Source organism: Pseudomonas sp. ADPe, from assembly GCF_014843515.1.
In the GTDB taxonomy this organism is placed as follows: domain Bacteria; phylum Pseudomonadota; class Gammaproteobacteria; order Pseudomonadales; family Pseudomonadaceae; genus Pseudomonas; species Pseudomonas citronellolis.
Genome location: NZ_CP062122.1, coordinates 1,189,246 through 1,245,568 on the forward strand (window position 1 = coordinate 1,189,246; position 56,323 = coordinate 1,245,568).

General features: G+C 67.6%; 50 protein-coding genes and 8 tRNA genes (2 of these 58 running past the window's edge). 11 read left to right on the plus strand and 47 right to left on the minus strand.

The genetic code is table 11. The annotated features are described in order from the left end of the window. From IG194_RS05380 to IG194_RS05390, 3 genes are all read right to left on the minus strand, one after another. A protein-coding gene (locus IG194_RS05380; RefSeq protein WP_058490785.1) for a 1-aminocyclopropane-1-carboxylate deaminase/D-cysteine desulfhydrase crosses the window boundary here: on the minus strand, positions 1-63 show its beginning. 837 nt of this gene lie to the left of the window's left edge; only the first 63 of its 900 coding nucleotides appear in the window; its start codon is at positions 61-63; the stop codon falls past the left edge of the window. 42 nt (positions 64-105) lie between these two features. Continuing rightward, positions 106-1,485 (minus strand): hypothetical protein, encoded by a 1,380-nt coding sequence (locus tag IG194_RS05385; RefSeq protein WP_058072007.1) that lies wholly within the window; start codon positions 1,483-1,485, stop codon positions 106-108. A gap of 233 nt (positions 1,486-1,718) precedes the next feature. Next, positions 1,719-3,755 (minus strand): NADPH-dependent 2,4-dienoyl-CoA reductase, encoded by a 2,037-nt coding sequence (locus tag IG194_RS05390; RefSeq protein WP_058490787.1) that lies wholly within the window; start codon positions 3,753-3,755, stop codon positions 1,719-1,721. Between the two features lie 185 nt (positions 3,756-3,940). Here IG194_RS05390 and IG194_RS05395 point away from each other — a divergent pair, with 185 nt between their 5' ends. Both IG194_RS05395 and IG194_RS05400 read left to right on the plus strand, forming a co-directional pair. Continuing rightward, complete coding sequence (locus IG194_RS05395; RefSeq protein WP_058490788.1) at positions 3,941-5,059, plus strand: carbon-nitrogen hydrolase family protein; 1,119 nt, start codon at positions 3,941-3,943, stop codon at positions 5,057-5,059. Between the two features lie 2 nt (positions 5,060-5,061). Further along, positions 5,062-6,099: an AraC family transcriptional regulator gene (locus IG194_RS05400; RefSeq protein WP_009621073.1), complete on the plus strand. Its 1,038-nt coding sequence runs from the start codon at positions 5,062-5,064 to the stop codon at positions 6,097-6,099. 218 nt (positions 6,100-6,317) lie between these two features. On the opposite strand, the gene IG194_RS05405 is transcribed toward IG194_RS05400, so the two are convergent. The 20 genes from IG194_RS05405 to leuC all read right to left on the minus strand — a co-directional run bounded on the left by IG194_RS05405 (position 6,318) and on the right by leuC (position 26,910). Beyond that, positions 6,318-6,394, minus strand: a tRNA-Asp gene (locus IG194_RS05405). Between the two features lie 115 nt (positions 6,395-6,509). Then, positions 6,510-6,586: transfer RNA gene (locus IG194_RS05410), tRNA-Asp, on the minus strand. Positions 6,587-6,601: 15 nt separating this feature from the next. Beyond that, positions 6,602-6,677 (minus strand) — tRNA-Val (locus IG194_RS05415). Between the two features lie 521 nt (positions 6,678-7,198). Then, positions 7,199-7,960 (minus strand): SDR family oxidoreductase, encoded by a 762-nt coding sequence (locus IG194_RS05420; RefSeq protein ID WP_134163509.1) that lies wholly within the window; start codon positions 7,958-7,960, stop codon positions 7,199-7,201. A 5-nt stretch (positions 7,961-7,965) separates the two neighbouring features. Then, positions 7,966-9,177, minus strand: coding sequence for an O-succinylhomoserine sulfhydrylase (locus tag IG194_RS05425; protein WP_043267464.1), 1,212 nt, complete (start codon positions 9,175-9,177; stop codon positions 7,966-7,968). Between the two features lie 13 nt (positions 9,178-9,190). Further along, positions 9,191-10,696 (minus strand): amidophosphoribosyltransferase, encoded by a 1,506-nt coding sequence (gene purF / locus IG194_RS05430; protein ID WP_043267465.1) that lies wholly within the window; start codon positions 10,694-10,696, stop codon positions 9,191-9,193. A gap of 101 nt (positions 10,697-10,797) precedes the next feature. Continuing rightward, a complete protein-coding gene (locus IG194_RS05435) occupies positions 10,798-11,340 on the minus strand; it encodes a CvpA family protein (RefSeq protein WP_134163391.1) in 543 nt (180 codons plus the stop codon). Between the two features lie 91 nt (positions 11,341-11,431). Then, on the minus strand, positions 11,432-12,097 hold the full coding sequence (locus IG194_RS05440) for an SPOR domain-containing protein (RefSeq protein ID WP_058490790.1): 666 nt from the start codon (positions 12,095-12,097) through the stop codon (positions 11,432-11,434). Between the two features lie 28 nt (positions 12,098-12,125). Beyond that, on the minus strand, positions 12,126-13,406 hold the full coding sequence (gene folC, locus IG194_RS05445; RefSeq protein WP_058490792.1) for a bifunctional tetrahydrofolate synthase/dihydrofolate synthase: 1,281 nt from the start codon (positions 13,404-13,406) through the stop codon (positions 12,126-12,128). Further along, positions 13,403-14,278 (minus strand): acetyl-CoA carboxylase, carboxyltransferase subunit beta, encoded by an 876-nt coding sequence (accD, locus tag IG194_RS05450; RefSeq protein ID WP_009621059.1) that lies wholly within the window; start codon positions 14,276-14,278, stop codon positions 13,403-13,405. The genes folC and accD overlap by 4 nt, the downstream gene beginning before the upstream one ends. A 225-nt stretch (positions 14,279-14,503) precedes the next feature. Further along, positions 14,504-15,133 carry a phosphoribosylanthranilate isomerase gene (locus IG194_RS05455; RefSeq protein WP_009621056.1) on the minus strand — a complete coding sequence of 210 codons (630 nt, stop codon included), beginning with the start codon at positions 15,131-15,133 and terminating at the stop codon, positions 14,504-14,506. A gap of 58 nt (positions 15,134-15,191) precedes the next feature. Next, positions 15,192-16,190, minus strand: a complete 999-nt coding sequence (gene truA / locus IG194_RS05460) for a tRNA pseudouridine(38-40) synthase TruA (RefSeq protein ID WP_009621054.1) — start codon at positions 16,188-16,190, stop codon at positions 15,192-15,194. A gap of 19 nt (positions 16,191-16,209) precedes the next feature. Further along, the gene (locus IG194_RS05465) at positions 16,210-19,026 is read right to left on the minus strand and encodes a FimV family protein (protein ID WP_192353641.1); all 2,817 of its coding nucleotides are present in this window, start codon (positions 19,024-19,026) and stop codon (positions 16,210-16,212) included. A gap of 168 nt (positions 19,027-19,194) precedes the next feature. After that, on the minus strand, positions 19,195-20,187 hold the full coding sequence (locus IG194_RS05470) for an aspartate-semialdehyde dehydrogenase (protein WP_009621050.1): 993 nt from the start codon (positions 20,185-20,187) through the stop codon (positions 19,195-19,197). Positions 20,188-20,291: 104 nt separating this feature from the next. Further along, on the minus strand, positions 20,292-21,452 hold the full coding sequence (locus IG194_RS05475) for a FimV family protein (RefSeq protein WP_225617179.1): 1,161 nt from the start codon (positions 21,450-21,452) through the stop codon (positions 20,292-20,294). Positions 21,453-21,678: 226 nt separating this feature from the next. Then, positions 21,679-22,791, minus strand: a complete 1,113-nt coding sequence (gene asd, locus IG194_RS05480; RefSeq protein ID WP_009621046.1) for an aspartate-semialdehyde dehydrogenase — start codon at positions 22,789-22,791, stop codon at positions 21,679-21,681. An 83-nt stretch (positions 22,792-22,874) separates the two neighbouring features. Continuing rightward, on the minus strand, positions 22,875-23,957 hold the full coding sequence (gene leuB / locus IG194_RS05485) for a 3-isopropylmalate dehydrogenase (RefSeq protein ID WP_058490798.1): 1,083 nt from the start codon (positions 23,955-23,957) through the stop codon (positions 22,875-22,877). A gap of 72 nt (positions 23,958-24,029) precedes the next feature. Continuing rightward, the gene (locus tag IG194_RS05490; RefSeq protein ID WP_058490800.1) at positions 24,030-24,794 is read right to left on the minus strand and encodes a class I SAM-dependent methyltransferase; all 765 of its coding nucleotides are present in this window, start codon (positions 24,792-24,794) and stop codon (positions 24,030-24,032) included. 32 nt (positions 24,795-24,826) lie between these two features. Next, entirely contained in the window at positions 24,827-25,471 is a 645-nt protein-coding gene (leuD, locus tag IG194_RS05495; protein WP_058072017.1) for a 3-isopropylmalate dehydratase small subunit, read from the minus strand. An 11-nt stretch (positions 25,472-25,482) separates the two neighbouring features. Next, a complete protein-coding gene (gene leuC / locus IG194_RS05500; protein ID WP_058490802.1) occupies positions 25,483-26,910 on the minus strand; it encodes a 3-isopropylmalate dehydratase large subunit in 1,428 nt (475 codons plus the stop codon). A gap of 207 nt (positions 26,911-27,117) precedes the next feature. On the opposite strand from leuC, the gene IG194_RS05505 reads away from it, so the two are divergent. Then, positions 27,118-28,011 (plus strand): LysR family transcriptional regulator, encoded by an 894-nt coding sequence (locus tag IG194_RS05505; protein ID WP_043267485.1) that lies wholly within the window; start codon positions 27,118-27,120, stop codon positions 28,009-28,011. Positions 28,012-28,329: 318 nt separating this feature from the next. Here the strand turns inward: IG194_RS05505 and IG194_RS05510 are convergent, their stop codons facing one another. After that, positions 28,330-28,953: a helix-turn-helix domain-containing protein gene (locus IG194_RS05510; RefSeq protein ID WP_058072018.1), complete on the minus strand. Its 624-nt coding sequence runs from the start codon at positions 28,951-28,953 to the stop codon at positions 28,330-28,332. A 108-nt stretch (positions 28,954-29,061) separates the two neighbouring features. On the opposite strand from IG194_RS05510, the gene IG194_RS05515 reads away from it, so the two are divergent. From IG194_RS05515 to IG194_RS05525, 3 genes are all read left to right on the plus strand, one after another. Then, positions 29,062-30,183, plus strand: a complete 1,122-nt coding sequence (locus tag IG194_RS05515; protein ID WP_058490804.1) for an NAD(P)/FAD-dependent oxidoreductase — start codon at positions 29,062-29,064, stop codon at positions 30,181-30,183. Positions 30,184-30,205: 22 nt separating this feature from the next. Beyond that, positions 30,206-30,580, plus strand: a complete 375-nt coding sequence (locus IG194_RS05520) for a RidA family protein (RefSeq protein ID WP_058072020.1) — start codon at positions 30,206-30,208, stop codon at positions 30,578-30,580. Positions 30,581-30,656: 76 nt separating this feature from the next. After that, entirely contained in the window at positions 30,657-31,724 is a 1,068-nt protein-coding gene (locus IG194_RS05525) for a hypothetical protein (RefSeq protein ID WP_058490806.1), read from the plus strand. A 71-nt stretch (positions 31,725-31,795) separates the two neighbouring features. Here IG194_RS05525 and IG194_RS05530 read toward each other — a convergent pair whose 3' ends face one another. Further along, on the minus strand, positions 31,796-32,242 hold the full coding sequence (locus tag IG194_RS05530; RefSeq protein WP_058490808.1) for an Hsp20 family protein: 447 nt from the start codon (positions 32,240-32,242) through the stop codon (positions 31,796-31,798). Between the two features lie 145 nt (positions 32,243-32,387). Between IG194_RS05530 and IG194_RS05535 the strand changes: the two genes are divergently transcribed. After that, a complete protein-coding gene (locus tag IG194_RS05535) occupies positions 32,388-33,134 on the plus strand; it encodes an SDR family oxidoreductase (RefSeq protein ID WP_058490810.1) in 747 nt (248 codons plus the stop codon). Positions 33,135-33,873: 739 nt separating this feature from the next. On the opposite strand, the gene IG194_RS05540 is transcribed toward IG194_RS05535, so the two are convergent. From IG194_RS05540 to IG194_RS05585, 10 genes are all read right to left on the minus strand, one after another. Further along, entirely contained in the window at positions 33,874-34,833 is a 960-nt protein-coding gene (locus tag IG194_RS05540) for a tRNA dihydrouridine synthase (RefSeq protein ID WP_058490812.1), read from the minus strand. Positions 34,834-34,866: 33 nt separating this feature from the next. Then, the gene (locus IG194_RS05545) at positions 34,867-35,313 is read right to left on the minus strand and encodes an acyl-CoA thioesterase (RefSeq protein ID WP_058490814.1); all 447 of its coding nucleotides are present in this window, start codon (positions 35,311-35,313) and stop codon (positions 34,867-34,869) included. A gap of 96 nt (positions 35,314-35,409) precedes the next feature. Then, positions 35,410-36,255 carry an alpha/beta fold hydrolase gene (locus tag IG194_RS05550; RefSeq protein WP_058490816.1) on the minus strand — a complete coding sequence of 282 codons (846 nt, stop codon included), beginning with the start codon at positions 36,253-36,255 and terminating at the stop codon, positions 35,410-35,412. A 22-nt stretch (positions 36,256-36,277) separates the two neighbouring features. Continuing rightward, entirely contained in the window at positions 36,278-36,817 is a 540-nt protein-coding gene (locus tag IG194_RS05555; RefSeq protein ID WP_043267950.1) for a TetR/AcrR family transcriptional regulator, read from the minus strand. A gap of 195 nt (positions 36,818-37,012) precedes the next feature. Then, positions 37,013-37,088, minus strand: a tRNA-Glu gene (locus IG194_RS05560). A gap of 42 nt (positions 37,089-37,130) precedes the next feature. After that, a tRNA-Ala gene (locus IG194_RS05565) sits at positions 37,131-37,206 on the minus strand. A gap of 45 nt (positions 37,207-37,251) precedes the next feature. Further along, positions 37,252-37,327, minus strand: a tRNA-Glu gene (locus IG194_RS05570). 53 nt (positions 37,328-37,380) lie between these two features. Continuing rightward, positions 37,381-37,456, minus strand: a tRNA-Ala gene (locus IG194_RS05575). Positions 37,457-37,732: 276 nt separating this feature from the next. After that, a complete protein-coding gene (gltX, locus tag IG194_RS05580) occupies positions 37,733-39,217 on the minus strand; it encodes a glutamate--tRNA ligase (RefSeq protein WP_009621034.1) in 1,485 nt (494 codons plus the stop codon). Positions 39,218-39,266: 49 nt separating this feature from the next. Further along, positions 39,267-40,187 carry a LysR family transcriptional regulator gene (locus IG194_RS05585; protein WP_009621033.1) on the minus strand — a complete coding sequence of 307 codons (921 nt, stop codon included), beginning with the start codon at positions 40,185-40,187 and terminating at the stop codon, positions 39,267-39,269. Between the two features lie 108 nt (positions 40,188-40,295). Here IG194_RS05585 and IG194_RS05590 point away from each other — a divergent pair, with 108 nt between their 5' ends. Together IG194_RS05590 and IG194_RS05595 are read left to right on the plus strand one after the other, a co-directional pair. Next, positions 40,296-41,330 (plus strand): HlyD family secretion protein, encoded by a 1,035-nt coding sequence (locus IG194_RS05590; protein ID WP_058490818.1) that lies wholly within the window; start codon positions 40,296-40,298, stop codon positions 41,328-41,330. A 49-nt stretch (positions 41,331-41,379) separates the two neighbouring features. Continuing rightward, positions 41,380-42,885 carry an MDR family MFS transporter gene (locus IG194_RS05595; RefSeq protein WP_141679792.1) on the plus strand — a complete coding sequence of 502 codons (1,506 nt, stop codon included), beginning with the start codon at positions 41,380-41,382 and terminating at the stop codon, positions 42,883-42,885. Positions 42,886-42,900: 15 nt separating this feature from the next. Here the strand turns inward: IG194_RS05595 and uvrB are convergent, their stop codons facing one another. Continuing rightward, positions 42,901-44,916 (minus strand): excinuclease ABC subunit UvrB, encoded by a 2,016-nt coding sequence (gene uvrB / locus IG194_RS05600; RefSeq protein ID WP_009621030.1) that lies wholly within the window; start codon positions 44,914-44,916, stop codon positions 42,901-42,903. A 184-nt stretch (positions 44,917-45,100) separates the two neighbouring features. On the opposite strand from uvrB, the gene IG194_RS05605 reads away from it, so the two are divergent. Together IG194_RS05605 and IG194_RS05610 are read left to right on the plus strand one after the other, a co-directional pair. Further along, positions 45,101-46,297, plus strand: coding sequence for an amino acid aminotransferase (locus IG194_RS05605; RefSeq protein WP_009621029.1), 1,197 nt, complete (start codon positions 45,101-45,103; stop codon positions 46,295-46,297). A 69-nt stretch (positions 46,298-46,366) separates the two neighbouring features. Continuing rightward, positions 46,367-46,442, plus strand: a tRNA-Asn gene (locus tag IG194_RS05610). A gap of 294 nt (positions 46,443-46,736) precedes the next feature. Here the strand turns inward: IG194_RS05610 and IG194_RS05615 are convergent. The 11 genes from IG194_RS05615 to IG194_RS05665 form a co-directional block, all read right to left on the minus strand. Further along, positions 46,737-47,096 carry a helix-turn-helix domain-containing protein gene (locus tag IG194_RS05615; RefSeq protein WP_009621028.1) on the minus strand — a complete coding sequence of 120 codons (360 nt, stop codon included), beginning with the start codon at positions 47,094-47,096 and terminating at the stop codon, positions 46,737-46,739. Then, positions 47,086-47,394, minus strand: a complete 309-nt coding sequence (locus IG194_RS05620; RefSeq protein WP_043313611.1) for a type II toxin-antitoxin system HigB family toxin — start codon at positions 47,392-47,394, stop codon at positions 47,086-47,088. The genes IG194_RS05615 and IG194_RS05620 overlap by 11 nt, the downstream gene beginning before the upstream one ends. Positions 47,395-47,694: 300 nt before the next feature. Further along, on the minus strand, positions 47,695-48,018 hold the full coding sequence (locus IG194_RS05625) for a ComEA family DNA-binding protein (RefSeq protein WP_058490822.1): 324 nt from the start codon (positions 48,016-48,018) through the stop codon (positions 47,695-47,697). A gap of 189 nt (positions 48,019-48,207) precedes the next feature. Further along, a complete protein-coding gene (locus IG194_RS05630; protein WP_058490824.1) occupies positions 48,208-50,202 on the minus strand; it encodes a polysaccharide biosynthesis protein in 1,995 nt (664 codons plus the stop codon). A 61-nt stretch (positions 50,203-50,263) separates the two neighbouring features. Next, positions 50,264-51,286, minus strand: coding sequence for an MraY family glycosyltransferase (locus IG194_RS05635; protein WP_058490826.1), 1,023 nt, complete (start codon positions 51,284-51,286; stop codon positions 50,264-50,266). Then, positions 51,283-52,242: a UDP-glucose 4-epimerase family protein gene (locus IG194_RS05640; RefSeq protein WP_058490827.1), complete on the minus strand. Its 960-nt coding sequence runs from the start codon at positions 52,240-52,242 to the stop codon at positions 51,283-51,285. Before IG194_RS05640 ends, IG194_RS05635 begins: the two co-directional genes overlap by 4 nt. A gap of 57 nt (positions 52,243-52,299) precedes the next feature. After that, on the minus strand, positions 52,300-53,436 hold the full coding sequence (locus tag IG194_RS05645) for a tetratricopeptide repeat protein (protein WP_225617180.1): 1,137 nt from the start codon (positions 53,434-53,436) through the stop codon (positions 52,300-52,302). A 25-nt stretch (positions 53,437-53,461) separates the two neighbouring features. Then, the gene (locus tag IG194_RS05650) at positions 53,462-53,764 is read right to left on the minus strand and encodes a lipopolysaccharide assembly LapA domain-containing protein (protein WP_009621013.1); all 303 of its coding nucleotides are present in this window, start codon (positions 53,762-53,764) and stop codon (positions 53,462-53,464) included. A gap of 28 nt (positions 53,765-53,792) precedes the next feature. After that, entirely contained in the window at positions 53,793-54,077 is a 285-nt protein-coding gene (gene ihfB / locus IG194_RS05655; RefSeq protein ID WP_009621012.1) for an integration host factor subunit beta, read from the minus strand. A 140-nt stretch (positions 54,078-54,217) separates the two neighbouring features. Beyond that, positions 54,218-55,828: an arylsulfatase gene (locus IG194_RS05660; protein WP_058490831.1), complete on the minus strand. Its 1,611-nt coding sequence runs from the start codon at positions 55,826-55,828 to the stop codon at positions 54,218-54,220. Between the two features lie 73 nt (positions 55,829-55,901). After that, positions 55,902-56,323, minus strand: partial view of an ABC transporter ATP-binding protein gene (locus IG194_RS05665; RefSeq protein ID WP_058490833.1) — the 3' portion only. It continues 406 nt past the right edge of the window; the window shows 422 of its 828 coding nt (coding positions 407-828); its start codon lies beyond the right edge, outside the window; the stop codon is at positions 55,902-55,904.

Sequence of the window (56,323 nt, forward strand, 5' to 3'; positions counted from 1 at the left end):
CAGACGCAACAGCGCCAGCTCGACGCCAGCTTGTTCCAGCCAGTCGAGGCGCAGCTGTTGCAAGGGAGGTAGCGGGCGCCACTCGGGGAATCGCAGGGCAGCCACCTAGCCCGCGGTCACGCCACGCAGGCCGCCGCTGGTCTTGTGCCGGGCGCAGCAGTTGCTGTCGCCGTCGACGAAGCGGCCCGGAGTATCCACCCGGTCGACCGGCAGCGCGCAACGTTCGCCGTTGGACAGGCGGCCGTCGCAGGTCGGCTGCTGGTAGTGGGCCAGCCACTGGCAATACTGGGCTTCGGAGACGAAGCATTTGGCGGCGGCGTAGGCCATGGGGTTTTCCTGGTAGCGCGGGATGTCCTGCAGCGGAATGGTCAGGTGCCCGGCGCCGGGATGATAGACGACGAAGATCACCCCGAGCGAGGTCAGCTTCTCCAGCAGCGCATCGCTCTGCGCCCGCGCCGCCTGGGCAGCCAGCTCGCGGCGCAGGGCCTCGTTGTCCTGCTGCAGCTGGCGATCCAGTTCGTTGCGGTAGCTCAGTTCGGCATCGCGCAGCGCCAGCTGTTCCTTGTACTGGGCGATCACCGCCGCGACCTTCGCATCGGCCTCGCCCTCGAACTGCGTGCGCAGTTCCTCCAGCTCCGCGCGCCCCTGCTGCTCGATGCTGCGCAGCTGCGCGGTCAGTTCCTCGCGGCCGCGCTGGAAGCCGTCCACCCGCTCATCCAGCTCGCGGCGCAGGCCGGCATTGATTTCTTCCTCGCGCTTGAGCCCCTCGCGCAGCGCGGCCAGTTCGGCCTGCAGCACCTTGACCTGTTCCTCGGCGCCCAGGCGCAGGCGCTGCAGCTCCTGCTCGTGCTGCTGGCTCAGGCTGGACAGGCGCGAGGCCTGCTGGCCGAGCAGCTCGGCGGTCTTCTGCCGGTGTTCTTCCAGCATCGCCTGGGCCAGCTTCTCGGCCTGCTCCTGCGGGTCCTGCGCCGGCGTCGCGTACCACTGGTGCTCGGCGGCGACCTTCAGGCGCTGCGGCTCGACGGCGACGGGCTCCTCCTCCACCAGCAGGCCGAGGTGGTTGCGCCGGATCGCGTCGCGCAGCATCACCAGGTGGTTGTTGCCCGTCACCAGGCTCGGGTCCCACAGGTGCATCTGGTGCCAGGACACCGGGCATTGGCTGCGGCAGGCCAGGCGGATCGGCCCGGCGCCCATGTCCGGGCCGCGCCCGGCGCGGTCGGCGAGCTGGCGCAGCGGCAGGTTCCAGCCGCGGTCGGCCTCGCCGTTCTCGTCGAAATCCAGGTAGAAGAACACCGCCGCCTTGACCTGCAGGCGCCCGTTGATCAGCACATAGGCCAGGCGCATCTGCCGGTCGGCGAACTCGTGCATCTGCACGACGTTGTCGAGCAGGGCCTCGAATTCGGGATAGAGCATCTGCTTGCAGATGCCTCGCTCATCGAAGAAGGCCACGGCCTCGACCATCTGAGGCTTTTTCTGCAGGCTCATGACGGGACCTCTGGACTGTCGCGAACAGGGTTGGGCCCGCACAGGGGCCGGCAGCCGGGCTTCGAACGCACCGCTGCCGGGGCAAGTCTAGGGGAAATAGTGACGCAGGCGATGTGACTGGGTTGGCAGTCACTCGGCTGGCTGTAAGAAGGCGACGTACGACAGACAGAAAACTGTGACGGGCTCCGCCCTTTGCCGCCCGGACGGCGCATCCGGGCGGCAAAGGCCAGGGATCAGAGTTCGGCGGCCAGGCGCGAGCCCTGGTTGATGGCGCGCTTGGCATCCAGCTCGGCGGCCACGTCGGCGCCGCCGATCAGGTGCACCTTCTGCCCGGCGGCGACCAGGCCGTCGTGCAGCTCGCGCAGCGGCTCCTGGCCGGCGCAGACGATCACGGTATCCACCGGCAGCACCTGCGGCTCGCCCTCGGCGATGCGGATGTGCAGCCCGGCGTCGTCGACCTTGAGGTACTCCACGCTGTTGAGCATCTGCACCCGCTTGTTCTTCAGCCCGGTGCGGTGGATCCAGCCGGTGGTCTTGCCCAGGCCGTCGCCGACCTTGGACTTCTTGCGCTGCAACAGGAACACCTGGCGCGCCGCGGCATGCGGGTGCGGCTGGATGCCGGCGACGCCGCCGCGGGCTTCCAGGTTCTCGTCGATGCCCCACTCCTTCCAGAAGGCGTGGCGATCGAGGCTGGTGGATTCGCCGTCATGGGTGACGTACTCGGAGACGTCGAAGCCGATGCCGCCGGCGCCGATCACCGCCACCTTCTGCCCCACCGGCTTGCGCTCGAGGATGGCGTCCAGGTAGCTGATCACCTTCGGGCTGTCGATGCCGGGGATGGCCGGGGTGCGCGGGACGATGCCGGTGGCCAGGAGGATTTCGTCGAAGCCGCCCTTGGCCAGGTCGTCGACCGACACGCGGGTGTTCAGGCGCAGGTCGACGCCGGTGGTCTCCAGCTTGCGCTTGAAGTAGCGCAGGGTCTCGTAGAACTCTTCCTTGCCCGGCACGCGTTTGGCCACGTTGAACTGCCCGCCGATCTCGCCGCCGGCGTCGAACAGCGTCACCTGGTGGCCACGCTCGGCGGCCACGGTGGCGGCGGCCAGGCCGGCCGGGCCGGCGCCGACCACAGCGATCTTCTTCACGTGGGTGGTGGGGATGTAGTTCAGCTCGGTCTCGTGGCAGGCGCGCGGGTTGACCAGGCAACTGGTCAGCTTGCCGCCGAAGGTGTGGTCCAGGCAGGCCTGGTTGCAGCCGATGCAGGTGTTGATCTCGTCCGCGCGGCCTTCGGCGGCCTTGTTGACGAAGTCCGGGTCGGCGAGGAACGGCCGGGCCATGGAGACCATGTCGGCGTCGCCCTCGGCCAGCACCTGCTCGGCCACTTCCGGGGTGTTGATGCGGTTGGTGGTGACCAGCGGGATGCCCACCTCGCCGCGCAGCTTGGCGGTGACCTTGGTGAAGGCCGCGCGCGGCACCTTGGTGGCGATGGTCGGGATGCGCGCCTCGTGCCAGCCGATGCCGGTGTTGATCAGGGTGGCGCCGGCCTGCTCGATGGCCTTGGCCAGCAGGACGATCTCGTCCCAGGTGCTGCCGCCTTCCACCAGGTCGAGCATCGACAGGCGGTAGATGATAATGAAGTTCGGCCCCACCGCCTCGCGCACGCGGCGGACGATCTCCACCGGCAGGCGCATGCGGTTCTCGTAGCTGCCGCCCCAGCGGTCGGTGCGCTGGTTGGTGTGGGCGACCAGGAACTGGTTGATGAAGTAGCCTTCCGAACCCATGATCTCGACGCCGTCGTAGCCGGCCTGCTGGGCCAGGGCCGAGCAGGTGACGAAGTCCTGGATCTGCTTCTGGATGCCCTCCTCGTCCAGCTCGCGCGGCTTGAACGGGTTGATCGGCGCCTGGATGGCGCTGGGCGCCACGGATTTCGGGCTGTAGGCATAGCGCCCGGCGTGGAGGATCTGCATGCAGATCTTGCCGCCGGCCTCGTGCACCGCCTGGGTGACGACCTTGTGCTTCTCGGCCTCCTCGGCGGTGGTCAGCTTGGCCGCGCCGGCGTACACGCCGCCTTCCTCATTCGGGCCGATGCCGCCGGTGACCATCAGGCCGACGCCGCCGCGGGCGCGCTCGGCGAAGTAGGCGGCCATGCGTTCGAAGCCGTTGGGCTTCTCTTCCAGGCCGGTGTGCATCGAGCCCATCAGGGTGCGGTTGCGCAGGGTGGTGAAGCCCAGGTCCAGGGGCGCGAGCAGGTGCGGGTAGCGGGCGGCGGTCATGATTCCTCCACATCGGGCATGGTGCCGGGGCCTCGGACGGGCCACGGTCGGTATGGGGCAGACTCTAAGCAGCGCCCCGGGCGTGCTCAATGACCGGAAATGACAACTTACTGATCGAAGATGACAGCACCGCTTGGCAAGCCGGCGCCGCTCCCCTACCCTGACGGCCAGTCCCGGAGCCCCGCATGCGCAAGCTGACATTCCTCATCCTGGTCACCCTCTTCGCCGCCTACGCCGGCTGGGCCGAACGCCGCCCGGTGGGCCACTACCTGTCCGACCTGCGCAGCCAGGTGGTGCTCAACCAGGGCGCGCCTTCCGCACGCGGCAACCTGCTGGGCGTGCAGCCCGAGCTCTACGCCCCCGACTACCAGAACGTCGAGCGCCTGCGCCTGAAGCTTGCGGCCTACCTGGAGAAGGCCCGCAGCGAGGGCCTGCTCGGCCCGCGCACGGTAGTGGTGTTCCCCGAGCACATCGGCACCTGGCTGGTGGCCGCCGGCGAGAAGCCCGAGGTCTACCAGGCCCGGCACCTGGCCGAGGCCATGCAGTGGATGGCCGTCAGCAACCCGGTGAAGCTGGCCCGCGGCTGGCTCATCGCCAAGGGCCGCGACCGTTTCACCGACGCCCTGTTCCGCATGAAGGCGGTGGACATGGCCCACGACTACCAGACGCTGTTCGGCGGCCTGGCCCGGCAGTTCGGCGTCACCCTGGTGGCCGGCTCCATCGTCCTGCCCAACCCCAAGGTGGAGGACGGCGTGCTGGTGACCGGCAACGGCAGCCTGTACAACGCCAGCCTGGTGTTCGGCAGCGACGGCAGGCCGCTGGGCCAGCCGCAGCGCAAGGTCTTCCCCATCGACGACGAGAAGCCCTTCATCCGCGCCGGCCACAGCGACAACCTGCAGGTGCTGGACACACCGGCCGGGCGCCTGGGCGTGCTGATCTGCGCCGACAGCTGGTACCCGATCAACTACGCCGTGCTGGCCTCGGAAAAGGTCGAGCTGCTGGCGGTGCCCGCCTTCCTCACCGGCAACGGCCAGTGGCAGCAGCCCTGGCGCGGCTACAACGGCGCGCGCACGCCTTCCGACGTGCAGCTCAAGCCCGGCGAGCTGAGCGAAGGCCAGGCCTGGCAACGGCTGGCCCTCGGCGGGCGCCTGGCCGCCAGCGGCGCCCAGGCCGGCATCGCGGTGTTCCTCCGCGGGCAACTGTGGGACCTGGGCAGCTCCGGCCCCGGCCTGGTGGTCGACCGAGGCGGCCAGCAGCTCGCCGAGGACGTCCCCGGCGCGCGCCTGATCAACCTCTGGCTGTGACCATGAAGCAACCGGGCATGCGGCTGGGCGACCTCTCCATAGGCTTCGTCCACGGCCTGGCCGATGCCCTGGAAGATCGCGGCGTGCCGGCGCAGCCGCTGCTGCTGCAGTACGGGCTGGACGCAGCGCGCTTCGCCGAACCCGGCGGGCGCCTGTCGATCCCGCGCTACATGCGCCTGGGCCACGCGGCCATCCAACTCAGCGGCGACCCCGCCCTGGGCCTGCGCATGGGCCAGTTCAGCCGCATCCAGCAACTCGGCCTGCCCGGCGTCACAGCCGCCCTGGCCCCCGACCTGCGCGCCGCCAGCCGCGCGCTGATCCGCTTCGAACCGCTCTACGCGCAGAATTACCGCGGCCGCTCCAGCCTGGCCGAGGATGCCGGCGGCGCCTGGCTGAGCTTCTATTCCATCAGCCCGTACAACGCCTACAACCGCTTCGTGGTGGATTCGGTGCTGGCCGGCTGGCTCAGCTACCTGGCGCGCATCGCCGGGCAGCCGCTGCGCCCGCTCCGGGTGGAGATCGAGTACCCGGCGCCGGACTATGCGGCCCGCTACGAGGAATTCTTCGGCTGCCCGGTGGAATTCGCCGCCGGCGCCAACCGCCTGCGCCTGGACCAGGCCAGCCTGGCCCTGGGCAACCGCGAGCACTGCCCCAGCACCTGGCGGCAGATGCAGGAAATCTGCGAGAAGGAACTGGAGCTGCGCACCCGCACGCGCACCCTGCGCGAGCGCGTGGTGCAACTGCTGGGGCCGCTGCTCAACGGCCGCGAGCCGGACCTGGAAGAGGTCGCCGCGCGCCTCAAGCTGCCGACCTGGACGCTGCGCCGCAAGCTGGCCGAGGAAGGCACGCAGTTCCGCAGCATCCTCAACGAGACGCGCCGCGACCTGGCGATGATCTACATCCGCGACACCGACCTGGCCTTCGGCGAGATCGCCTACCTGCTCGGCTTCGCCTCGGCCGAGGCCTTCCAGCGCGCCTTCAAGCGCTGGAGCGGCCAGCCGCCGGGGGAATACCGCCGCGCGCAGCGGCAGGCCGGCTGATCACATCTCGGTGGCGTCGTCCGCCGGCTCCGGCGGATCGCACTCGGCGAGGTGCTCTTCGAGCAGTTCTTCCTGGTAGTCGTCCATGGCTGCCTCCCATCGCGTTCGACAAGGTCATGGATGCAGCCTAGACGGCGTGGATGAAGCGCACATGACCGAGGACTTTTCCCGGCGCAATGAAAAAGCCCCCAGGCATGGCTGCCTGAGGGCTTGGAATATGGCGCAGCGGACGGGACTCGAACCCGCGACCCCCGGCGTGACAGGCCGGTATTCTAACCGACTGAACTACCGCTGCGCGTCGGCTGGACTTGCGTCCAAGGGTGTTACGGCCTTCCATCCTGCCTGTCGCTACGGAGCTTTGACTCTACGTGGCGGCGAGTTCGGGGTGGTGAACTCCAGGAGGGGGAAGATGGCGCAGCGGACGGGACTCGAACCCGCGCCCCCCGGCGTGACAGGCCGGTATTCTAACCGACTGAACTACCGCTGCGCGTAACTTGCGAGATGGTGGGTGATGACGGGATCGAACCGCCGACCCTCTGCTTGTAAGGCAGATGCTCTCCCAGCTGAGCTAATCACCCTTCGTCTCGAAGTGGGGCGCATTCTACCGGCGGCATTTCCTAAGTCAATGCCCTGGTTGGATTTTTTTTGAAATTTCGTGCTTTGGGGGAACGCGGGAAGCCAGCTGCCTTTGGGGTTGGGTGTAGCGCGCCGCTGCGAGCATCCGCTTTCCGGGTGCGTCGAGCTCAACCGCGACGCCGGGCATGAGTCTGGTGTAACGGCGGATAACCGCGAACGGTTATTCGCCCTACGCCAGACTCGACCTTGGCGTAGGGCGCACAACGCCTACGGCGTTATCCGCCGTTTGACCTCGATCCCAGGCGCGCTTCGGAGACGGTCACGGAGCACTGCTTTCCGGGCGCTTCGAGCCCGACCGCGACGCCGGGCATGAGTCTGGTGTAACGGCGGATAACCGCGAACGGTTATTCGCCCTACGCCAGTCTCGACCTTGGCGTAGGGCGCATAACGCCTACGGCGTTATCCGCCGTTTGACCTCGATCCCAGGCGCGCTTCGGGGACGGTCACGGAGCCCCTCCCTACCTCAGTCGAGATAGATCATCTTGCGCGTCATGCCGCCATCGACGACGAACTCCTGGCCGGTAACGAAGCCGGCGTTGTCGCCCAGCAGCCAGGCCACCAGCGCGGCGACGTCTTCCACCGTGCCGACGCGGCCGACCGGGTGCTGGTCGTGGTCCAGCTCGGTGAGCGGCGCCGCCTGGCGCTCGTGGAGGTCGCGGGCGTCGATCCAGCCGGGGCTGACCGCGTTGACGCGGATTTCCGGGCCCAGGCTCATGGCCAGCGCGTGGGTCAGGGCGAGGATGCCGCCCTTGCTCGCCGCGTAGGCTTCGGAACTGCGCTCGGACTGGTGCGCGCGGGTCGAGGCGATGTTGACGATGCTGCCCTGGTGCGCCCGCAGGTAGGGCGCGCAGTGCTTGGCCAGCAGCATCGGGCCGCTGAGGTTCACCGCCAGGGTGCGGTTCCACTCGTTGAGCGTCAGGCTCTCCAGCGACGTGACGCCCGGGCGGGCGATGGCCGCGTTGCACACCAGGGCGTCGAGGCGGCCGAACTGCCCGAGCACCTCAGCCACGGTCTGCGCCACCTGGCTTTCCTGGGATACGTCCAGGGCGATGAACCAGGCCTTGTCGCCCAGCGCCTCGGCGACCTTGGCGCCGCGCTCGCGGTCCTGGTCGACCAGCACCACCTGCCAGCCCTCGGCGATCAGCCAGGCGCTGATCCCCAGGCCGATGCCCCGCGCCGCGCCGGTGACCAGCGCGACCTTGCCGTTGCCGATGATCGCTGCCAGGTCGCTCACAGTGCCGCCAGGCCTCGTGCCAGGTCCTTCTTGATGTCGTCGACGTCTTCCAGGCCCACCGCGACGCGGATCAGGTTGTCGCGGATGCCGGCGTTCTCGCGCTCCTGCGGCGACAGGCGGCCGTGGGAGGTGGTCGCCGGGTGGGCGATGGTGGTCTTGGTGTCACCCAGGTTGGTGGTGATGGAGATCATCCGGGTGGCGTCGATGAAGCGCCAGGCCGCGGCCTTGTCGCCCTTCACCTCGAAGCTGACCACCGCGCCGAAGCCCTTCTGCTGCCGCTTGGCCAGCTCGTGCTGCGGGTGGCTGGGCAGGCCGGCGTAGTAGACGCGCTCGATGCCCGGCTGCTGTTCCAGCCACTCGGCCACGTCCTGGGCCGCGGCACAATGCGCCTGCATGCGCACGCGCAGGGTTTCCAGGCCCTTGAGGAAGATCCAGGCGTTGAACGGGCTCAGTGTCGGGCCGGCGGTGCGCAGGAAACCGACCACGCCTTCCATCAGCTTGCGGCTGCCGGCGACCACGCCGCCCATGCTGCGGCCCTGGCCGTCGATGTACTTGGTCGCCGAGTGGATCACCACGTCCGCGCCGAGTTTCAGCGGTTGCTGCAGCGCCGGGGTGCAGAAGCAGTTGTCCACCGCCAGCAGCGCGCCATGGGCGTGGGCGATCTCGGCCAGGGCGGCGATGTCCACCAGCTCGGCCAGGGGGTTGGACGGCGACTCGACGAACAGCAGTTTGGTGTTCGGCTTGATCGCCGCTTCCCAGGCCTTGAGGTCGCTCAGCGGCGGGTAGTCCACCTGCACGCCGAAGCGCTTGAAGTACTTCTCGAACAGGCTGATGGTCGAGCCGAACACGCTGCGCGAGACCAGCACATGGTCGCCGGCGCTGCAGTGGGTCATCACCAGCGAGAGGATGGCCGACATGCCGGTGGAGGTGGCCACCGCCTGCTCGGCGCCTTCCAGGGCGGCGATGCGCTCTTCGAAGGTGCGCACCGTCGGGTTGGTGTAGCGCGAGTAGACGTTGCCCGGCACCTCGCCGGCGAAGCGCGCGGCGGCGTCGGCGGCGCTGCGGAACACGTAGCTGGAGGTGGGGAACAGCGCTTCGCCGTGCTCCGCCTCCGGGGTGCGTTGCTGCCCGGCGCGTACCGCCAGGGTATCGAAGGCGGCGCCTTCCAGGTCACTGTCCAGGCGACCGGCTTCCCATTCCTGTGCCATCCCCTGCTCTCCTTCAGTCGTTGTACAGATCGATGATGGCGCTGACCGCGTTGGCCTTGGCCTTGGTCGCGTCGTTGCGCGCCTGCTCGATCCGGTTCAGATAGGCTTCGTTGACGTCGCCGGTCACGTACTGGCCGTCGAAGACCGCGCAGTCGAAGTGCTCGATCTTGATCTTGCCGCCGCCGACCGCGTCGATCAGGTCCGACAGGTCCTGGTAGACCAGCCAGTCGGCGCCGAGCAGTTCGCACACCTCTTCGGTGCTGCGGTCATGGGCGATCAGTTCGTGGGCGCTCGGCATGTCGATGCCGTAGACGTTGGGGTAGCGCACGGCCGGCGCCGCGGAGCAGAAGTAGACCTTCTTCGCCCCGGCCTCGCGGGCCATCTGGATGATCTGCTTGCTGGTGGTGCCGCGGACGATGGAATCGTCCACCAGCATCACGTTCTTGCCGCGGAATTCCAGCTCGATGGCGTTGAGCTTCTGGCGCACCGACTTCTTGCGCGCGGCCTGGCCGGGCATGATGAAGGTACGGCCGATGTAGCGGTTCTTCACGAAGCCTTCGCGGAACTTCACGCCCAGGCGGTTGGCCAGCTCCAGGGCGGAGGTGCGGCTGGTGTCGGGGATAGGGATGACCACGTCGATGTCGTGCTCCGGGCGCTCGCGGAGGATCTTCTCGGCCAGCTTCTCGCCCATGCGCAGGCGCGCCTTGTACACCGAGATGCCGTCCATCAGCGAGTCCGGGCGAGCCAGGTAGACGTGCTCGAAGATGCACGGCGAGTATTTCGGGTTGGCCGCGCACTGGCGGGTGAACAGCTTGCCTTCCTCGGTGATGTACACCGCTTCGCCCGGCGCCAGGTCGCGGATCAGGGTGAAGCCGAGGACGTCCAGGGCCACGCTTTCCGAGGCGATCATGTATTCCACGCCGTTCTCGGTGTGGCGCTGGCCGAAGACGATCGGGCGGATCGCGTTGGGGTCGCGGAAGCCGACGATGCCGTAGCCGGTGATCATCGCCACCACGGCGTAGCCGCCGACGCAGCGGGCGTGCACGCCGGCCACCGCGGCGAAGACGTCTTCCTCGGTGGGCTGCAGTTTGTTGCGCACCGCCAGCTCATGGGCGAAGACGTTGAGCAGCACTTCCGAGTCGGAGTTGGTGTTGACGTGGCGCAGGTCGGATTCGTAGATCTCCTTGGCCAACTGCTCGACGTTGGTCAGGTTGCCGTTGTGCGCCAGGGTGATGCCGTAGGGCGAGTTGACGTAGAACGGCTGGGCCTCGGCGGAGCTGGAGCTGCCGGCGGTCGGATAGCGCACGTGGCCGATGCCGACCTTGCCCACCAGGCGCTGCATGTGGCGCTGCTGGAAGACGTCACGGACCAGGCCGTTGTCCTTGCGCAGGTAGAGCCTGTCGTCCTGACAGGTGACGATGCCGGCAGCGTCCTGGCCGCGATGCTGGAGAACGGTGAGCGCGTCATACAACGCCTGATTGACGTTCGACTTGCCCACGATACCGACGATGCCACACATGCGACGCAACCCCTAGTTGGTTTACAGGCTAAAAAATTCCGTTCCCGCCGCCCCACCCGGGCCGGCGTCGGGCGGCGCACTGCGCCACCCTGGCCCAGCCGTCACTGGCTGGGCAGCATACTCCCCATCCCGACCGGCGGTGCCAGCTGGCCACTGGCGAACCAGTGCCCGGCCAGGTTGAGGACGATGTTCTTCGACCAGTCGGCGACCAGCAGGAAGTGCGGCAGCAGCACCGACTGCTGCCACCACGGGTCCTGTTGCACCGGCGCCAGGCTCAGCAAGCCGACCAGCAGCACCACCAGCAGCACGCCGCGGGCGCCGCCGAAGGCCATGCCGAGCACGCGGTCGGTGCCGGACATGCCGGTCACCCGGACCAGTTCGCCGATGAGGAAATTGACCAGCGCCCCCAGCAGCAGGGTAACCACGAAAAGCAGCGCGCAGGCGGCGATGACGCGGCCGGAGGGCAGTTGGATGTAAGGCGCGAGACGTTCGGCCAGCGCGCCGCCGAACATCCAGGCGACCGCACCCGCGACAATCCAGGTGAGCAGGGACAGGGCTTCCTTGACGAAGCCGCGGCTCAGACTGATCAGGCTGGAAATGACGATGATGCCGATCATCGTCCAATCGACCCAGGTAAATGCCACGTTGCGGCCCAGAAACGAAAAAGGCCCCGCATTTTAGCAGAGCCCCGGGGTTTAGCGGAGCCCCCGATGCATCGGGAGCCGCTCATCGGTGTCAGCCGCGTTCGGGCTGGAAGCGCACCACGAAGCCGTTGAGCTTCTGCTGCTTGCTCAGCTGCGCCTTCAGGCGGTCGGCCTCGGCGCGCTCGATCACCGGCCCGACGAACACCCGGTTCATGCCGTCGAAGCTGCGCACGTAGGCGTTGTAGCCCTGGCTGCGGAGGCTCTTCTGCAGTTCCTCGGCACGGGCGCGGTTGGACAGGCTGGCCAGTTGCACCGACCAGCTCACCGCCAGCTTGTCGGCGTCCAGGCGCTGGGCCGGCGCGGCGGGCGCGCTGGCCTGGGCCGGCGGCGTGGCCGGTTGCTGGGCAGGGCGCGGCGCCGAGGCGGCGGGCTGCTGGGCCGGCGTTTGCGGCAGGCTGGCGATGGGCGTGGAAGGCGCGGTGGTCGGCGCGGGACTGGGCGCCGGCGCCTGGACCTGGGGCTGAGCGTCGGGGGCCTGCGGCGCTTCGGCCACCGGAGCCTGGGGTTCGGGCACCGGCGTCGGCTGCACTTCCACCGCAGGCATGGCCGGCGTCTTCGGCATCGCCGGGGCGTCGACCGTCACCTGGCGCACCTCGTCCTGGCGGCTGAACAGCATCGGCAGGAAGATCACCGCCAGCGCCAGCAACACCAGCGCACCGACGATCCGCTGCTTGAGCCCCTTATCCAGCAAAGCCATTGCCACTCCCCCGTTTCTTGACCGCTTGTCAGTCCTGGTTGCCGTCCAGCCAGCTCAGGGCATCCGCCACGCTGTAGAAGGAGCCGAACACCAGGATCTCGTCGTCCGCCGTCGCCTGCGCGCACTGTGCTTCGAGCGCCGCGGCGATGTCGTCATGCACGCTGGCCTGCGCGCCGCGCGCAAGCAAGGCTGCCGCCAGCTCGCCGGCCGGGCGCGAGCGCGGCGTGGGCAAGGGGGCGACCGCCCAATCCTGCACCAAGCCGAGCAAGGGTTCCAGCACCCCGTCCAGATCCTTGTCCGAAAGCAGGCCGAAAACCGCCAGGCGCCGGCCCTGCGGCGGCCGCGCGGCAAGGCGGCGGGCCAGGTAGTCGGCGGCATGGGGGTTGTGCCCGACGTCCAGCAGCAGGTGGCGCGACTGCCCCTGCCAGGTCGCCACGCGGCGGTCCAGGCGGCCGCTCACGCGGGTCCGCAGCAGGGCCGCGAGCAGGCGCTCGGGCTGCCACGGCAGGCCCAGCAGCGCATAGACCTGCAGCGCCAGGGCGGCATTCTCCATGGGCAGGTCGAGCAGGCTCAGGTGGTGCAGGCGCAGCGGGGTGCCGTCGGCGCCACGGCCGTGCCAGTGCCAGTCGTGCTCACCGATGGCCAGGTCGAAGTCGCGGCCGCGCAGCAGCAGCGGCGCGCCCAGGGCGCGGGCCTGGTCCAGCAGCGGCTGCGGCGGTTCCAGGTCGCCGCACACGGCCGGCTTGCCGGCGCGGAAGATGCCGGCCTTCTCGAAGGCCACGCTGTCGCGGTTGTCGCCCAGCCATTCGGCATGGTCGAGGCCGATGCTGGTGACCACGGCGACGTCGGCGTCCACCAGATTGACCGCGTCGAGCCGGCCACCGAGGCCGACTTCCAGCACAACCGCATCGAGACCGGCGCGCTCGAACAGCCAGAAGGCCGCCAGGGTGCCCATCTCGAAATAGGTCAGGGAGATTTCGCCGCGCGCCGCCTCGACCGCAGCGAAGGCCTCGCAGAGCGCTTCATCGCTGGCCTCGCGGCCCTGAATGAGCACGCGCTCGTTGTAGCGCAGCAGGTGCGGCGAGGCGTACACGCCGACCTTCAGGCCCTGCTCGCCGAGCAGCTCGGCGAGGAAGGCGCAGGTGGAGCCCTTGCCGTTGGTGCCGGTGACGGTCACCACGCGCGGCGCCGGGCGCCCCAGGCCGAGGCGGACGGCCACCTCGCGGGAGCGCTCCAGGCCCATGTCGATGGCCGAGGGATGCAGCTGTTCGAGGTAGCCGAGCCAGTCGGCCAGGGAACGCTGGCTCATCCTGCGAGGGCGGTGCTGGGGGTGTTGGTGAACTTGGCCAGCAGCTTGGCCAGGCGGTCGCGCATTTCCGCGCGGTGCACGATCATGTCGATGGCGCCGTGTTCGAGGAGGAACTCGCTGCGCTGGAAGCCTTCGGGCAGCTTCTCGCGCACGGTCTGCTCGATCACCCGCGGGCCGGCGAAGCCGACCAGGGCCTTGGGCTCGCCGACGATCACGTCGCCGAGCATGGCCAGGCTTGCGGAAACGCCGCCGTAGACCGGGTCGGTCAGCACGGAGATGAACGGGATGCCTTCCTCGCGCAGGCGCGCCAGGGCGGCGGAGGTCTTGGCCATCTGCATCAGCGAGATCAGCGCTTCCTGCATGCGCGCGCCGCCGGAGGCAGAGAAGCAGATCATCGGGCAGCGGTGCTCCAGGGCATAGTTGGCGGCGCGCACGAAGCGCTCACCGACGATGGAGCCCATGGAGCCGCCCATGAACGAGAACTCGAAGGCCGCGGCCACGACGGGCAGGCCCTGCAGCTTGCCGCTCATGGCGATCAACGCGTCCTTCTCGCCGGTGTCCTTCTGCGCGGCGGCCAGGCGGTCCTTGTACTTCTTGGTGTCGCGGAACTTCAGGCGATCCACCGGCTCCAGCTCGGCGCCCAGCTCCTCGCGGCCTTCCTCGTCGAGGAAGATGTCCAGGCGGGTGCGCGCGCCAATGCGCATGTGGTGGTCGCACTTGGGGCAGACGTCCAGGGTCTTTTCCAGCTCCGGCCGATACAGCACGGCGTCGCAGGACGGGCACTTGTGCCACAGGCCTTCCGGTACCGAGCTCTTCTTCGCCTCGGAACGCATGATGGAAGGGATCAGCTTGTCTACCAGCCAGTTGCTCATGCTCTGTTCTCCAATGCGGGGACAGTGCGCTCAGCGGCCCGAAGCCTTGCGCCTGCCCGTGAGCAGAAAAAATCACCATCGGCGCCGTGGCTCGGCCACGGCCCCTCGAAATCGCGGCGCGCCCTGGGCGGCGCCTTCGCCAGGCCGACACGGGGCCGGCGCTGGCATGACAAAACGTCAACAGCTCCTAATGACGGTGGCAGACCGCCTGCCGTCACATGCACCTCACCGGGAATCCGCCTCGCGGCAGCGGCGGATGAAGGCGCGGATCTTCTCGGCGTCCTTGATTCCCTTGCTCGCCTCCACCCCGCCGCTGACGTCCACGGCATAGGGGCGCACCTGGCGGATCGCCGCGGCGACATTGTCGGCGTTCAGGCCGCCGGCCAGCACCAGCGGGCGCGGCAGGGCTTCGGGAATCAGGGACCAGTCGAAGGCCGCGCCGGTTCCACCGGGAACGCCCTCGACGTAGGTGTCCAGCAGGATGCCGGCGGCGCCGGGATAAAGCGCGGCCTGGGCGGCGATGTCGTCGCCGGCCTTCACCCGCAGCGCCTTCAGGTACGGCTTGTGGTAGCCCTCGCAGTCCGCGGCGCGCTCGTCGCCATGGAACTGCAGCATGTCCAGCGGCACCGCATCGAGGATTTCCCCCAGCTCGCAGCGGCTGGCATTGACGAACAGGCCCACGCTGGTGACGAAGGGCGGCAGCGCCGCGACTATGGCGCGCGCCTGCTGCACGCTGACCGCGCGCGGGCTCCTGGCGTAGAACACCATGCCGATGGCGTCGGCGCCCGCCTCGGCGGCGGCCAGGGCGTCCTCGACACGGGTAATGCCACAGATTTTGATGCGAACGGCGGACAAGATGCGGCGACCTTCCTTCAAAGCAATCCGTCGATGGTAGCAAATGACCCGGACAGCGTCAGCCGAGCGTATCGGGCAAAGATGAAAGGAAATGTGGCCCCAGGTAGCGCTGCGGCAGCTCGAAGGCTTCCGGGTATTCCACCCGCACCAGGTAGAGCCCGAAGGGGTGCGCGGTCACGCCGCCGGCGCGGCGGTCGCGCGCCGCCAGCACCTCGTCGACCCACTCCGGCTCCCGCTCGCCCGCCCCGACCGTCATAAGCACCCCGGCGAAGTTGCGCACCATGTGGTGGAGGAAGGCGTTGGCGCGCACGTCCAGCACGATGAAGCGGCCATGCTCCAGCACCTGCAGGTGGTGCACCGTCTTGATCGGCGACTTGGCCTGGCACTGCACGGCGCGGAACGAGGTGAAGTCATGGGTGCCGACCAGCTTCTGCGCCGCCGCGCGCATGCGCTCGACGTCCAGCGGCCGGTGGTTCCAGGTGACTTCCTCGGCCATGTGCGCGGGGCGGATCGGGTCGTTGTAGATGACGTAGCGGTAACGCCGCGCCACGGCCGAGAAACGCGCATGGAAGTCCGCCGGCATGACCTTGGCCCAGGTCACGCTGATATCCGCCGGCAGGTTGGCGTTGCTGCCCATCACCCAGGCCTTCAGCGGCCGCTCGACGCGGGTGTCGAAGTGCACCACCTGGCCACTGCCGTGCACCGAGGCGTCGGTGCGGCCGGCGCACATGACGCTCACCGGCTCGGCGGCCACCTTGGACAGGGCGCGCTCCAGCGCTCCCTGCACCGACGGCACGCCGTCCTCCTGGCGCTGCCAGCCGCGGTAGCGCGCGCCCTTGTATTCGACGCCCAGGGCGATCCTGGTGACGTCAGCGGTGGCGACCTCGCCCACCGCGCTCTCGAACTCGTTCAACTGCTCAGGCCATCCGAAAAGGCAATTCAGCGGGCTATTCTGCCTGGATTGCCGCGCCCGGGCGATGCGCCGCGATCGGCGCGCCGCCGCCAGGCGCGCAATGTCCGCGCCCTGAAACGACGATGGCAGCCCGAAGGCTGCCATCGCTTTACCTGCGACCTGCTCAGGACAGGCGTTCGAGCAGCTCGCGGGCTTCCTGCTGTTGCTGGTCGCTGCCTTCGCTGATGACCTCGTCGAGGATGTCGCGCGCGCCCTCGGCGTCGCCCATGTCGATGTAGGCACGGGCCAGGTCGAGCTTGGTCGCGGCCTCGTCGGCGCCGGAGAGGAAGTCGAACTCGTCGTCCATGTCGCCCTCGTCCAGCGCGGAGTCCAGCGACGGCTCGGTCTCGGGCTCCAGCGGCGCCGCCGGACTGGCCGGCTGCTCGAGGTCGCTGGCGAGCTTGTCCAGCTCGGCGCTGACCTGGTCCAGCTGGGCCGCGAAGCTGTCGTCGGCCGGCAGCTCCTGGGGAGCCTCTTCGGGCAGCGACAGGTCGAAGTCGTCCGCCAGGCCCTCGACCGGCTTGGCCGCGGGCTCGCTCTCGGCGCCCAGGTCGAAGCTGAAGTCGTCGTCGGCGCTCGCGGCGAGCCCGGCGCCCTCCTCGCCCAGGTCGAAGAGGAAGTCCTCGTCCTTGGCCGCGGGGGCCGCCGGCTCGTCCGGCAGGTCCAGGGTGAAATCGTCCAGCGCATCGCTGGCCGTGGGCGCCGCGGGGGCGGCCTTGGCCAGGTCGTCTTCCAGGTCGAGGTCGAAGGCGAAGTCGTCGTCCGTCTTCGCCGATTGGGCCGGCTGGGCCACCGCGGCGGGCTCGTCCAGGCGCAGGTCGTCTTCGAGGTCGAAGTCTTCCAGCGACAGTTCGTCGGCCTTGGCTTGCGGCTCGGCTGCGGCGTGCGGCACCTCGTCGTCGAGCTGCAGGTCGTCCAGGCCCAGGTCGAAGGCGTCGTCCAGGTCGCCGGCGGCCTGCGCGACCGGTTCGCCGGCGGGCGCAGCGCCGTCGTGGGTCAGGTCGAGGTCATCGAGGCTGAAGTGATCCAGCTCGTCGCTGCTGGCTGCGGCCGCGGCCAGGCCGCCGGCCACGGCAGCCGCCGCGACCATGCCCGGGTAGCGCGACTTCAGCTGCTCCACCTGCGGTTCGGCGCCGCCCAGTTCGCGCAGTTCGTTTTCCTGGCGGGCGAAGCCTTCGCGGTCGCCGATCTCGGCCAGGACCTCCATCAGCTTCAGGCGCAGGTCGGCGCGCTGCGGTTCGTCGTAGATGGCGCCCTGCAGCAGCTCGGCGGCCTGGTTGAAGCGGCCGTAGGCGATGTAGATGTCGGCCTCGCCCAGCGGATCGCTGGTCTGCGCGGCGACCTTTTCACCGGCGGCCGGCGCGCTTGCCGGGGCTGCGTCCTCGTCTTCCAGGCTCAGGCTGTCGAATTCGCCGGCAGCCAGTTCCAGCGGCTCGTCCGTTCCGCTCGGGCCGGCCGCGGCGGGCTCGACCTTGGCGGCCTCAGCCTGGGCCGCGCGGCGGCGCAGCAGGAGCAGCACCAGCAGCAGGACCAGCACCAGGCTGCCGCCGATGGCGGCCAGCAGCGTCGGGTTGGCCAGCAGCTCCTCGATCAGCCCCGGCTCGTTTTCGGCGGCCGGTGCAGGTGCAGCGGGCTTGGGCGCCGCCGGTTTGGGTTCGGCCGGCTTGGCGGCTGCCGGCGCGGCCGGTTGAGCGGGGGCGGCAGGCGTGGCATTGGGCTGCTGAGCCGCTGCCGGGGCGGCCGGAGCTTCGGCGCCAGGCGCCGGCGGCTGTCCCGCGGGCGCGGAGCCCGGCGCGGCGGGCTGCGGCGTAGTCGCCAGCTCGCCCTGCAACTTGGCCAGTTGCGCGTCCTTCAGCTCGATCAGCTTCTGCAGCTTGTCCAGTTGGCTCTGCAGGTCGGTCATGCGGCTCTGCAGTTCGTCGTTCTCGCGGCGGGTGCTGTCCAGGCTTTCCTGGGTGACGGCCAGCTTGTCGGAAAGCGCCTTGCCGTTCTTCGCGCCCTTGTCGGAGCCCTTGGCCTTGCCGGCTTCGCCGGAGACCAGGCGCAGGTTGTCCTTGCTCTCGGCCTGCTCGGGCGCCGCGCCGGCATTGGCGCGGCGGGTGGCGTCCAACTGGCGGGAGGAACCGGCCAGGCTGCGGCCTTCGCGCCAGGCGCTGCGCTGCTCGCGCACCTGCACGTCGGCCTCGCCCGCGGAGCGGCTGCGGATCTGCTCGGCATCGGGCAGGCGCAGCACCTGGCCGCTCTTCAGGCGGTTGATGTTGCCGTCGATGAAGGCGTCGGGGTTGAGGTCCTGGATCGCCAGCATGGTCTGGTTGACGGTCACGCTGCCATCGGGCCGCGCGCGCGAGGCGATTTCCCACAGGGTGTCGCGGGAACCGGTGCGGTATTCGTTACCGTCCAGGCGGGCCTGGCGCGGCGCGCTGGCCGCGGGGGCCGGCTCCACGGCGCGGGGCGCGGCCGGGGCCACGGGCTGGCGCGCGATGGGCGCGGGCGCGGCGACCGGCGCACGCGGCGCGGCGGCGGCAGCCACCTGCGGCGAGTACAGCGGCGGGTCGAGCAGCACGGTGTATTCGCGCAGCACCCGGCCGCTGGGCCAGAGCACTTCCACGAGGAAGTTCAGGTAGGGCTCCTGCACCGGCTTGTCGGAGGTCACATGGATGACGCTCTTGCCGTTGGGCTGGACCACCGCGGTGAACTTGAGCCCGGTGAGGAAGAAGTTGCGATCGACGCCGGACTTGCTGAAGTCCTCCGGCGAAGCCAGCTTGGGAATGATCTCGCCGGCCGTCAGGTCGCGGACGTCCGTCACGTCGATATCGGCATTCAGCGGCTGGTTCAGCGCCGAGTGCAGGTGGATGTCTCCCAACCCCAGCGCATGCGCCATGCCGGTGGTCAACGCCGAAGCAGCCGCAATTGCCTGCACCAGTTTACGAAGCCGGACCATAATCTAATCCCTTGTTTTAACAGCTTTCTTCTGGATTCGAGCGTTTCGGAACAACACCTGGCGCCCGCTATGCCCGGCGTCGAAAACGCCGGGATATCCCCCCGCCAGGGCCGTCCAAGCCAGTATTGCCAAGCTAGAATGCTTCTTCAAATATTCGATAAGTATCTTTTACAGATAGTGTTTTATCAATAATGCAGCCAGGTTCGCAGCATTCAGTCCCAGGCCTTTTCGCACATTATCAGACGCAATCCACAAATTGAGGTTGCAAGGGCCGGCGGCACCCTGACGCACCCGGCCGACGTGAATGGCATCCTGGCCCAGGGCATCGCCGATCACCGTCGGGTAATCGTCCTCGACCAGCTCGATGCCCTCGGCCGCCTCCAGAGCGGCCCGGACTTCCGACAAGGCTATCGGCACGGCGCTGCGCAAGTTGAGGTTCAGGGCGTCGCCGAAGAACACCGGGGCCAGCAGGCAATCCGCCTGCACCCTGCCCTGCAGCTGCGGCAGCAGTTCGTTCAGCTCGGCGTTCAGGCGCCGCTCGATGGCGCTGTAGCCCGAGGCGTCGGCCGCACCGACCAGGCCCAGCAGGTTGAAGGCGTACTGGCGATCGACGAGGCGCGGCTCCACCGGGCGCGCGTTGAGCAGCTCGGCGGTCTGCCGGGCCAACTCCTGCACGCCTTCGCGGCCCAGTTGCGAGGCGGACAGGCAGGCGGTCAGCGACAGTTCCTGCAGTTCGACGCAATCGCCCAGGGCGGCGACCACTTCGGCCACCTCGGCAGCCGGGGCGCAGGGTACGCGCAGCAGCGCCGGGAAGCTGAGCTCGTCCAGGCGCGCCGGGTTCAGCGCCGACAGCACCAGGGCGCCTTCCACGCTGCCGCTCAGGTCGATCACCGTGCAACCCTGGGCCAGGGCGCGCGCGGCGTGCTCGCCGGCGACCTCGGCCGAGGTGGCGAACAGCGCCAGCTTCACCTGGGCGAAGGAGAAACCGTCCAGCTCGCGCACCCGCAGGTTGCGGCCGCGGAAGGGCACGCTCTTGCCGGCGGACTCGCCGCTGGCCAGCAGGTGCAGCTCGGCCACTGGGCAATCCAGCTCTTCCAGCAATTCGACCAGCGCTTCGCCAACCAGACCGGTGGCCCCTACTACAGCAACGTCGACGGACATCGAAAATCCCATGGGCTAGAAGGAAACAAGACGCAGCACTTTACTGCCCCCTTCCCTGCCCAGGCAATCGTGCCCGTGCCCGTCGATCGCCGTTCGCCTTCCCCCTATCGGGCGACTTCCTGCGCGGCGGCCGGCGCCGCCTGCGGCGTTGGGCTGCCCGCCACGGCGACCGGCGGCTCAGCCGGAGCACCCGCGGCCTGTTGCCGCGACTGCGCCGCCAGGCGCGCCACCAGGGTGGCGATCTGCGCATCCTTGAGTTCGATGAGCTTGTTCAGCTTGTCCAACTGGCTCTGCAGGTCGCCGATCCGGCTGGTCAGCTCCTCGCCCTGGCGGCGCGCGCTGTCCAGGTCTTCCTGCAGCAGCGCCAGGCGTTCCGCGGCGGCCTTCGCCTGGGGTTGCTTCGAGGCCTGCCCGGACTGCAGGCGCAGTTGGTCACGCACCTCCGCTACGGCAGGCGCGGCGCCGGGTGCCGCCTTGCGGGTGGCGTCCAGTGCGCGGGGGCGTTCGCGCCAGCGGGCTTCCTGGGCCTGGAAGTGGCTCACCGCCTCGGCATGCCCCTGGGCACGGACCTGGCTGGCGTCGGGCAGGCGCAGCACGGCGCCGACCCGCGGCAGGTTGGCGTTGCCGTCGATGAAGGCCTGCGGGTTCAGCGCCTGGATCGCCCGCATGGTCTGCATCACCGAGGCATCCCCGGCCGGGCGGTGGCGGGAGGCGATGGCCCACAGGGTGTCGCCGGCGGCGATGCGGTGGCTGCCCGAGGGCGCCGATGCGGCGACGCCCGGCGCCTTCACTGGCGCCGCGATGGCCGCCGACGGCGCGGCGGAAACGACCGGTGCGCTGGGCGCCTGGGCGACGGCCTGGTAGTTCGGCGGGTCGAGCAGCAGGGTGTATTCGCGCATGGCCCGCCCTTGCGGCCAGGCCACCTGCAGGACGAAATTGACGTAGGGCTCGCGCACCGGCGCGCTGGACTGTACGCGGATCACCCCGCGACCGTTGCGCCCGACTTCAGGAGTGAAGCGCAGCCCGGAAAGGAAGACGTAGTTGGGCTCCATGCCCAGCCGCTCGGCCTCCTGCTGCGGCACCAGGCTGACCTTGAGGTCCTCGGCGCCGAGATCGCCCATGCCGCGCAGCTCGATCCGCGCATCCAGCGTCTGGCCCAGCGCGGCCTGCGAAGCGATATCCCCCAGTTCCAGCGCGCTGGCGCGTGCCGGCAGGAAAGCGGCCGCGACGGCGGCGGCCAGAAATACGTGCGCGAAGCGGAACATCCCCATCCCCTGCTGTCGATGACTCCCCCGGCGGCCCCAACCCGCCGGCCGGCCCGAACGGGCCGGGCAGCGAGGATAATCACAGGGCGCCGGATGCCAGCCCGCGCTCCGTCACAGAAAACGACGCCGGTGCCGGCGACTTCGCCGTTCTGTCGAGTGATCGACTTTTTCCGCCTGTACAAAGCAAGACGCCGGCACAGGGCCGGCGTCTTCGGGGAGGCTGCGATCAGCGCTCCAGCAGGATGCGCAGCATGCGCCGCAGCGGCTCGGCCGCGCCCCACAGCAGTTGGTCGCCGACGGTGAAGGCGCCGAGGTACTGCGAGCCCATGTTGAGCTTGCGCAGACGGCCGACCGGCACGCTCAGGGTGCCGGTGACGGCGGCGGGGGTCAGCTCGCGCATGCTGGCTTCGCGCTGGTTGGGGATCAGCTTGACCCAGGGGTTGTGCTGGCTGATCAGGCCTTCGATGTCGGTCAGCGGCACGTCCTTGTTCAGCTTGATGGTCAGCGCCTGGCTGTGGCAGCGCATGGCGCCGATGCGCACGCAGATGCCGTCCACCGGGATCGGGTTCTTGAAGCGGCCGAGGATCTTGTTGGTCTCGGCCTGGCCCTTCCACTCCTCGCGGCTCTGGCCGTTGGGCAGTTCCTTGTCGATCCAGGGGATCAGGCTGCCGGCCAGGGGCGCGCCGAAGTGCTCGGTGGGCAGGGCTTCGCTTCGGATGGCCTCAGCGACCTTGCGGTCGATGTCGAGGATGGCGCTGGCCGGGTTGGCCAGGTCGTCGGCCACGGCGGCGTTGATCGCGCCCATCTGCTTGATCAGCTCGCGCATGTTCTGCGCGCCGGCGCCGGAGGCGGCCTGGTAGGTCATGGCGCTCATCCACTCCACCAGGCCGGCTTCGAACAGGCCGCCCAGGGCCATCAGCATCAGGCTGACGGTGCAGTTGCCGCCGATGTAGTTCTTGGCGCCAGCGTCCAGCGACTGGTCGATCACGCGGCGGTTCACCGGGTCGAGGACGATCACCGCGTCGTCCTGCATGCGCAGGCTGGAGGCGGCGTCGATCCAGTAGCCCTGCCAGCCGGCTTCACGCAGCTTGGGGAAGACTTCGTTGGTGTAGTCGCCGCCCTGGCAGGTCAGGATGACGTCGAGGGTTTTGAGTTCCTCGATGCTGTAGGCGTCCTTGAGGGTGGCGATGTCCTTGCCGATGGACGGACCTTCGCCACCGACGTTGGAGGTGGTGAAGAACACCGGCTCGATCAGGTCGAAGTCCCGCTCTTCCAGCATCCGCTGCATGAGCACCGAACCCACCATGCCACGCCAACCGATCAGACCTACACGCTTCATCGCTACTACACCTTCGAATAAGTAGTGGACCGCCACCCCTGCCCGTTCTGTGCGGGTGCCCAGGGGCGGGCGAACCGGAGAGATTACAGATTCCGCAGCGCGGCGACTACCGCATCGCCCATTTCGCGGGTTCCGACCTTCTTGCAGCCTTCGGACCAGATGTCGCCGGTGCGCAGGCCCTGGTCGAGGACCTGGCTCACCGCCTTCTCGATGGCGTCCGCCGCGGCGCCCTGGTTGAAGCTGTAGCGCAGCATCATGGACACCGAGAGGATGGTCGCCAGCGGGTTGGCGATGCCTTTGCCGGCGATGTCCGGCGCCGAGCCGTGGCACGGCTCGTACATGCCCTTGTTGTTCGCATCCAGGGACGCTGAAGGCAGCATGCCGATGGAGCCGGTGAGCATGGAAGCCTCATCCGACAGGATGTCGCCGAACATGTTGTCGGTGACCATCACGTCGAACTGCTTGGGCGCGCGCACCAGCTGCATGGCGGCGTTGTCGACGTACATGTGGCTCAGCTCGACGTCCGGGTAGTCCTTGGCCACTTCCTCGACGATCTCGCGCCACAGCTGGCTGGAGGCCAGGACGTTGGCCTTGTCCACCGAGCACAGCTTGTTGCCGCGCACGCGGGCCATGTCGAAGCCGACGCGGGCGATGCGGCGGATCTCGCTCTCGCTGTACGGCAGGGTGTCGTAGGACTGGCGCTCGCCGTTCTCCAGCTCGCGGGTGCCGCGCGGCGCGCCGAAGTAGATGCCGCCGGTCAGCTCGCGGACGATGAGGATGTCCAGGCCGGCGACGATTTCCGGCTTCAGGCTGGAGGCGTCGGCCAGTTGCGGGTAGAGGATGGCCGGGCGCAGGTTGGCGAACAGGCCCAGTTGCGAACGGATCTTCAGCAGGCCGCGCTCGGGGCGGATGTCGCGCTCGATCCTGTCCCACTTCGGCCCGCCCACGGCGCCCAGCAGCACGGCGTCGGCCTTGCGCGCGCGCTCCAGGGTCTCGTCGGCCAGCGGCACGCCGTGCTTGTCGATGGCGGCGCCGCCGATGACGTCCTCGGCCAGCTCGAAGCCCAGCTGGAATTTATCGTTGGCCAGCTGCAGGACCTTGACCGCCTCGGCCATGATTTCCGGGCCGATACCGTCGCCGGGGAGAACCAGAATCTGTTTGCTCATCAATTTTTCCTTCGGAATAGGTAAAAGGCTGCAGGCTCTTGCTTGCCGCCTGCAGCCTGTCGCTTGCAGCCGTTACTTGTTCGCCCAGAGCACCAGCACGTCGGTGCTGAAGGAACCCTCGGCGTCGATCTCGAAATACTCGCGCACCTCAATGCCCACGGAAAGCTGCAGGGCACGGATGGCCTGGCGCATCACTTCCGGGGTGCGCATGCGCTCGACCCAGGAGCCGAACTCCAGGCGCAGGCGCTGGCGGCTGCTTGCGGTGACGGCCAGGCCGGCCTCGCCGACCAGGCGCGCCCACTCGGACGGCGAGTAGTCGCGCACGTGGCTGGTGTCGCGCAGCACTTCCACCGCTTGCAGGTGGGTGTCCAGCAGCGGCAGCCCGGGGGCCGCCACGTCGATGAAGCAGGCCACGCCGCCCGGCTTCAGCACGCGGCGCACTTCGCGCAGGGCCTGGCCGACGTCGCGCCAGTGGTGCGCCGAGTAGCGGCTGAAGACGAAGTCGAACTCGCCGTCCTCGAACGGCAGCCGCTCGGCCACGCCCTGGCGCGTACGGATGTTGCCCAGGCCGCGCTCGGCAGCGGCCGAGGCCACCACGGCGAGCATCTGCCCGGAGAGGTCGTAGGCCACCACTTCGCCGGCCAGCGGCGCAACCTGGAAGCTGACGTGCCCTGCCCCACACCCCAGGTCCAGCACACGGGCCCCGGAGGTCGCCGACAGTCGCTCGCGCAGCTGGGCGAACTCCTCGCCCTGGGCATGCACGGCGCTGTTCAGGTAAGCGTTGGCCTGGGCGCCGAACTGGCGCTCGACCACGGCTTCGTGGCGACTCTGGGTCATGACTTTCTCCTCGCGGGGTGGTGCGACGCCATTCAGGCGTCGCGGAACAACCAGGGCTGGCGCTGCCTGTAGCCGGCCTCGAAGTCGCGGATGGCGTCCGCGTCCTGCAGGGTCAGGCCGATGTCGTCCAGGCCGTTGAGCAGGCAGTGCTTGCGGAAGGCGTCCACTTCGAAGCGGTACTGCTTGCCGTCCGGGCGGGTCACGGTCTGCGCGGCGAGGTCGACGGTCAGTTGGTAGCCCTCGGTGGCCTCGCACTGCTGGAAGAGTTCGTCGACTTCCTCGTCCTTCAGGATGATCGGCAGCAGGCCGTTCTTGAAGCTGTTGTTGAAGAAGATGTCGGCGAAGCTCGGTGCGATCACCGTGCGGAAGCCGTACTCGTCCAGCGCCCAGGGCGCGTGCTCGCGAGACGAACCGCAACCGAAGTTCTCGCGGGCCAGGAGCACGCTGGCGCCCTGGTAGCGCGGGAAGTTCAGCACGAAGTCCTTGTTCACCGGGCGCTTGGAGTTGTCCTGGTTCGGCTGGCCGACGTCCAGGTAGCGCCACTCGTCGAACAGGTTGGGGCCGAAGCCGGTGCGCTTGATCGACTTGAGGAATTGCTTGGGAATGATCTGGTCGGTGTCGACGTTGGCGCGATCGAGCGGCGCGACGAGACCGGTGTGCTGGGTAAAGGCTTTCATGTTCGGTCTCCTCAGGCCTGCATCAATTCACGGACGTCGATGAAGCGGCCGGTCACCGCGGCGGCGGCGGCCATGGCCGGGCTCACCAGGTGGGTGCGGCCACCGGCGCCCTGGCGGCCTTCGAAGTTGCGGTTGGAGGTGGACGCGCAGTGCTCGCCGCTCTCCAGGCGGTCCGGGTTCATCGCCAGGCACATGGAGCAGCCCGGTTCACGCCACTCGAAGCCGGCTTCGATGAAAATCTTGTCCAGCCCTTCCTGCTCGGCCTGCGCCTTGACCAGGCCCGAGCCCGGCACCACCAGCGCCTGCTTGACGCTGGAGGCGACCTTGCGGCCCTTGGCCACGGCGGCGGCGGCGCGCAGGTCTTCGATCCGCGAGTTGGTGCAGGAGCCGATGAACACGCGGTCCAGCTGGATGTCGGTGATCGCCTGGTTGGCGTTCAGGCCCATGTACTTGAGGGCGCGGACGATGGAGTCGCGCTTGACCGGGTCGGCCTCGACGGCCGGGTCCGGCACGTTCTGGTCGACGGCCAGGACCATTTCCGGCGAGGTGCCCCAGCTGACCTGCGGCTTGATGTCCTCGGCGCGCAGCTCGACGATGGTGTCGAAGTGGGCGTCTTCATCGGACACGAGGTCCGACCAAGCTTCCACGGCCTTGTCCCAGTCGCTGCCCTGGGGCGCGAACGGGCGGCCCTTGACGTACTCGATGGTCTTCTCGTCCACCGCCACCATGCCCACGCGGGCGCCGGCCTCGATGGACATGTTGCAGATGGTCATGCGGCCTTCCATGGACAGGTCGCGGATGGCGCTGCCGGCGAACTCCAGGGCATGGCCGTTGCCGCCGGCGGTGCCGATCCTGCCGATCACCGCGAGGACGATGTCCTTGGCGGTCACGCCGAAGGGCAGCTTGCCCTCCACGCGCACCTGCATGTTCTTCATCTTCTTGGCCACCAGGCACTGGGTGGCGAGAACGTGCTCGACCTCGGAGGTGCCGATGCCGTGGGCCAGCGCGCCGAAGGCGCCGTGGGTGGAGGTGTGCGAGTCGCCGCAGACCACGGTCATGCCCGGCAGGGTCGCGCCCTGCTCCGGGCCGACCACGTGGACGATGCCCTGGCGCACGTCGTTCATCTTGAATTCGAGGATGCCGAAGTCGTCGCAGTTCTCGTCCAGGGTCTTGACCTGGATGCGCGAGACTTCGTCGGCGATGGCTTCGAGGCCGCCCTGGCGTTCGGCGCGGGTGGTCGGCACGTTGTGGTCCGGGGTGGCGATGTTGGCGTCGATGCGCCACGGCTTGCGGCCGGCCAGGCGCAGGCCTTCGAAGGCCTGCGGCGAGGTCACTTCGTGGAGGATGTGGCGGTCGATGTAGATCAGCGACGAGCCATCATCGCGGCGCTTCACCTCGTGCAATTCCCAGAGTTTGTCGTAGAGCGTCTTGCCGGCCATCAGAGAGTCCTCATCAGCGTCTTTCTATGCCCCTTGGGCTTGTGGGGATGATGCTATGGTCTGTCGACGAATAACTCAAATTCATATTTTTTATTCAAAGGATTCCCAAATGGAATCCACCAGCTATAAGCTTCAAGCCACAAGCTGCAAGCGAACGCCGCAGCTTTTTTCTTGAAGCTTGCGGCTTGCCGCTTGGAGCTCCAAAAAATGGACCTGACCAGCCTCAATACCTTCCTCGCCATCGCCGAGTCCGGCAGCTTTTCCGAAGCCGGCGAGCGCCTGCACCTGACCCAGCCGGCGGTGAGCAAGCGCATCGCCGCCCTGGAGAGCCAGCTCGGCGTGCGCCTGTTCGACCGCGTCGGCCGCGAGGTGAGCCTGACCGAAGCCGGGCGCGCCCTGCTGCCGCGCGCCTACCAGATCCTCAATGTGCTGGACGATACGCGCCGCGCGCTGACCAACCTCAGCGGCGAGGTCAGCGGCCGCCTGGTGCTCGCCACCAGCCACCACATCGGTCTGCACCGCCTGCCGCCGCTGCTGCGCGCCTTCACCCGGGCGCACCCGCAGGTGGCGCTGGACATCCAGTTCCTCGATTCGGAAGTGGCTTACGAGGAGATTCTCCACGGTCGCGCCGAGCTGGCGGTGATCACCCTGGCCCCGGAAACCGCCGAGCCGGTGCGCGCGGTGCCGGTGTGGGACGACCCGCTGGACTTCGTCGCCGCCCCCGAGCACCCGCTGGCCATGCAGGGCCCGGTGTTCCTCGCCGACGTGGCGCGGCACCCGGCGGTGTTCCCCGGCGGCAACACCTTCACCCATCACATCGTGCGGCGCATGTTCGAGGCCGAGGGGCTGACGCCGAACATCGGCATGAGCACCAACTATATGGAGACGATCAAGATGATGGTCTCCATCGGCCTGGCCTGGAGCGTGCTGCCGCGCACCATGCTCGACGAGACGGTGGTGCGCCTGCCGCTGCAGGACATCCAGCTCAGCCGCCAGTTGGGCTACATCCTGCACACCGAGCGCACCCTGTCCAACGCCGCGCGGGCCTTCATGGCCCTGCTCGACGCCCAGGCGGTGGCGCCCATGGCCTGCGTGGTCTGAACCGAGGCGCCCTCTTACGGGCGCTGTCTTACAGGCCGCGCCGGGATGCTCTTCGTAGGATGGGTTGAGCCTGCGATACCCATGCAGTTGCGGCGATGGGTATCGCTTCGCTCCACGCCATCCTACGAAAAGCGACGCTCCTCAACGGATGGGGCGAGCCTGTAAAACCCGTGCGATTGCGGTGATGGGTATCGCTTCGCTCAACGCCATCCTACGAAAAGCCATGCTCTTCGTAGGATGGCGTTGAGCCTGCGATACCCATGCGGTTGCGGCAAAGCCATGCTCGCTCATGCAGGGGAATGGCGTGGTGGGGCGGCGTCAGCGCTCGGACATCACCACCATCACCTGCGCCTCGTCGTCCTCGCCGTCGTTCAGGTACAGGTGGCCGACGCTGCTGTCGAAGTAAGCCGTCTCGCGCGGGCCGATGCTCACCGACTCGCCATTCTCGAACTGGATGCGCACGCGCCCGGCGATGACCAGGGCGAATTCCTGGCCCGGGTGGCGCACATAGTCGTCGAACTCGACCAGGTCGCGGGCGAAGATGCGCGCGTAGAGCGGGGTCATGGCGCGCTGCGGGAAATCGCCGGCGATCGGGTAGTACTCGTAGCCGCCGGTGTCGTAGCCGGCCACTTCGTCGACACGGGTCTTCACCACCACCGCCTGCGCCGGCGGCACCGCGCGCGGCTGCAGCGGGCGGAACAGCTGGGCGATGTCGACCTGCAGCGCGCGGGCGGCGGCGGCCAGCTTGTCGTAGCTCACCGCGACCTGCGCCAGCTCCATCTTCGACAGTGTCGAAACCGCCACGCCAGAGCGCTCGGAGAGCTGCTTCAGGGTCAGCTTCTGCTGCTTGCGCACGGCCCGCAGGCGCGCGCCGACCTCATGCCGGTCCAGTGACGAAGAAGCGCCCTCGATGGGCAGGGGCTGGGTATCGCTGGCACTCATGGGAGGTCTCGAAAGTGGATGGACGGAGTTTACCGGCCCTTGCCTTGGACGTAAAAATTCTCATATCTTAGATTTCTCACATACGAGAAATATCCATAAGGCCCTGCCGTGAGCCCTACCCCACCCTACGATTTCGTCATCATCGGCGCCGGCATCGCCGGCGCGTCGCTGGCCTACCGGCTGAGCGAAAGCCACCGCGTACTGGTCCTGGAGCGCGAGGAGCAGCCCGGCTATCACTCCACCGGGCGCTCCGCCGCGATGTTCATGGAGGCCTACGGCACCCCGCAGATCCAGGCGCTGACCCGCGCCAGCCGGGCCTTCTACGAGAGCCCGCCGGAAGGCTTCAGCGAGCACCCGATCCTTTCCCCGCGCGGCTGCCTGTACGTCGGCGGCCCCGGGCACGACGCACTGCTGCGCGATGCCGCCGGCACCCCGGGCGTGCACCCGATCAGCGTCGCCGAGGCCCTGGAGCGCCTGCCCTGCCTGCGCGAGGACGCCATCATCGGCGCGCTCTACGAGCCCGATGCCCGCGACCTCGACGTGCACGCCCTGCACCAGGGCTACCTGCGCGGCCTGCGCCAGCGCGGCGGCGAGCTGCGCTGCAACGCCGAGCTGCTGGCGGCGAGCTTCGCCGACGGCGCCTGGACCCTGCAGCTGAGCGATGGCGAAAGCCTGTCCGCCGCGCAACTGGTCGACGCCGCCGGGGCCTGGGCCGACCAGGTCGCGCGCCGCTGCGGCATCCCTCCGGTGGGCCTGCAGCCCAAGCGCCGCACTGCCTTCACCTTCGCCGCGCCCGAAGGCATGGACAGCAGCGCCTGGCCCGCGGTGATCGGCATCGACGAAAGTTTCTACTTCAAGCCCGATGCCGGCCAGCTGCTCGGCTCGCCGGCCAACGCCGACCCGGTGGAGGCGCAGGACGTGCAGCCCGAAGAGCTGGACATCGCCCTGGGCGTGCACCACATCGAAGAACACACCACGCTGAACATCCGCCGCCCCAGCCACAGCTGGGCGGGGCTGCGCTCGTTCGTCGCCGACGGCGACCTGGTGATCGGCCGCGACCCGGACTGCCCGGCGTTCTTCTGGCTGGCCGCCCAGGGCGGCTACGGCATCCAGTCGGCCGACGGCGTCTCGCGCCTGGCCCAGGCGCTGCTGCTGGAGCAGCCGCTGCCCGAATCCCTGCGCCAGGAAGGCGTCGATCCCCAGCGCCTGAGCCCGGCGCGCTTCCGTTGAGCATTTCCCTGGAGACCAGAACATGAGCGACATCCAGCGTTACCCCAGCAGCCTGCCCTTCCCCTTCTCCCGCGCGGTCAAGGCCGGCGGTTTCCTGTTCCTCTCCGGGCAGATCCCGATGAGCGCGGACGGCCAGGTGGTCAAGGGCGACATCCAGACCCAGACCGAGGCGGTGATGCAGCGCATCGGCGAAAGCCTGCAGGCCTGCGGCGCGAACTTCGGCCAGGTGGTCAAGGCCACCGTGTGGCTGAGCGACATGGCCCACTTCGCCGGCTTCAACGAAGTCTACAAGCGCTACTTCGAGCAGGGCCTGCCGGTGCGCTCCTGCGTCACCGCCGGCCTGGCGCTGGGCGTGGACGTCGAGGTGGAAGTCCAGGCCTACGTCGGCGAAGCCTGATCCTGCACGCCCGCGGCGCCGGCGAGGGGCCGGTGGCGCGGGCCTCCCAACGAAAAGAACAACAGGGATTCACTTCATGAAGACCAGTCTCAAGCTCGGCGGCGCGTTCATCGGCCTGGTGGTGGGCGTCGGCTTCGCCTCCGGTCAGGAAATCCTCCAGTTCTTCGGCAGCTTCGGCGTCATGGGCCTGATCGGCGCCCTGCTGGCGCTGGCGCTGTTCGCCTTCCTGGTCATGAACCTCTACCAGATCGGCAGCCGCCTGCAGACCCAGTCGCACAAGGAGGCCATGGAGTACATCTGCGGCCGCCACCTGGGCCGGGTCGTCGACCTGATGCTCACCTTCTTCCTGTTCGGCACCGTGGTGGTGATGCTCGCCGGCGCCAGCTCGTCGTTCGAGCAGCAACTGGGCATCGGCCATTCCATCGGCGGCGTGGTCCTCGGCATGCTGACGATCATCACCGTGTGCCTGGGGCTGAAGCGGGTGATCACCCTGATGAGCCTGATCACCCCGGTGCTGATGCTGATCGTGGCGATCATCGCCGTCTACGCGCTGAGCCACGTCGAGAAGCCGCTGGCGGAGCTGGAGCAGATCGCCCTCGCCATGCCGCACCCGGCGCCCAACTGGCTGCTCAGCGCCTTCCTCTACGTCTCCTACAACATCGCCGCCACCGCGGCGGTGCTGGTGGTGATGGGCGGCAGCGTGGCGAACCTGCGCCAGGCCGGCCTCGGCGGCCTGCTCGGCGGCGCCGGCGTGGGCCTGCTGATCCTGGTCATGGCCCTGGTGATGCTGGTGCAGATCGACGTCATCGCCGGCAGCGCCATCCCCACCCTGCTGCTGAGCAACAACATCGCGCCCTGGTTCGGCGACGTGATGCTGGCGCTGCTGCTGGTCAAGCTGTACTGCACCACCACCGGCCTGACCTACGCCCTGGTCGCGCGCTGCGCGGCCTACGGCCTGCCGTTCCGCCTGTGCACCGTGGCCGCCGTGATCCTGGCCTTCGTCGGCAGCCAGTTCGGCTTCGTCAAGCTGGTGGGCATGGTCTATCCGGCCATGGGCTACCTGGGCTTCGTGCTGATGCTGGCCATCGTCGTCACCTGGTGGCGCGACCGCGGCGCCGCGCTGGGCGAAACGCAACGCGGCTGAGTTTCTCCGCGCAAAGAAAACGCCCGCCTGGATCAGGCGGGCGTTTTTCATTCAGCGACCGCTGGAGCCGCTCAGCCCTCGATGGCCGGGCGCTGGCCGTTGATGGCGATCCGCTTGGGCTTGGCCTCTTCCGGGACGATGCGCACCAGCTCGACGCTCAGCAGGCCGTTCTTCAGCGATGCGCCGCGGACCTCGATGTGGTCGGCGAGGCGGAAGGACAGCTTGAAGGCGCGCTGGGCGATGCCCTGGTGCAGGTAGGTGACGTCGCTGGCAGCCTTCTCGCGCTTGCCGCCACTGACGGTCAGCACATCGCGCTCCACTTGCAGCTCCAGGTCTTCCTCCTGCAGGCCGGCGGCGGCGACGACGATGCGGTACTGGTCGTCACCGTGCTTCTCGACGTTGTAGGGCGGGTAGGAACTGCCGTTCTCGCTGCGCAACGCCGATTCGAAGAGGTCGTTGAAACGATCGAAGCCGATCGACTGGCGGAACAGCGGGGCAAGAGAAAGTACGTTGCTCATGGCGAATCTCCTGAATAATCAGCAAGGTCATTGGTGGAGCCTGTCTGCAGGACTCCGGAAGCGGGACCCGGTTTCGGCCTCCCGCACGGATACAGATAGGGTCGCCTCGCAGCCTTTCAAGACCACTCGTCGAAGGAACAGCCACATGCGCAAAGTCATGCTGATCACCGGCGCCAGCCGCGGCATAGGGGCCGCCACCGCGCTGCTCGCCGCCGAACGCGGCTATGCCGTCGCCATCAACTACCGCCACCAGCGCGAAGCCGCCGACGGGCTGGTACGGCGCATCCGCGACGCCGGTGGCCAGGCCGAGGCCTTCGCCGCGGACGTCGCCTGCGAAGAGGAAGTGGTGAAGCTGTTCCGGGAACTGGACCGGGCCTTCGGCCGCCTCGACGTGCTGGTGAACAATGCCGGCATGCTGGAACGCCAGATGCGCCTGGAAGACATGGACGCGGCGCGCCTGCAGCGGGTGTTCGCGGTCAACGTCACCGGCAGCTTCCTCTGCGCCCGCGAGGCGGTGCGGCGCATGGCGAAATCCCATGGCGGCGCGGGCGGCAGCATCGTCAATGTGTCGTCCATGGCCTCGCGGCTGGGCTCGCCCAACGAGTACATCGACTACGCCGCGGCCAAGGGCGCCATCGACAGCATGACCATTGGCCTGGCCAAGGAGGTCGCCGCCGAGGGCATCCGCGTGAACGCCGTGCGACCGGGGCTGATCGACACGGAAATCCATGCCAGCGGCGGCGAGCCGGGGCGCGTGGAGCGGCTGAAGAGCGCCATTCCGCTGGGCCGTGGCGGGGAACCGGAGGAAGTGGCGCGGGCGATCCTGTTCCTGGCCGGGGAGGAGTCGAGCTACAGCACTGGGACATTCGTCGATGTCAGTGGCGGGCGGTAGGGCGGGGAAACGTCATGCCTCACGGCGAACTGTAGGAGCGGGCCCTGCCCGCGATTCGCGCGCAGGGCGCGCTCCTACAGGGGGGATGACATCGGCGCTCGGGCTTTCCCCTCACCCCAGCCCTCTCCCGGAGGGAGAGGGAGCTAGTCCGTGCCGAGAGGAGGCCTGGTTTCAGCCGGCGGTCCCTGTGCTAGCCGGCTAACGCCGAAACACCAATGCACTCCGAACGGTCCCCTCTCCCTCCAGAGGGAGCTAGTCCGTGCCGAGAAGAGGCCTGGTTTCAGCCGGCGATCCCTGTGCTAGCCGGCTAACGCCGAAACACCAATGCACTCCGAACGGTCCCCTCTCCCTCCAGAGGGAGCTAGTCCGTGCCGAGAAGAGGCCTGGTTTCAGCCGGCGCCCCTGTGCTAGCCGGCTAACGCTGAAACACCAACGTACTCCGAACGGCCCCCTCTCCCTCCGGGAGAGGGCTGGGGTGAGGGGGCCACAGGCCTGCTCGCTCGATTCCGTGCCCCTACACGCTCCGTGAGGCACCGCATTTCCCCCGCACCTACATGGGAATGACGTGGGCGGGGCGGCATAGCGGACCTTGTCCGCGATAGCCGGAACCACCGGCACGATTCGCGGATAGGATCCGCTCCTACGCCGCCCCACCCGCACCATTCCATGTAGGAGCGCGCCCTGCGCGCGAAATCGCGGGCAGGGCCCGCTCCTACGAAGAGCACCGGCGCAACCCTCCCTACGCGGCTTCTTCCACCTCGACCTGCAGCAACCGGTCGATCAGCTCGCAGTCGCTCTCGCGGCGGATCTGCGCGAACAGCTCCAACGCCTCGGGGTAGCTGCGGGTGAGCATGCCCAGCCACTGCTTCAGGCGCCCCGGCGCGTAGCGCGGCGCCAGCTTGCGCCGGGCCTGGCGCCAGAAGTCGTCGAGCAGCACGCGCACTTCGTGCCAGGGCATCGGCTGCACTTCCCTGCCCTCGCGCCAGGCGGCTATCTGCCGGGCCAGGTCGGGGCGCGAGACCAGGCCGCGGCCGAGCATGATGTCGTCGACGCCGCTGATGGAACGGCAGCGCAGGTAGTCGTCGAGGGTCCAGACCTCGCCGTTGGCGAATACCGGCACCTTCACCGCGTCCGCCACCTTCGCCACCCACTCCCAGTGCGCCGGCGGCTTGTAGCCGTCGACTTTGGTCCGCGCGTGGACCACCACGTGGGCGGAACCGCCGTCGGCCAGGGCGCGGGCGCAATCCAGCGCGCCATCGGGAGTCTCGTAGCCCAGGCGCATCTTCGAGGTCACCGGGATCTGCGCCGGCACCGCACGACGCACGGCTTCGACGATGGCGAACATCAGCTCCGGCTCCTTGAGCAGGACGGCGCCGCCGCGGGACTTGTTCACCGTCTTCGCCGGGCAGCCGAAGTTCAGGTCGATCACCGGGGCGCCCAGCTCGCAGGCGTAGGCGGCATTCTCCGCCAGGCACTGCGGGTCGGAACCGAGGAACTGCACACGCATCGGCGTGCCGGCGCGGGTGCGGCTGCCGTGCAGCAGCTCCGGCGCCAGCTTCTCGTAGGTGGCCAGCGGATGCAGGCGGTCGGTGACGCGGATGAACTCGGTGACGCACCAGTCGATGCCGCCGACGCGGGTCAGCACATCGCGGAGAATTTCGTCGACCAGCCCCTCCATCGGGGCCAGGGCAATTTGCACGGCGGGGAAACCTTTATTGTCGCAGGCGGCGGATTATAGGGCCGGCGCAGCGCCGAGCAACGCGCGGCCGTAGCCTTCGATGAACTCCACCGGCATGCGCTTGGGCCGGCCGCTGGACAGTTCGATGCAGACGAAGGTGGTGCGGGCGCGCAGCAGGGTCACGCCGTCGGCCGGGCGCACCAGTTGGAAGCGGCGGTCCATGCGCAGCTTCTGGTCGGACTCGACGATCCAGGTGGCCATCTGCAGTTCCTCACCTTCGTAGGCGGCGGCGAGGTAGTCGATTTCGTGACGCACCACCGCCATGGCGCGGTCGAGCCGGCGGTATTCGGCCAGGTCCAGGCCCAGGCGCTGCGAGTGGCGCCAGGCGCAGCGCTCCAGCCAGCTCACGTAGACGGCGTTGTTGGCGTGGCCGAGGCCGTCGATGTCCTCGGCGTTCACGCTGATGTCGATGACGAAGGGGTCGGGCAGGTCCCAGGCCATGCACTTGCTCCAGTCCGGGGCCGGGTCCGGGACCCGGCCGCATGATCGAAGCCGGCAGTTTACAGGGCTCGGCGGCGTCCCGCCCCTCCCCTGTCGTCAGGAGGCCAACGCCATGGGCAGCAGATACTGTTCTTCCTGGCCTTCCAGCAGCGCCAGCACGGCGTCGCTCAGGCGCGGGTCGGCCAGCACGCGCTGGTGGCCGCCGCCTTCCAGGCGCAACAGGCGGCTGCGCGGCCAGGCCGCATGGATGTCCAGCGCATCCGCCACGGGCACTTGCGGGTCATCCTCGGCGTGCACCACCAGCCCGGGCATATTCAGCGTGTAGCGGCTGACGTCCAGTTGCGCCGCCGGCATGCCGGTGTAGGCCTCGACCTGACGGATGAAGCGGTGCCTCGCCTCGGCCGGCAGCCCCATGAAGCCGGCGAAGCGACGCAGCACGGAGATGACCCGGCTCGGCGCGGCAATGCTGACCAGTGCCTCGGTGCGCAGCCCCATCTGCGTCGCCAGCAGGGCGCTGGCGCCGCCCATGGAATGGCCGATCACCGCGCGCAGCGGCGGCAACTCGCTGGCCGCTTCCAGCAAGGCACGGGCGAACAGCAACGGATGGGCCTCACGCCCCGGCGAACGGCCATGGGCCGGGCCATCCAGCGCCACCACGGCGTAGCCGGCGCCGACCAGTTCGCGGATCAGGTGGGCGAACTGCGTCGGCCGCCCTTCCCAACCGTGCATCAGCAGTACCGCCGGCCCCTCGCCCCAGCGCAGCGCGGAGAGACCGAAGCGCAGGGTGATGCGCTCGGAACTGGCCAGCAGCGGCAACTCCCAGTCGCGCGGCTGCAGCGCCCGCGGCGTCATGAAGACTTCACGCATGCGTCGCGCCGCCCATTCCGGCGCCACACGCCCCAGGGTGGCGTTGACGCCACGGATCCAGGTCAAGCTGCTCATTGCCAGGCCCTCCTTCGAGGTCTCAATCCACCGCTTTCTTGGCGGCACGCAGGACACGGTCGGACAGGTCGCTCGGGCCCAGGGCCCGCGCCAATGCCAGTCCGCCCACCATCAGGGCGATGTCGGCGAGCACGGTGTCGGCGTCCTCGGGACGCTCGGCCAGCTCGGCGACCATGAGTTCGAGGTGTTCGGCCAGGGCTTCGTGGAAGCTCTCCGGCAGTTGCGCCATGTCGCCCAGGGAACTGGGGATGGGGCAGCCCGGCTCCTCGCTGTCGCGGTGCTTGCGCGACAGGTAGAAGGCCGCGACCAGTTGCCGGCGCTCGCTGAACGGCATGTCCGGGTCGAAGTGCTTGAGCTTGGCCCGGCGCGAAGACAGCAGGTGGCGGAAGGCCTCCAGCATCAGCGCATCCTTGCTCTGGAAGTGCGCGTAGAAGCCGCCGACGGTCAGCCCGGCGGCGCCCATCACCTCGGCCACGCTCGGCTCCAGCGGCCCGCGGCGGACCAGGGCATCGGCGGCCGCGCAAAGAATGCGCTCACGGGTCTGGGCCTTCTTCTCGCCCAGGCCTTTTTCGTTGCTGCCGGTCTTCGGGCTCATGACGCACTCCAAAAATATTATGAGTGAAATATTATGCTCATAATAAAAATCGGCAAGCGACGATGGCGACCGCTGGTCGGGCGAGAAGATTTTCGAAAGGGGAAAAAACAAAAGGCCACTCGAAAATTGAGTGGCCCTATAGGCCCCGCAGAGCGGGAAAATTGGCGTCCCCTAGGGGACTCGAACCCCTGTTACCGCCGTGAAAGGGCGGTGTCCTAGGCCACTAGACGAAGGGGACGTATCCTTCGAGGAAATCCGCGCCTGGCGGACTCTGGCGATTTGGTGGAGCTAGACGGGATCGAACCGTCGACCTCTTGCATGCCATGCAAGCGCTCTCCCAGCTGAGCTATAGCCCCAGATGACTCTGGCGGACGACGCGAACGCATCGTCGCTGGAATAAGTGGCGTCCCCTAGGGGACTCGAACCCCTGTTACCGCCGTGAAAGGGCGGTGTCCTAGGCCACTAGACGAAGGGGACGCAAACCTTCGATTTTCGGCTCCGCCCCGAAGCGGCGAAACCTACTGGTAATTTGGTGGAGCTAGACGGGATCGAACCGTCGACCTCTTGCATGCCATGCAAGCGCTCTCCCAGCTGAGCTATAGCCCCAAAGTACCGCTACATCTACCGTTCCGCTTCGCCCTGTCGTTCAGTTCGTCGCTGGAACGGGGCGCATCTTAGGGGCGGGAGGTAACCCTGTCAACAAGAATTTTCGACTTTTTTAAATTTTTTCTCCCAAAGAACAATCACTTAGCAAAGGAGCCCAGCTTCCCCTCCCCTGCGCCGCACCTTCGGCCCCTTAAGCCGCGGCCCGGCCCCAGGGATTATGGACATGAAAAAGGCCGGGCGCCCGGAGGCGGCCGGCCTTTTGTCAGGCGGGCTCCGTCAGCCGGCGATGGCGTCGCGGATCTTCTCCCACTCCTTGGCTTCCTTCTTCGACGCCCCGCCCAGCAGTTCCAGGGCCTGGCGCAGGCGATAGCGCGACAGGTCGGCGCCGAGGATTTCCATGGCGTCGAGCACCGACACCGAGCTGGCGTGGCCGGTGATGGCCGGGAACATCAGCGGCATGACGTCGCGCAGCTTCAGGCCCAGGTGTTCGGCGACGGCCTGGATGGTCGCGGTGATGCGCTCCTTCTCCCACTGGCGCAGCGCTTCGAGCTTCCACAGCACCAGTTGCAGGACCTGGCGCACCTGGGTGGCGTCGAGCTTCTTGTGCTCGAACAGCTTGGCGTCCAGCGGCACGCCGCCGCTGAAGAAGAAGCCAGCCAGCGGGGCGATCTGGCTGAAGTTCTCCACCCGGCCCTGGACGTGGGGGGCGATCTTCATCAGGTACTCGGGGTTGAGCGCCCACTTCTGCACTTCGCGGGCGAACTCCTCCACCGACTGCTCGCGGATCCACTGGCCGTTCAGCCAGGACAGCTTCTCCATGTCGAAGATCGGCCCGCCGAGGGACACGCGGGACAGATCGAAGTTGTCGATCATCTCCTGCAGGCTGAACTTCTCGCGCTCGTCGGGCATCGACCAGCCCATGCGGCCCAGGTAGTTCAGCAGCGCCTGGGGCAGGAAGCCCATGCGCTCGTAGAAGGTGATGGAGGTGGGGTTCTTGCGCTTGGACAGCTTGCTCTTGTCCGGGTTGCGCAGCAGCGGCATGTAGCAGAGCACCGGCTGCTCCCAGCCGAAGTACTCGTACAGCTTGATCAGCTTGGGCGCCGAGGGCAGCCACTCTTCGCCGCGCAGCACATGGGTGATGCCCATCAGGTGGTCGTCGACCACGTTGGCCAGGAAGTAGGTGGGCAGGCCGTCGGCCTTCATCAGCACCTGCATGTCCATGCGGTCCCACGGAATCTCGACGTCGCCGCGAAGCATGTCCGGGACCACGCAGACGCCTTCGGTCGGCACCTTCATGCGCACCACGTGGGATTCGCCGGCGGCGATGCGACGCTGCGACTCTTCTTTGGGCAGGTGCATGCAGTGGCCGTCGTAGCGCGGGGTTTCCTTGCGCGCCTGCTGTTCGGCGCGGATGGCGTCCAGGCGCTCGGCGGAGCAGAAGCAGGGGAAGGCATGGCCCTTCTCCACCAGCTCGTCGCTGTACCGCTTGTAGATGGCGCCGCGCTCGCTCTGCCGGTACGGGCCGTGCGGGCCGCCGACGTCCGGGCCTTCGTCCCACTCGATGCCCAGCCAGCGCAGGGCGTCGAAGATCTGCTGTTCCGACTCGCGGGTGGACCGCACCTGGTCGGTGTCCTCGATGCGCAGGATGAACTTGCCGCCGTGCTGGCGGGCGAAGCACAGGTTGAACAGCGCGATGTAGGCGGTGCCGACGTGCGGGTCGCCGGTAGGGGACGGCGCGATGCGGGTGCGGACAGTGGTCATGAAAGCTCTCGTGAAAACCGGAATGAAAGATGCGGACCGCGGCCCGCATTCATGGGTGCGATGTTATCAGGCGCGCCGCCCCCGGCTCCAGCCGATGGGCTTCGTCGATGGGCAGGCGGTGGATCAGGTAGTCGAGGAAGGTCTTCACCTTCATGGCCTGGAAGCGCCGCGAGGGATAGACCGCATAGAGTTCGCCGATGGGCAGCTGCACCTCCGGCAACAGGCGCTCCAGGCGGCCGCTTTCCAGCGCCACATCGACGATCAGCTCCGGCAGCGAGGCGATGCCCGCCCCGGCCAGCACCGCCTCGCGGGCGAAGGAGATGTTGTTGCAGGACAGCACGCGCTGGCAGGGCACGCTCTCGTTCAGCAGCGGCCAGTAGCGTTGCGAGTCCTGCGCCAGCAGCACCGCGCGGTGCCGCGCCAGGTCCTCGACGTGCAGCGGCCGCCCGTGTTGCTGCAGGTAGCCGGGGCTGGCGCACAGGCAGCGGCTGGTCACCAGCAGGCGGCGGGCGATCAGCGTCGAGTCCTCCGGCTGGCCGACGGTGATGGCGATGTCCACGCCCTCCTCCAGCGGATCGACGGTGCGCGAGCTGAGCTCCACTTCCGCGGTGATCTGCGGATAAAGACGCATGAAATCGCCGAGCACTTCAGCCAGGTACAACTGGCCGAACTCGATGGGCGCGGTGATCCGCAGCAGGCCCGAAGGCTCCTGCTGCAATTGCATCACCGCCTGCTCGGCCTCGGCGAAGTCGAGCATGATCTGCCGGCAGCGGTCGTAGTAGGCCTGCCCCACCTCGGTCAGCCGCAGCTTGCGCGTGGTGCGGTTGAGCAGGCGCACGCCCAGGCGCTCTTCCAGCAGCGCGATGCGCCGGCTGACCGTGGACTTCTGCATGCCCAGGCTGTGGGCGGCCTGGGTGAAACTGTGGAATTCCACGACGCGGGTGAAGATCAGCGCATCATCCAGCCCCATTATTGTTCCTTATAAACAACAAAGTTTCCGAATTGTAGCGACTGCGCCCCGGCCGGGAACACTGTTACATTGCCGGGAAAAATTCTGCCAAACAAACGCTCGTTTATCATGCCCGCACAATTGAAACGCCGCCTGAGCATCTTCTTCGTCATTTTCTGCCTGGTCGCCCTGGCGTTCCTGGGCCGCTGGTACTTCATCGGCCGCTTCCAGGAAACCACCGACAACGCCTACGTCCAGGGCGAGATCACCCGCATCGCCAGCCAGTTGGGCGCGCGCATCGACCAGGTGCTGGTCACCGACAACCAGCACGTGGAAAAAGGCCAACTGCTGGTCAAGCTGGAGGATGCCGACTTCCGCCTGGCCCTGGACCGCGCCAAAGCAGCCCTCGCCACCCACGAGGCGGAGTTGGCCCAGGCGCGCAGCAAGCTCAAGGGCCAGGGCAGCATGATCGCCGCCAGCGAGGCCGACCTGAACGCCACCCAGGCCACCTTCGGCCGTACCCAGATCGACCTCAACCGCGCCCAGACCCTGCGCAAGCCCGGCTACGTTTCCGAGGAGCGCGTCACCACCCTGACCGCCGACTCCCACGTGGCCCGCTCGCAGGTGGCCAAGGCCCAGGCCGACCTGCAGGCCCAGCGCATCCAGATCGACGCCCTGAACGCCGACATCAAGCGCCTGCAGGCGCAGATCGACGCCTCCCGGGCGGAAATCGCCCAGGCCGAGATCAACCTGGCGCGCACCGAACTGCGCGCCCCCGTCGCCGGCCTGGTCGGCCAGCGCAGCGCGCGGGTGGGCCAGTACGTGCAGGTCGGCAGCCAGCTGCTGGCGCTGGTGCCCGACGAAGGCATCTGGGTGCAGGCCAACTTCAAGGAAACCCAGGTCGGCCACATGCGCCCCGGGCAGAAGGCCCGGCTGGTCCTCGACAGCTTCCCCGACACCCCCATCGAAGGCTGCGTGGACAGCCTCTTCGCCGCCTCCGGCGCCCAGTTCAGCCTGCTGCCGCCGGACAACGCCACCGGCAACTTCACCAAGGTGGTGCAACGCATCCCGGTGAAGATCACCTTCGCCGCCGACAACCCACTCAAGGGCCTGATCCGCCCGGGCATGTCGGTCGAGGCCGAGGTGCAGCTCGGTGAGCGCTGACGTCCTCGTCCGCCCCGCCGGGGAGCCCACCCGGCGCGACTGGATCGCCGTGCTCTCGGCGATGCTCGGCGCCTTCATGGCGGTGCTGGACATCCAGATCACCAACTCCTCGCTGAAGGACATCCAGGGCGCGCTGGCCGCGACCCTGGAGGAAGGCTCGTGGATCTCCACCTCCTACCTGGTGGCCGAGATCATCATGATCCCGCTCACCGCCTGGCTGGTGCAGCTGCTGTCGGCGCGGCGCCTGGCGGTGATGGTGTCGATCGGTTTCCTGTTCTCCTCGCTGCTGTGTTCCTTCGCCTGGAACCTGGAGAGCATGATCGTGTTCCGCGCCGTGCAGGGTTTCACCGGCGGCGCGCTCATCCCCCTGGCCTTCACCCTGAGCCTGCTCAAGCTGCCGGAGCACCACCGGCCCAAGGGCATGGCGCTGTTCGCCATCACCGCCACCTTCGCGCCGTCCATCGGCCCCACCCTGGGCGGCTGGCTGACCGAGAACTTCGGCTGGGAATACATCTTCTACATCAACATCCCGCCGGGGCTGCTGATGATCGCCGGGCTGCTCTACGGCCTGGAGAAGAAGGCGCCGCACTGGGAACTGCTCAAGAGCACCGACTACGCCGGCATCGTCACCATGGCCATCGGCCTGGGCTGCCTGCAGGTGTTCCTCGAGGAAGGCCACCGCAAGGATTGGCTGGAGTCGAACCTGATCGTCGCCCTGGGCAGCATCGCCCTGGTCAGCCTGATCCTCTTCGTCATCCTGCAGACCTCGCGGCCCAACCCACTGATCAACCTGGGCATCCTGCGCAACCGCAACTTCGGCCTGGCGAGCATCTCCAGCATCGGCCTGGGCATGGGGCTGTACGGCTCGATCTACGTGCTGCCGCTGTACCTGGCGCAGATCCAGGGCTACAACGCCATGCAGATCGGCGAGGTGATCATGTGGATGGGCGTGCCGCAGCTGTTCCTCATCCCGCTGATCCCCAAGCTGATGAAAATCATCGAGCCGCGCCTGCTGTGCGCCCTGGGCTTCGGCCTGTTCGGCCTGGCCAGCTTCAGCTCCGGGGTGCTCAACCCGGACTTCGCCGGCCCGCAGTTCAACCAGATCCAGCTGCTGCGCGCCCTCGGCCAGCCGATGGTGATGGTGACCATCTCGCTGATCGCCACCGCCTACCTGCAGCCGCAGGACGCCGGCTCCGCCTCCAGCCTGTTCAACATCCTGCGCAACCTCGGCGGCGCCATTGGCATAGCCCTGCTGGCGACGCTGCTGGATAGCCGCGCCAAGGTCTATTACGACTACCTGCGCGAAGCGGTGGTGCCGATGAATGGCGCGGTGGAAGAGCGCCTGGCGCAACTGGCCGCGCAACTGGGCAGCCAGCAGGCGGCGCTGGGCGAAGTGAGCGTGATCGTCCACCAGCAGGCGGCGATCATGGCCTACAACGACGCCTTCCACGCCATCGGCATCGTCCTTGCCGTGAGCATGCTCGCCGCCTTGCTGACCCGCCCCCTGCCCGCGGGCCTGGGCGCCCAGGCTGGAGCCGGAGCCGGCGCGCACTGAGCCCCGCGGTGGAGGTCAGCCGACCTCCACCAGGCGTTCGCGCAGCTTGTGGATTTCGTCGCGCACCGCGGCGGCGGCTTCGAACTCCAGGTCCCGGGCCAGCTGGTACATCTTCTCTTCGAGCTGGCGGATGCGCTTGCCGATCTCGTTCGGCGAGCGCAGTTCGCCCTCGTAGCGCCCGCTCTCCTCCGCCACCTTGGCCACGCCGCGGCGCTTGCCCTTGGCGCCCGGCACGCTGGCGCCTTCGAGGATGTCCTTGATGTCCTTCTTCACGCCCTTGGGCACGATGCCGTGCTGCTCGTTGAAGGCGATCTGCTTGTTGCGCCGCCGCTCGGTCTCGTCCATGGCGCGCTGCATCGAGCCGGTGACGTTGTCGGCGTAGAGGATCGCCTTGCCGTTGAGGTTGCGCGCGGCGCGGCCGATGGTCTGGATCAGCGAGCGCTCGGAGCGCAGGAAGCCTTCCTTGTCGGCGTCGAGGATGGCTACCAGGGACACCTCGGGCATGTCCAGGCCCTCGCGCAGCAGGTTGATGCCCACCAGCACGTCGAAGGCGCCGGTGCGCAGGTCGCGGATGATCTCCATGCGCTCGACGGTGTCGATGTCCGAGTGCAGGTAGCGCACGCGCACGTCGTGGTCGCCCAGGTAGTCGGTGAGGTCCTCGGCCATGCGCTTGGTCAGGGTGGTGACCAGCACGCGCTCCTCGCTGGCCACGCGCAGGCGGATTTCCGAGAGCAGGTCGTCGACCTGGGTGGAGGCCGGGCGCACTTCGATCTGCGGGTCGACCAGGCCGGTGGGCCGCACCACCTGCTCGATCACCCGCCCGGCGTGCTGCTCTTCATAGGGGCCGGGCGTTGCCGAGACGAAGATGGTCTGCGGGCTGATCGCCTCCCACTCCTCGAAGCGCAGCGGCCGGTTGTCCAGCGCCGAGGGCAGGCGGAAGCCGTATTCCACCAGGGTTTCCTTGCGCGAACGGTCGCCCTTGTACATGGCGCCGACCTGGGGAACGCTGACGTGGGATTCGTCGATCACCAGCAGCGAGTTGGCCGGCAGGTAGTCGTAGAGGGTCGGCGGCGGCTCGCCGGGGCCGCGCCCGGAGAGGTAGCGCGAGTAGTTCTCGATGCCGTTGCAGTAGCCCAGTTCGAGGATCATCTCCAGGTCGAAGCGGGTGCGCTGCTCCAGGCGCTGGGCCTCCACCAGCTTGTTGTTGGTGCGCAGGTAGTCCAGGCGCACCTTGAGCTCTTCCTTGATCTGCTCCACCGCCTGCATCAGGGTTTCCCGCGGCGTCACGTAGTGGCTCTTGGGGTAGAAGGTGAAGCGCGGCAGCTTGCGGATCACCTCGCCGGTCAGCGGGTCGAAGGCGGATATGCTCTCCACCTCGTCGTCGAACAGTTCGACACGGATGGCCTCCAGCTCGGATTCCGCCGGGAAGATGTCGATCACGTCGCCGCGCACGCGGAAGCTGGCGCGGGCGAAATCCATGTCGTTGCGGGTGTACTGCAGGCTGGTCAGGCGGCGCAGCAGCTCGCGCTGGTCCATGCGGTCGCCGCGGTCCAGGTGCAGGACCATCTTCAGGTAGGACGCCGGGTCGCCCAGGCCGTAGATGGAAGACACGGTGCAGACGATGATCGCGTCCTCGCGCTCCAGCAGGGCCTTGGTCGCCGACAGGCGCATCTGCTCGATGTGGTCGTTGATCGACGAGTCCTTCTCGATATAGGTATCGGAGGACGGCACGTAGGCTTCGGGCTGGTAGTAGTCGTAGTAGGAAACGAAGTATTCCACCGCGTTGTGCGGGAAGAAGGTCTTGAACTCGCCATAAAGCTGCGCGGCCAGGGTCTTGTTCGGCGCCAGGACCATGGTCGGGCGCTGCACCTGGGCGATGACGTTGGCGATGCTGAAGGTCTTGCCGGAGCCGGTCACCCCCAGCAGCGTCTGGTGCGAAAGGCCCGCTTCCAGGCCCTCGACCATCTGTCGGATCGCCTCGGGCTGGTCGCCCGCCGGCTTGAAGCGCGAATCCAGTTGGAATGTCGACATGGGAACCTCGCTGTGGGGTGTGACGCGGGCACGGCTGCGGCGTCAAACCAGGCGAAAGCATGCGCGATCAACTCGCCGCCTGCCATAGAGGCCTATATAATACCGGCCCGTCGACGCATCCCCCAGCGCCGTGCGCGGGGGGTTGCAATTGCATCTTCACTCCCGCCTTAGAGCTGCTGCCAAAATGAGTCTGTTCTCCGCTGTCGAAATGGCCCCCCGCGACCCCATCCTGGGCCTGAACGAAGCTTTCAACGCCGATACCCGCCCGGGCAAGATCAACCTGGGCGTTGGCGTGTACTACAACGAAGAGGGTCGCCTCCCGTTGCTGCGCGCGGTACAGGCCGCGGAGAAAGCCCGCATCGAAGCACACGCTCCGCGCGGCTACCTGCCGATCGAAGGCATCGCCGCCTATGACCAGGGCGTACAGAAGCTGCTGTTCGGCGCCGACTCCGAGCTGCTGGCCGAAGGCCGCGTGGTCACCACCCAGGCCGTGGGCGGCACCGGCGCGCTGAAGACCGGCGCCGATTTCCTCAAGCGCCTGCTGCCCAACGCCACCGTGGCCATCAGCGACCCGAGCTGGGAAAACCACCGCGCGCTGTTCGAGGCCGCCGGCTTCCCGGTGCAGAACTACCGCTACTACGACGCCGCCAGCCACGGCGTGAACCGCGCCGGCCTGCTGGAAGACCTCAACGCCCTGCCTTCGCAGTCCATCGTGGTGCTGCACGCCTGCTGCCACAACCCGACCGGCGTCGACCTGAGCCTGGACGACTGGAAACAGGTGCTGGACGTGCTCAAGGCCAAGGGCCACGTGCCCTTCCTCGACATCGCCTACCAGGGCTTCGGCGACGGCATCGACGAAGACGCCGCCGCGGTGCGCCTGTTCGCCCAGTCCGGCCTGAACTTCTTCGTTTCCAGCTCCTTCTCCAAGTCGTTCTCGCTGTACGGCGAGCGCGTCGGCGCGCTGTCGGTGGTCACCAACAGCCGCGAGGAATCCGCCCGCGTCCTGTCCCAGGTCAAGCGCGTGATCCGCACCAACTACTCCAACCCGCCGACCCACGGCGCCAGCGTCGTCTCCACCGTGCTCAACAGCCCGGAACTGCGCGCCCTGTGGGAAGAGGAACTGGGCGAAATGCGCAGCCGCATCCGCAACATGCGCGTCGCCATGGTCGAGCAACTGGCTGCCCTGGGCGCCAAGCGCGACTTCGGCTTCGTCGCCCAGCAGCGCGGCATGTTCTCCTACTCCGGCCTGACCGCCGAGCAGGTGGAACGCCTGAAGAACGAGTTCGGCATCTACGCCGTCGGCACCGGCCGCATCTGCGTCGCCGCGCTGAACAACGGCAACCTGGAAACCGTCACCCGCGCCATCGTCCAGGTGCTCTGAAAAAAATCGGGGAAGTCATCGGCAGAATGTTGACTTCCCCTTTTTAATCAGTAAGATACGCTCCGTTGTTCCGCGATAGCTCAGTCGGTAGAGCAAATGACTGTTAATCATTGGGTCCCTGGTTCGAGTCCAGGTCGCGGAGCCAAATTCAAAAGCCCTCGGTATATGCCGGGGGCTTTTTCTTTGCGGGGGGCTCCCTGGACTCTCGCCAGGGACTACGTCCCAGGTGATACCCCCTTCGGGGCCGCGCTGAAGCGCGTTCGGCTCACGCCGTCGAGTCCAGGTCGCGGAGCCAAATTCAAAAGCCCTCGGCATATGCCGGGGGCTTTTTCTTTGTGGCTCCGCCAGACTCTCGCCAGGGAGTGCGTCCGTCCTCCCTTCACTGCCTCCGCCCCGCAGCAGCCCTCGACAGAGCCGATGACGGAACGCCGGGACCGGCCTAGGCCGCCCCGGCCAGCAGACTCTCATAGGGGATATTCAAGCCATCATGCAGGCGCTTGATCATCGCCAGGCTGAGGCCACGCTTGCGATTCAGCACCTCCGAGACACGGCCGCTGCTGCCGATGAAAGGTTCCAGGTCGCGCGGCGTCAGCCCTCGCTGCTCCATGCTGAACTTGATGGCCTCGACGGGATCGGCCGGGCCTATCGGGTAGTGCTTGTTCTCATACGCCTCGATCAGCGTCACCAGCACTTCCATTTCGTCGGCCTCAGCCGTGCCCTCCTCCGCCTGGAAGATGGATTCCAGGCGCTGGAAAGCCGCGCGCAGGTCCTCGTCGTTTCGGATGGGCCTAATATTCATTCACCGTCTCCACGTCTATCTGGTCGTACCGAGCATGAGTGCCGATGAACTTCACCCAGGCGATGCCGCAGCGGTACTGCATCTCCACAACCAGGCGATACTTGTTGCCGCCGATGTTGAACACCACGCGGTTGTTGCCGCAGATGCTCGCGCTGCCGAATTGATTCTTCACGTCCTGCGGAGTCTTCCATTCAGCATTGATCGCCGCGTCGTACCAACTCTCCAAAGGGGCCTTGGTATCTTCCTGGCCAGGAATCCCCCAGAACTTCACCAGCGTGCTCTTTGCAATAACTCGCATCTGCCTCACTTCTCCCATATCGGGAGATTCTAGATCGAGAGCCGGCCATCTGCCAAGAGCGGCCTCTCCCGTCCCATCTCTCCCGCAGACATCAACCCCGAGCCCGCTGGTGCAGGCTCTCTGCTTGCCCTGAGAACAGCACTGGTTCGTCGCCTGGACGCCTCCAGCGCCAGACACCCTCGGCCTGTCCTCCCAGGGTGATCGCCCCATGCCCACTGCTGGCCAGGGTCAAGCGTCATCCCGCCTGCGCAACGAAAAAAGGCCGGTCCCCCCGGACCGGCCTTTCCATCGCGGAGTGCCTCAGTCGAGGCTGATCGCCTCCCGGTTGCTCTCCAGGATCGCCTTGCCGATGCCCTTCACTTCCAGCAACTGATCCAGGCTGGTGAAGGGGCCATTGGCCTGCCGATAGGCCACTATGGCTTCGGCCTTGGCCTTGCCGATCCCCTTGAGCCGCTTTTGCAGCGTATCTGCGTCCGCCGTGTTGAGGCTGACCAGCCCTTCCTGCTCGTCGTGCACGGTGACCGTCGCCGGCGTCAGCTTCTCCGGCGCGGGAGCGGCGGCAGCCATGCCCGACAGGGAAAGGGAGGAAAGCACGACCAGCAGTAGCGCGAATGCCTTATGCATGAACAACTCCTTTTAGTCACTGGGTATGGCGAGCCAGAACGGGCTCGCCATTCACCTTTAGCGACAGGAGCGGGGCAAGGGGAAGAAGGGAAAATCACACTTTGAATGAATCAGGAGCTTCCTCGCCGATTGGACGAAGAGCCCCTCCTGCAACAAGGCAGTGTCCGACCGAGCACCGGTATCGGTCTGTCAGGGCTCCATACGACGCTGCTGGTGGACCAGGTCGACGATGTCGCCATCCGGGCAGTAGCCGTTGACCGTCTCGCGCAGCAGCATGCGCACCTGGGCGTAGTCACCCCGCTCCACCGCCTTCAGCAGCGAGACCAGCACCGTCTTGAACGCCTCCCAGGGCAGCATTTCCTCGTTCGCCTTCATGATCATCGGGTGCTCGGTGGCGCCTACCTCATCGCCGATCAGCAGCTCCTCGTAGAGTTTCTCGCCGGGACGCAAGCCACTGAACTCGATGGCGATGTCGCCGTGGGGCGAACTCTCCGAGCGCACGCTGAGCCCGGAAAGGTGGATCATCCGCTGGGCCAGCTCGAGGATTTTCACCGGCTGGCCCATGTCGAGCACGAAGACGTCGCCGCCGCGCCCCATGGAGCCCGCCTGGATCACCAACTGCGCGGCCTCGGGAATGGTCATGAAGTAGCGGGTGATCGCCGGATGGGTGACGGTCACCGGGCCGCCACGCTTGATCTGCTCGCGGAACAGCGGGATGACCGAGCCGGACGAGCCCAGCACGTTGCCGAAACGCACCATGGTGAAGCGAGTCTTGTTCACATGGTGAACCCCGGTCTTGTCGCCGAAGAGCACCGGCGCGGGCTCCTGGCTGAGCGCCTGGAGGATCATCTCGGCCAGGCGCTTGGTCCCGCCCATGACGTTGGTCGGTCGCACGGCCTTGTCGGTGGAGATCAGCACGAAGTTCTGCACGCCGGCCTGGATCGAGGCCTGGGCCGCATACAGCGTCCCCAGGACGTTGTTCAGCACCCCTTCGGAAATATTGTGCTCGACGATGGGCACATGCTTGTAGGCAGCCGCGTGGTAGACGGTGTTGATCTTCCAGCTACCCAGCACCTCCAGCAGCCGCTCGGCGCTGCGTACCGAGCCCAGGATGGGCACGAGCTGCACCGGCAGGGATTGCCGCCGGACGCGCTGCTCCAGTTCCTGGTGGATGCGGTAGAGATTGAACTCGCAGTGTTCGAACAGCACCATCACCGTGGGCCCGCATGGCAGGATCTGGCGGCACAGTTCCGAACCGATGGAGCCGCCCGCCCCGGTGACCATCACCGCCTGGCCGCGGATGCAGTGCTCCAGCAGCTCCTTGCGCGGCGCCACCGGGTCGCGCCCCAGCAGGTCGGCGATGTCCACTTCCTGGATGTCGTCCACCTTCACCCGACCGTTGGCCAGGTCGATGATGCCGGGCACGCTGCGCACGTGCAGCGGATAGGGTTCGAGCAGACCGAGGATCTCACGACGGCGCGCCCGCGAGGCGGAAGGAATCGCCAGGAGGATTTCCTGGGCCCCGGTCTCTTCGATCATCTGCTGGATATGCTTGGGCTTGAACACCCGCAGACCGGCGATCACCCGGTTGGCGATCTCGTCGTCGTCGTCGATGAAGGCCACCGGCCGCATCACCCGCCCCATGCGCAGCGCGGCGACCAGTTGGTTACCCGCGGTGCCGGCGCCGTACACCGCGACCTTGATCAGGCCGTCATCCTGCTTGAGGAAGGGCACGACCTGGATCGCGCTGTACCAGTCGCCCATGAAGTACTGGCGCATGGCCAGGCGCAGGCCGCCGACCATCAGCAGGCTCAGCCACCAATAGTTGAGCACCAGGGAACGCGGCACCGCCTCGACGACCGAGCGGTTCCAGTAGACCACCAGCGAAAGCACCAGGGCCGAAATGGTCACCGCCTTCCAGATGGCGATCAACGCATCGTTGCCCAGGTAACGCATGACCGCCCGGTACATGCCGAAGCGGATGAACAGCGGTATCGCGATCAAGGGCGCGGCGATGAACAGCCAGGCATGCACACGGAAGGGATAGGTCAGGTCATCCGTGCCCAGGCGCACCACGAAAGAAAGCCACAGGGCCAGCCAGACCAGGAACACGTCCGTGACGACCTGCAGCATTCGCTTGTAACGTCGGGGCAACCTCAGCAGGCGCTCTCGCAACATATCCATTCATCCTTCCCAGTCCGGGAGCGCAGTCTCCCGTTACATTGACCACCATTTCCCATGGAGTTCACTTCGACTTGCCGTTTTCAGGCCCACCGGCGCCCAGCGATGCCACGACCAGCACCAATGGAGCATAGGCAAGAAACAGACCGGCGACGCCGTCGATTCGGCCCAGCGCCACGAAAACGGCGATCGGCGACAGCCAGATCAGATTGATCGCAGCCACCGACAAACTGATGGCGCGATGCTGGCCAAGACGCCGCGAAGCCCGCTGATAGGCATGGCTGCGGTGCGCTTCGTGAACCCGCTCGCCGCGCAGCAAGCGCCGCGCCAGGGTCCAGGTGGCATCGACCACGAAGGCGCCCAGCAGGATCAGCCACGACCAGAACAGCTGCGGCGCCTGCCAGGCCGCCTGCAGCGAAAGCCCGCCCAGCATGATGCCGAGGAAGCCGCTGCCGGCATCGCCCATGAATATCCGCGCGGGCGGGTAGTTCCAGGCCAGGAACCCAGCAGTGGCCGCGGCGAGCAACAGCGGCAGCCAGGCGGCCGACCCCGCCCCCGCCAACCAGCAGCAGAGCGCCGCGCCGCCGCAGACGGTAATCGCCTCCAGGCTGGCGATGCCGTCGATGCCGTCCATGAAGTTGTAGAGGTTCAGCAGCCACACCAGGTAGAACAACGCCAACAGCGAGCCGAATAGCCCCAGGTCCCAACGAGCGCCGGCGAACGACAGGGCCGGCAGCCCTCCTAGCATGTAGAGCAGGAAGGCCGCGCCGAGGAAATGGCCGAGCAGGCGCCAGCGCGCCGGTACGTGACGGTGGTCGTCGATGAAGCCCACCAGGGCTATCCAACCCCCCGACAGCAGCAGAGCAAGCATGGCGCGCGTATCGGTCAGCCCCATCCCCCAGGACAGCAGCAGCGCCAGCAGGAAGCTCAGGACTATCGCCACCCCGCCGCCCCTCGGCGTCGGCACACTGTGGGAGCTGCGCTCGTTGGGCACGTCCATCACGCTGCGCGCCAGAGCGTAGTGGCGAACCCCGGCGGTACCGGCCCAGGCCAGCATCAGTGCAAGAAACAGCAGCAGGAAGGTCATGCGCGGGTCTCCCGGTACCAGCGCGCCGTCGTCGCGAGCGCCTGGTCGATGCTCACCGGCGGCTGCCAGCCCAGCAGCTCGCGGGTCTTGCCAATATCGACCTGCAACGAACCCAGCACGCGCTGCGCCTGGGCTCCTCGCCCGAACAGCACGGCCAGCCCCCGCAGCAAGGCCACCGGCACCGGCAACAGCCGTGGGGGTACGCCGAGCGCCACGGCCAGGCGACGGCACAGCTCGGCGCTCGAAAGATCGTGATCGTCGCTCACCAGGAAGACCTGGTTGGCGGCACGCTCGTGCTCCAGGCAGACGCGCAGCAGATCGACCAGGTTGTCCCTGGCCACCAGGCTCCGCCGGCTGCGCACCCGAGCGAACGGCAGGGGCAACTGCCGCTGCACCACGCGCATCAGGCTGGCGAAGTTGGCCCCCACGCCCGGGCCGTAGATGAGCGGAGGGCGGATGACCACCCACTCCATCGCGCACTCTTCGGCCAGGCGCGACAACGCCCTTTCCGCCTCCAGCTTCGACTGGCCGTAGGGATCGGCCGGCGCCGGCCGATCCTCGGCACGGAACGGCCGGCCGGGCGGCGTCGACTCGCCGTTGACCTTGATCGAACTGATGAAGATGAAACGCCGCACCCCTGCGGCTGCGGCCTGGCGCGCCAGGTTGAGGGTGCCCTCGACGTTGACCGCGCGGAACTCGGCCAGGGGATCGCCCGCGGTTTCGCGCATGACATGCACCCGGGCCGCGGCATGGACCACGACGTCCACGCCAGCCAGTGCAGAAGTCCAGTCCTGGGTTGCGTTCAGGCCATCGATGGAATGGACCTCCACACCGGGAAATTCGCCAGGCAGACGGGAACGCACCGCCACCGCCAGGCGCAGTCCCGGTATCGCGGCAAAGGTTTCGAGAATGCCCCGCCCGACAAAACCGGTCGCACCGGTCAGAAGTACTTTCAACACCACTCCTAGAGATTCAAGGCGCCAGGGCACCATCCATGATTCCGGGCATCGGCATCACTGCTGGGGAGCAGCGATCGGCCTGAGCGTATTCCACCCGTGGCAGCCCGGACATTGCCAGTGCAGTTCACGCCCGGCGAAACCGCAATTGCCGCAGCGATAGTGCGGCATCGATCGATACAGGCCGAGGATGATCGGCTGCATGTGGGTGAACAGCTCCTGGTCCGCCCGTCCACCGCCCAGAGTGCCGAGCATGTCCAGCAAGCCTCGCCAGGAAGGTTGCTGCTGGACCTTAGCCAGCAAGCGGCCTCGCCAGCCCTGCCCATCCGCATCGAGCTGGGCCAGGATCGCCAGCAGCGCCGGCGATGCATCCGGCGCCTCGGCAAGACGGCGCAGGCAGGCGAGGATTTCCGGCTCGGCACAACACTCGCGGCGCCGCAGCATGGGCAGCAGCTCGCCGAGAAAGCCGGCATCGGCCGCGCAGAGCTCGGTGATGGAGGCGTCGGCAGCCTGGAAGTTGCGCTGCCACAGCTCACAATCCAGGCGCATCAGCAAGGCGCGCACGCATTGGGGGTCGACCCGCCGGGCTTCCTTGAGAAGCTCGCGGGCACCGTCGCGGTCACCCGCGCGAATGCGCTCCTGAGCCTGCTCGCAATAATAGTTGGCCAACACCGTCTTCAGCTGAGGGCGCCGCCCCACCAGGCGCGCAGCGAGTTCCACGGCACGCGCCCAATCCTTCTCGCGCTCGGCGATGCGACGCAACTCGTCCAGCGCTTCCAGCGAGATGGCCTGGCCATCGCGCTGCATCAGTTCATCCAGCAGTTGCTCGGCGCTGCCAAGCAACCCGCCGGCGATGTAATCACGGGCGAGTTCGAGACTGATCTGCGCGGACAACTCGGGGTTGGCCGATGCCTTGTCCAGCAGTTCCTGGTGGATCTGGATGGCCTTCTCGATATCCCCGCGGCGGCGGAACAGGTTGCCGACATGAACGTGGCTTTCGAGTGTTTCCTCGTTCAGCGAAAGCCCCTGGGAAAGGCGCTCCAGCGCGTCGTCGGAATGCCGGTCGAGCAGGTTGTGCATGTTGCGCACCCGCTCGCGCAACGCCTCGTCAGCCGAAGCCGGCCAAGAGCCCGGGCGCAACGAGCGTCGCCCCAGCCACCAACCGACGGCCAGGGCCAAAACGAACAGCAGCATTGCTACAACGCTGGACATCCCGGTGTCACTGGGTCTTCAGCGACTGGTCGCGCAGGGCCTGGTTTTCCTTGCGGAAGCGCGACACTTCGGAACGCAGCCCCGAGAGATGCAGGCGCGTGCGCGCCCGGAACGGAATGCTCAGCAGCAGGCCGATGACACCACCCAGGACGAAGGACAGGGTAATGAAGACCACCAGCGGCCACTCCGGCGTCTGCCAGCCCAGGAAGGCCAGTTGAACCCGCTGAAGGTTCTCCAGGACGAAGACGACGACCACTGCGCAGAGCAGGATGGCAGCCAGGAAGGCCAGAAAGCGTTTGAGCCGAAGCATGAAAAATCCTCGATCGTTCTCTAGCCGGCTACACGGGCTCGTTCACCCGATCGCGCAATTCCTTGCCCGGCTTGAAGTGCGGAACGAATTTACCATCCAGACGCACCGATTCGCCGGTCTTCGGATTCCGGCCGACGCGCGGTGCGCGGTAATGCAGAGAGAAACTGCCGAACCCACGGATCTCGATGCGATCGCCGGTAGCCAGAGCCTGGGACATCTGCTCAAGCATCGTCTTGATCGCCAGCTCCACATCCTTTGCGGAAAGCTGCCCCTGATGGGTGACGATTCTCTCGATCAACTCCGACTTGGTCATGGTTTTCCCTTCTTTTTCAAGCGGCTAGATCAGCTCTAGGTTCTTTTAGCACGCAGCTCAAGCTTTGAACAGCCTAAAGGAGGTGCAAAAAACAAAAGCCCCGGGCATCGCTGCCCGGGGCTTTTTCGTCGCTCAGCGCATCACTTCACCAGGAACGGCGAAGCCCCTTCCACCACGCCGGTCTCGTTGACGTACTGCTTCCAATGCTCGATCAACTCCGCCAGCTTGCCCGGCTGGGCCTCGGCCAGGTCGTGGATCTCGCCCGGGTCCTTGCCCAGGTCGTACAGTTGCCAACTGGCCGGCCCCACCGGCGCGGGGATGTATACCGCCTTCCAGTCGCCCTGGCGGATGGCGCGCATGCCGAACAGCTCCCAGCCGGTCACGGTCTTCTCGTCGTGGGCGCGTTCGGTCTCGCCGGAGAGCCAGCCCAGCCAGGACTTGCCACGCGGCTCGGCGACCTCGCGGCCGCGCCAGCGCTTGCCCGGGTGGCGCACGCCGGCCAGGTCGAGGAGGGTCGGGGTGATGTCCATGACGGTGGCGAACTGCTCGCTGATCACGCCCTGGCGCGCCAGCTGCGGATAGCGCACGAAAGCCGGCACGCGGATGCCGCCCTCGGTGGTGAAGGCCTTGAACAGCCGCGACGGCGCGGTGGCCGCCTGGGCCCAGCGCGGGCCGTACCAGACGTAGGAGTTGGCGCGGCCGATGTTCTCCAGGCTGTTGTCGTAGTGCTGGTCGAGGAAGCCCAGCAGGTCCGGGCCGAACTTCGGGAAGGCCTCCAGCAGCGCGCCCTCGGCGCCGTTGTCGGACATGAACAGGACGAAGGTGTTGTCCAGCTCGCCCTGCCGGCGCAGGTAGTCGACCACCCGGCCGATGTTCCAGTCCATGCGCTCGACCATCGCCGCATAGACCTCCATGGCCCGTGCCGACTTGGCCCGCTCCTCGTCGCTCAGCGCTTCCCACTCGCGGCTGATGGCGACCACCGGGTGCGCCTCGACGTCGTGCGCCACCAGGCCCAGCGCCTTGAGCCGCGCCAGGCGCTCCTGACGCAATGCCTCGGGGCCGGCGTCGTAGCGGCCGCGGTACTTGTCCACCACCTCCTTGGGCGCCTGCAGCGGCCAGTGCGGCGCGGAGAACGGCAGGTAGGCGAAGAACGGTCGCGCCTGGTCGCGCTCCTTCAGGTACTGCAGCAGCTTGTCGCCGAAGGCGTCGGAGGAATAGAAGCCAGCGGGCAGTTGCTCGATGAACCGGTCGTCCTCGATGTAGAGCGCCGGCGTGCCCTTGAGGATGCGCGGCGTGCTTTCGTCGTAGGGCGGCTCGTAGCCGTAGTGGTTGGCGGCGCCGGGCAGCAGCGAGAAGGAACGCTCGAAGCCGCGCGCGTGGGGCGCCTGCTCGGCCTTCAGGCCCAGGTGCCACTTGCCGGCCATCAGCGTCTGGTAGCCGGCCTCGCGCAGCAGTTCGGGCAGCGCCACCACGCGGTCGTTGAGGTAGCCCTCGTAGCCGGGCTTGCCTTCCAGCTCCGGGGTCAACGCCTCGGCCATGGTGCCGATGCCGGCGATGTGATGGTCGGTGCCGGTGAGCAGCATCGAGCGCGTCGGCGAGCAGGTCGGCGCGGTGTGGAAGTCGGTCAGGCGCAGGCCGGCGTGGGCCAGGGCGTCGAGGTTGGGCGTGGCGATCTCGCCGCCGAAGGCGCCGATGTCGGAGAAGCCGAGGTCGTCGGCGACTATCACCAGGAAGTTGGGGCGTTTGCTCATGTCGGGACTCGGTCGGTGGCGGGGATAGGCCTTGTAGGAGCGAGCTTGCTCCTACAAAAAAAGAAGAGGCGCCTCAGCAGGCGATGAACTCGAACGGCAGGTTCTCCACCCGCCTGGGCTGCGGCGCGAGGTAGTCGCCATCGCCGGTCAGCTCGTGCAGCAGTTCCTCGCGCAGGCGCAGGAAGTCGAAGCCGCCGCGCTCGCGCGGGTGCGCCAGGGGCACCTCGACGATACGCTTGATGCGCCCCGGGCGCGGCGCCATGACCACCACGCGGTCGGCCAGGAACAGCGCCTCCTCCACGTCGTGGGTCACCAGCAAGGTGGTGATGCGCTCGCGCTCGCGGATGCGCAGCAGTTCTTCCTGCAACTGCTGGCGGGTCAGCGCGTCGAGGGCGCCGAAGGGTTCGTCCAGCAGCAGGATGCGCGGGCTGGCCACCAGGCCGCGGGCGATGGCCACGCGCTGGGCCATGCCGCCGGAAAGCTGGTGCGGGTAGG

Bases quoted from the DNA above. Each gene is read 5' to 3' on its own strand.
- IG194_RS05385 (WP_058072007.1), bottom strand. From the start codon at position 1,485: ATGAGCCTGCAGAAAAAGCCTCAGATGGTCGAGGCCGTGGCCTTCTTC.
- IG194_RS05390 (WP_058490787.1), bottom strand. From the start codon at position 3,755: ATGACCGCCGCCCGCTACCCGCACCTGCTCGCGCCCCTGGACCTGGGC.
- IG194_RS05395 (WP_058490788.1), top strand. From the start codon at position 3,941: ATGCGCAAGCTGACATTCCTCATCCTGGTCACCCTCTTCGCCGCCTAC.
- IG194_RS05400 (WP_009621073.1), top strand. From the start codon at position 5,062: ATGAAGCAACCGGGCATGCGGCTGGGCGACCTCTCCATAGGCTTCGTC.
- IG194_RS05425 (WP_043267464.1), bottom strand. From the start codon at position 9,177: ATGGCACAGGAATGGGAAGCCGGTCGCCTGGACAGTGACCTGGAAGGC.
- purF (WP_043267465.1), bottom strand. From the start codon at position 10,696: ATGTGTGGCATCGTCGGTATCGTGGGCAAGTCGAACGTCAATCAGGCG.
- IG194_RS05440 (WP_058490790.1), bottom strand. From the start codon at position 12,097: ATGGCTTTGCTGGATAAGGGGCTCAAGCAGCGGATCGTCGGTGCGCTG.
- folC (WP_058490792.1), bottom strand. From the start codon at position 13,406: ATGAGCCAGCGTTCCCTGGCCGACTGGCTCGGCTACCTCGAACAGCTG.
- accD (WP_009621059.1), bottom strand. From the start codon at position 14,278: ATGAGCAACTGGCTGGTAGACAAGCTGATCCCTTCCATCATGCGTTCC.
- truA (WP_009621054.1), bottom strand. From the start codon at position 16,190: ATGGCAGCCTTCGGGCTGCCATCGTCGTTTCAGGGCGCGGACATTGCG.
- IG194_RS05465 (WP_192353641.1), bottom strand. From the start codon at position 19,026: ATGGTCCGGCTTCGTAAACTGGTGCAGGCAATTGCGGCTGCTTCGGCG.
- IG194_RS05470 (WP_009621050.1), bottom strand. From the start codon at position 20,187: ATGTCCGTCGACGTTGCTGTAGTAGGGGCCACCGGTCTGGTTGGCGAA.
- IG194_RS05475 (WP_225617179.1), bottom strand. From the start codon at position 21,452: ATGTTCCGCTTCGCGCACGTATTTCTGGCCGCCGCCGTCGCGGCCGCT.
- asd (WP_009621046.1), bottom strand. From the start codon at position 22,791: ATGAAGCGTGTAGGTCTGATCGGTTGGCGTGGCATGGTGGGTTCGGTG.
- leuB (WP_058490798.1), bottom strand. From the start codon at position 23,957: ATGAGCAAACAGATTCTGGTTCTCCCCGGCGACGGTATCGGCCCGGAA.
- IG194_RS05490 (WP_058490800.1), bottom strand. From the start codon at position 24,794: ATGACCCAGAGTCGCCACGAAGCCGTGGTCGAGCGCCAGTTCGGCGCC.
- leuD (WP_058072017.1), bottom strand. From the start codon at position 25,471: ATGAAAGCCTTTACCCAGCACACCGGTCTCGTCGCGCCGCTCGATCGC.
- leuC (WP_058490802.1), bottom strand. From the start codon at position 26,910: ATGGCCGGCAAGACGCTCTACGACAAACTCTGGGAATTGCACGAGGTG.
- IG194_RS05505 (WP_043267485.1), top strand. From the start codon at position 27,118: ATGGACCTGACCAGCCTCAATACCTTCCTCGCCATCGCCGAGTCCGGC.
- IG194_RS05510 (WP_058072018.1), bottom strand. From the start codon at position 28,953: ATGAGTGCCAGCGATACCCAGCCCCTGCCCATCGAGGGCGCTTCTTCG.
- IG194_RS05520 (WP_058072020.1), top strand. From the start codon at position 30,206: ATGAGCGACATCCAGCGTTACCCCAGCAGCCTGCCCTTCCCCTTCTCC.
- IG194_RS05525 (WP_058490806.1), top strand. From the start codon at position 30,657: ATGAAGACCAGTCTCAAGCTCGGCGGCGCGTTCATCGGCCTGGTGGTG.
- IG194_RS05530 (WP_058490808.1), bottom strand. From the start codon at position 32,242: ATGAGCAACGTACTTTCTCTTGCCCCGCTGTTCCGCCAGTCGATCGGC.
- IG194_RS05535 (WP_058490810.1), top strand. From the start codon at position 32,388: ATGCGCAAAGTCATGCTGATCACCGGCGCCAGCCGCGGCATAGGGGCC.
- IG194_RS05545 (WP_058490814.1), bottom strand. From the start codon at position 35,313: ATGGCCTGGGACCTGCCCGACCCCTTCGTCATCGACATCAGCGTGAAC.
- IG194_RS05550 (WP_058490816.1), bottom strand. From the start codon at position 36,255: ATGAGCAGCTTGACCTGGATCCGTGGCGTCAACGCCACCCTGGGGCGT.
- gltX (WP_009621034.1), bottom strand. From the start codon at position 39,217: ATGACCACTGTCCGCACCCGCATCGCGCCGTCCCCTACCGGCGACCCG.
- IG194_RS05585 (WP_009621033.1), bottom strand. From the start codon at position 40,187: ATGGGGCTGGATGATGCGCTGATCTTCACCCGCGTCGTGGAATTCCAC.
- IG194_RS05590 (WP_058490818.1), top strand. From the start codon at position 40,296: ATGCCCGCACAATTGAAACGCCGCCTGAGCATCTTCTTCGTCATTTTC.
- uvrB (WP_009621030.1), bottom strand. From the start codon at position 44,916: ATGTCGACATTCCAACTGGATTCGCGCTTCAAGCCGGCGGGCGACCAG.
- IG194_RS05605 (WP_009621029.1), top strand. From the start codon at position 45,101: ATGAGTCTGTTCTCCGCTGTCGAAATGGCCCCCCGCGACCCCATCCTG.
- IG194_RS05615 (WP_009621028.1), bottom strand. From the start codon at position 47,096: ATGAATATTAGGCCCATCCGAAACGACGAGGACCTGCGCGCGGCTTTC.
- IG194_RS05620 (WP_043313611.1), bottom strand. From the start codon at position 47,394: ATGCGAGTTATTGCAAAGAGCACGCTGGTGAAGTTCTGGGGGATTCCT.
- IG194_RS05625 (WP_058490822.1), bottom strand. From the start codon at position 48,018: ATGCATAAGGCATTCGCGCTACTGCTGGTCGTGCTTTCCTCCCTTTCC.
- IG194_RS05630 (WP_058490824.1), bottom strand. From the start codon at position 50,202: ATGGATATGTTGCGAGAGCGCCTGCTGAGGTTGCCCCGACGTTACAAG.
- IG194_RS05635 (WP_058490826.1), bottom strand. From the start codon at position 51,286: ATGACCTTCCTGCTGCTGTTTCTTGCACTGATGCTGGCCTGGGCCGGT.
- IG194_RS05645 (WP_225617180.1), bottom strand. From the start codon at position 53,436: ATGCTGCTGTTCGTTTTGGCCCTGGCCGTCGGTTGGTGGCTGGGGCGA.
- IG194_RS05650 (WP_009621013.1), bottom strand. From the start codon at position 53,764: ATGCTTCGGCTCAAACGCTTTCTGGCCTTCCTGGCTGCCATCCTGCTC.
- ihfB (WP_009621012.1), bottom strand. From the start codon at position 54,077: ATGACCAAGTCGGAGTTGATCGAGAGAATCGTCACCCATCAGGGGCAG.
- IG194_RS05660 (WP_058490831.1), bottom strand. From the start codon at position 55,828: ATGAGCAAACGCCCCAACTTCCTGGTGATAGTCGCCGACGACCTCGGC.